This window comes from Sorangium sp. So ce128, from assembly GCF_051525245.1.
Lineage (GTDB): Bacteria > Myxococcota_A > Polyangia > Polyangiales > Polyangiaceae > Sorangium > Sorangium cellulosum_B.
On record NZ_CP150313.1, the window covers coordinates 5,635,658 to 5,693,328 of the forward strand.

The following is a 57,671-nucleotide window of genomic DNA, read 5'->3' on the forward strand; positions in this document are numbered from 1 at the left end:
GGTGGGAACAACAACCCATCGGGGGCACCTCCCCTTCTGATGCTGGAGAAAAGCTCCAGGGTCGGCTTGCACGGCCGCTCCTCACATGCTCTTTGTCGGTGACCTCATCAATGGTGTCTCCGTCTCTCGTCCCGCGCCTCGCGGGATGCCTTGGCTGCCTCGTCGCGGCCCTCGTCCCACGCATCGTCGTCGCCGTCATCCCGGCCGAAGCCTCGCCTCCTCCGGTCGCGGCGGTCGCGCCGATCACGGAGGTTCCGCCCCGCGCGAAGGGCGCGCCTGAGCCCCTCATCGACGGCGCCGCGCGCTCCGTCGTCGCCGTGGCCGTCTCGCATCGCGATCCCCGGGGCGGCGAGCGACGCGTGAGCCTGTGCAGCGGCGCGCTCGTCGAGCCGAACCTCGTCTTGACGGCGCGTCACTGCATCTCGCGCAACCTGACCGCGGCCCCTCGCTGCGATCGCTCGGGCAGGTCGCACAACGGCGATCACGTCGGCGGAGACATCGATCCTTCCGAGATCGCCATTTACACCGGGGACCATATCGATGTCTCCCGCGACGCCGCGCGGGCGCGCGCCGTGGCCACGCTGCACGGGAAAGAGCGCGTCCTCTGCGACGCGGACATCGCCTATCTGGTGCTCGATCGGCCCCTCACCGACGTGGCGCCCCTGCGGATGCGCGAGGTCGGGGCGCTCGATCCAGGCGACAGCGTGGTCGCCGTCGGGTACGGCGGCGGAGCGGTAAGCCGGCTCGGCGTCCGCGCCGCGCGTGGTCCGCGCCTCATCGCCGCCGTCGGGCCCCGCGCCGATCCGGCGACCGGCAAGGTCCTCGGTCCGCGCGAGTTCGAGATCGAGGGGGCGACCTGCGCCGGCGACTCGGGAGGTCCGGTGATCGACGCCGACCGCGGCGACGTGGTGGGCATCACGTCGCGCGGCGCGGGGTGCACCGCGGCTGGCAACCACGTTTATACGCGCACGGACGCCTTCGCCGCGCTGACGGCCGAGGCCCGCACGGCCGCGCTCGCACGACGCTGAGCGCCGCGCGCCATCGCGCCGGCTCGCCTCGCCGAGCGCGCGGCGCAGGACGCGGCAGGGGCAGGCCGTGTGCAGCCGCGGCACAGCGCGCGACGCGCGGGCGTGCCGGCACGTCGCTCGCATCGCGCGGAGTCAACGGAAGACAGACACGGGATCGACGCTCATGCGGGCAGGGTCGCGTGCGCGATGACGCTGCTTCGCCCGCGCCGATGACCACTTCCCGGAGGGATCGGAACCATGTCGTTGCTGGACACCACCAGGGGCTTCTTGACGCCCGAGCTCATCTCGGCCGCAACGAAGGGGCTGGGCCTGAGCGATGAATCGCCGACGAACGTGCGCGGCGCCGCGGAGAGCTCGGTGCCGACGCTGCTCGCCGGAATGGCTCAGGTCGCCTCTTCGGAGAGCGGCGCAGCGCAGCTGTTCAGGATGATCACCGAGCGGGACCACGAAGGTCTGCTCGGGAGAGCAGGGCCCCTCCGCGCCGAGCAGACCGAGGAGCTCTCGCACCATGGGCAGTCGATGATCGCCCGCCTGTTCGGCGACCGCGCGAGCGGGATGATCGATCTCGTCTCCCGCTCCTCCGGCGTGGAGCAGCGGTGCTCGAGCGCGATGCTCGGCCTGATCGCTCCGATCGTCGCGTGCGTGCTCGGCCGCGAGGTGAGGTCGAGAGGGCTGACCGCGCGAGGGCTCGCCGACCTGCTCTCTCATCACAAGCAAGCCTTCAAGGACGATCCGCGCGCCCCGGCGGGCCTCGCTGGGTTCCTCGCTCCCTCCATGGCGGCGAGCGCTCCTTTCGTCGCGGCGGCGGCGCGCGAACGGCCGCATGATGCGGTATCACCCGTCCCGTCCCGAACGACGGAGTCGTCAACCCCGCTTCCCTCGCGTGAAGGGCCTGCCCGTCAACGTCAGACGCGAGAATGGCTGCTCCCGACCTTGCTGGCAGCGGCGGTCCTCGGAGGCCTCTGGGCGTTCGTCCGCGAACGCAGGCCGGAGCGCACCGCCGCCGAGCCCACGCACGAGGCCCCGATCGCGGCGGCTCCGAGGGACGATCTCGCTCAGCCCGCCGCGCCGCCGCCGCAGGTCGAGGCGCCGCGCGCCGAGGCGCCCACGGCCGCCGCGCCCGGCGAGGCGCCCCCCAGCGCGCCGGAGATCGTCGAGCAGCTCAGGATCACGGCCGGAGAGATGACGCTCCCGGGCGGCAAGGTCCTCTCCGTCGACGAGCACGGCTCCGAGGCGGAGATCGCGCGGTACCTCGACGCCGGAGCCGCGGATGGCCCCAAGCGCTTCTCGATGGAAGGCGTGAGCTTCCGCTTCGGGACCACGGAGTTGACCGAAGCTTCGCGGCCGAAGCTCGAAGCGCTGGCCGTCATCCTCGACGCCTATCCCTCCGCGCGGGTGCGCATCGAAGGGCACACCGACGCCGTGGGCGGCGCCGAGGGGAACAGATCGCTGTCGCTGGCGCGAGCCCAGGCGGTGCGCAACGAGCTCACCGCGCGACAGATCGCTCCCCATCGCATCGAGGTGGCCGGGATGGGCGCCGAGCAACCGGTGGCGTCGAACGACACCGCCGGCGGACGCGCGCAGAACCGCCGGATCGACGTCATGGTCCTGAGCCTCTGAAGCGGCGACTCACCCTTCTGCGCCAGGAGCAAGGTACCGGCGCCGGCCTGCGGAAGCAGGGTACCGGCGCCGGCGAAAGGCCGGCGCATGGCCGCTTGGCTCTTACGTGTGCACTCTCGGGAGGACTTGCTCGAGGACGCCGACGGCGCCGTTGTCCTTCTCCACGTGGAAGCGGACCACCAGGTTGTTGTTCTTGTCCCAGTCGTCTGCTCCGTCGCTCGGATCGAGGATCGCAAAGTTGCGGTGCGTGACGCAGTACCTGTGTTCGGACCCCGAGATCTCCCGGAGGAACCCCTTGATGTCGCCGTTGAACAGGTTCTGACTGCCGCCGTTCGTCAGCAGCGAGAGGATGATGCGGGACATCCCCTTGGGGGCAGGGCGCGCGATGCCGGACGCGGTCACCTGATAGAGGCGCGGTCGCGAGCGCGGCTGCCCGAATCCGAGGACCGTGTCGATGTGCGCCATCGTGCCCACGTGGATGTCGCCGCCCATGAGCGTCACCTGGGTGCGAGGGCTGAAGCCGGCGAAATTCATGAGAGACATCAGGAAACGCCTGCATTCGTTCTGGTTGTTGGAGGCAGCCCAGCCGTCCCGGATGTCATCGACGGAGGCCATGTTGAACGTGTTCGTGAGCGCCTCGGCGGCTGCGAGCGGCAGGTAGACGACGGGCGTGCCGACCACGACGAAGAGGTGCCTTAGATCGAGCGCCGCGAGCTCGTTGAGCCTGAGCTCGAGGTCGTCGAGCTGTTGCTTGCCGAGTATCGCCCCGTTCTTCCACGAGCGCTGCGACCGCCCATCGACCGCGAGGAGGGCGATGTCGCCGTGCTTCGCGATCCAGCCGAACCCCGAGCTGCTCAAGCGGTCCCTCGGGCTCAGCGCCGCCTGAAACTCCTTGAACGCCTGCTCCGCGGCCCTATAGCGCTCCACGGCCGGCGGGGAGCCGTCGTTGTTGTTCGACCCCCACCCATCATAGATCTCGTGGTCGTCCCACATCATGACGTTCGGACAGCTCCCGAGGACCGCCGCCACGTCAGGGTGCGACCACGTGTGCACGTAGTGCCTGCGGTACGCGGCGGTGCGCCCCTCCGAGGCCGACCAGCCCGTGGGATCACCGTCGCCGTAGATCTGGTCACCGGCGTGAACCAAAAGGTTCACCTTGCCTTCGTCCACGAGGGCCTTGAGCGCCCGCCACATCGCCCCGCGCCTCTCCTTGGGAAACTCGTGGTTATCGATGTCGTTGCAGCTCACGAGGCCGATTCGAATCGGCCCGTTCGTGACGGTGCGGAAGGCGGAGCCGTTGATGCTCAGGTTGTCCGCGGGTGTGGGGAGCGGGTCTCCTGCGTCGTGCTCCACGATGCCATAACGAACCCTCTCGCCGCTCAGCCCGCTCAGCTCGAACGTGGCGAGCCCGAAGGGCGGCGCGCTGCTGATCGGCACGTCGAGCGTGCGAACGCCGTTGTCGTCCGCGAACGCCAGTCTCGCCCTCCCCTTGGGCCTCTCGAAGACGGCCAAGATCCTGCTGGTTGTCTGCGTCGTGTGTCCGATGACTGCGCTTTTGAACGCCATGGTCCGCCTCTCTGGCGAGAGCTCGTCAGGCTGAGGGAAGAGGCGCCGTGGTCCTGGCGGGCACTCTCCCCTATGTTTCGTCGCGGGCGGCCGGACGCAAGTTTTTCGGCTCGCTCGAGGCGCTCGCGAGAGGGGCGAGGCGCCGGGCCAGAGGCGCTCTCCGCTCGTGCTCACGGCGTGGGGGGCGGCAGCGCGGCGTCGGCGGGCGCGACGCCGGCGGCGACCACGGCATCGCATCGCCGCCTCAGAACGCCGCCGTCACCGTCGCTCCCAGGTTCAGCATCGGCCCGGCCTCCGGCGACGCCTGCGCCGCCCTGCTCGAGGGCGAGCCCCGCGGTAAGGGAGCGGCGCGAACCCGCGCCCCCTCCGGCGGATCCCGCGAAACATGCGCGCGCGGCCGTAGACTGGGCCGCCCTGGCGCGCTAGTCGGTATCCGCCGTGGATCCCAGCCCTCGAAGCAGCCCGGACGAACGCCGCCCCCGCCTCGCGCTCCAGGCCGTGCTGCCGGAGGAGCTCGCCGGCGCGTGCGGCATCGACCTCACCGACGCGCGCCGCATCGTCTCCCTGGCGCACCGCCTCGGCGAGCTGCCCGCCCGCGCGCCCGCGACCGTCCGGCGCGCCGCGCTCGACGCGGCGCGCTCGGCGGGCGAGATCAGGACGCTCGCGCTCGTCGAGCGGCGCGCGAGCGCCGAGGATCCGTTCGTGAAGTACGCCTTCCGCCTCGAGGACGGCGCGACGGTCGAGTCGGTGCGCATCCCGCTCGAGCGGCCGGGCCGGTACTCGGCGTGCGTGAGCTCGCAGGTCGGCTGCGCGCTCGCGTGCGCGTTCTGCGCCACCGGACGCATGGGCCTCACGCGCAACCTGGAGGCCTGGGAGATCGTCGAGCAGGTGCGGCTCATCCGCCGCGATCTCGACGCCACCGTAGGCGGCGGCGCGCGCGTCCATGGAGTGCTGTTCCAGGGCATGGGCGAGCCGCTCGCCAACGCCGACCGGGTCATCCAGGCGATCCGGGTGCTCTCCGAGCCGAGCGCGCAGGCCATCGACATGCGCAACATCACCGTCTGTACGGCGGGGCTCCCGTCCGGCATCCGGCGGCTCGCGGCCGAGGTCCCCGCGGTCCGGCTCGGCCTGTCGCTCGGCTCGGTGCGCCCCGGCAAGCGGCGCCTGCTCATGCCGATCGACGGCGCGCACCCGCTCGAGGAGGTCCTCGCGGCCGTGGGCGAGCACGCGCGCGCGAGCGGGCACGCGCCGATGTGGGCGTACACGCTCCTCGCGGACCAGAACGACGCGGACGAGGACGCCGCGTGCCTGGCCGCGCTCGCCCGCGGCTTCGCGGCGCAGCACGGCATTTCTCCCCGGCTCAGCCTCATCCCCTACAACGCGATCGGCGCGCCCGGCGATCCCCTGCCCTCGCCGGACGGCGGCGATGAACGCGGCGCGTCGGCCGATCCGTTCGTGCGCTCGGCGCGGCTCGACGCCTTCCGTGCGGTCCTCTCCGCCGCCGGCGTCGGCTCGATCGTGCGCTACTCGGGTGGGGGCGACGTCGGCGCGGCGTGCGGGCAGCTAGCGCGGCCTTCGGCGGAGGCGCCGCGGCCGGGCGGCCGCCGGGCGCCGCCCCGCGCCGGGGCGACCGCGGGCGCGGCCGACGTCGGGCCGAGCACGCCGCCCAGGCCAGCATGAGCGTCGCTATGGATCCCTGCTCCCACGCGCGCTAGCTTGCGCGCGTGTTCGGCTTCAGCTTCGGCGAAATCATGGTGCTCGCCATCGTGGGCATCATCGTGGTCGGTCCCCGGCGGTTGCCTGCGATGATGCGGTCGGCGGGGAGCTGGATCGCCAAGCTCCGCCGCTTGAGCACGGAGCTCCGGACGCAGAGCGGCATCGACGATCTGATCCGCCAGGAGGGGCTCGAGCGTGAGCTCCGCGAGCTCCGCGCCCTGTCGCGGGTCAACGTGATCGAGACGCTGGTGAACCCCGTCGTCGGCGCCGTGACCGCCGGTGCGATCGCCTCGTCCACGCCGCGCGTGAGGCCGCCGGATCCCGAGCCGCCGCCGCCGCCCGTCGTGCAGCCGCCCCGCGAGCGCGAGTACCCCGTCCTCGGCTGCGACGCCTACGGAGTGGCGCTGGACGCGGCCCCGGACGGCGCCGCCGGCCTGCCGGTCGCACCGGAAAGCGCGGCCCCCACGGAGACCGCGAAGGCGGCGGACGCCACGGCCGGTGTGGCCGGCGCAGATGCCACGGCTGGCGCGGCGGACGCCACGGTCGGCGTCGAGTCCGCCGCGGCGACAGCGACAGCGACCGCAGAGACCGCCGCGGCGACAGCGCCCGTGGCCGCAGAGACCGCCGCGGCGACGCAGGGCGTGGCGACCGGAAACGGAGCGACGTGATGAGCCAGGAGCAGGCGGCGGCGGTGAAGAGCGGCGCCCCGGGGGCGGAGGGCGCGCCGAGCGACGCCGCGGAGGATCCGGGCGAAGACAAGCCGATGTCGTTCTGGGAGCACCTCGACGAGCTGAGAAAGCGGCTCGTCCGGAGCATCCTTGTCTTCTTCGCGGCCTGCGTCGTGGGGTGGGAGGTACGCGAGGAGCTCTTGCACTTCCTGACCGTCCCGTTCGTGCAGGCGTGGCGGGAGCAGAACCTGGCGGGCAACCCCTCGCTCCACTTCGGCGCGCCCGCGGCCGCGTTCGTCGCTTACTTCAAGCTGTCGATGATCGGCGGCGCGGCGATGGCCTCGCCGTTCATCTTCTACCAGCTGTGGGCATTCGTCGCGCCCGGCCTCTACGCCAAAGAGAAGCGCTACGTCATCCCGTTCGTCCTGTTCTCGACGATCCTGTTCGTCGGCGGCGGCTGGTTCGGCTGGCGAGCGGCCTTCCCGATCTCGTTCGGTTACTTCCTCAGCCTGGCCGGCACGGTCGGCGGCGACGGGGTGACGATCACGCCGACCGTGATGATGGGCGACTACCTCGACTTCGTCGCCCAGCTCCTGCTCGGCTTCGGGATCATCTTCGAGATCCCGCTCATCGTGCTCTTCCTCTCCATCGCCGGCGTCATCAACTACATCCAGCTCATCCTGTTCGGCCGCTGGTTCGTGTTCGGCGCCTTCATCCTGGCGGCCGTCCTGACGCCGCCGGACATCACGAGCCAGCTCGTCATGGCCGTACCGATGTGCCTCCTCTACGTGGTCTCGATCGGCCTCGCGTACGTCTTCGGCAAGCCGCCGACCGACGCCCAGCGCGCGGCGTACAAGGCGCGCAAGGAGAAGGAAGTCACCAAGGGCTGACGGGCGGCGCGGCGCCGGCCGGGCCGCCTGCGCTGCGTCGTCCGCGCGCCGTCCTCCGCGGCGGCGCGGCGCATCGCAGACCGCTGCGCTGCTCCTTCCGCGCGCCGTCCTCCGCGCGGCGTGGCGCACGGCAGACCGCTGCGCTGCTCCTTCCGCGCGCCGTCCTCCGCGGCGGCGCAGGTCAGGCGGCGGGCGCGGCCGCCGCGGGCGCTGCCTTCCGGCTCCGCGCCACGTGGATCGCGACCGCGGCGCCGGCCATCGCGAGCCCGATGAGCTGCGACGTGGACAGGCCAACGAAGCCCCCGCGATCGTCGGCGCGCACGAACTCGAGCACGAAGCGCCCGAGCGCGTAGAGGCCGAGGAACGTCGCGAAGACCTGCCCGTCGTACCGCTTCCGCCCGTGCACGTAGAGCAGGCAGATCGCCGCGATGGCGAACGACATCGCCGACTCGTAGATCTGCGTCGGGTGCACCGGGTGCGACGGCAGGCGCGGGCTCGTGAGCTCGAGCAGCTTGAACTGCGCGTCGCTCGCGGGGCTGTTCGGCGGGAACGAGAGCCCGAACGCCCCGTCGGTGCGCAGGCCGAAGCAGCAGCCGGCGAGCAGGCAGCCCATCCGGCCGAACCCGAGGCCCAGCGGGACGGCGAAGCCCGCCATGTCCGCCGCCTTCCAGAACGGGAACCGATCGCGCTTGAGCAGCCAGTACGCCATCGCCGACGCGCCCACGAAGCCGCCGTAGTACGTCAGGCCGCCCGCCCAGAACTTCGCCCACGCCAGGCAATCGCGCTCGACCGGGTGGCAGACCCCCTTCGCCGCGTCCCACACGCCGTGGTACCGCGACGCGCAGAGCGCCTGCTCGACCTTCCAGTCGACAAGCGAGGGGTCGGTGCACAGGTGCACGTAATCCCAGAAGTATCCGTCGGCGACGACGTGGAGGAGCCTGCCGCCGACGACGCCCGCGAGCAGGCAGGCGAGCCCCAGGTCGACGATCACGTCCGGGTCCTCGCCGATCCGCCGCGCCCACAGCGCGCCGATGGCCGTCGCGAAGAGGAAGCCGGTCAGCAGCAGCAGGAAGTAGGCAGGGAACGCGACGTCGAGCAGGCGGAACAGCTCGGGCCGCATGATCAGCCCCCGGACGCCTTCGCGCCGGACGCCTTCCCTGCGAGCTCGGGGCGGTGGGGGGAGAACATGTCGATCGCCATCAGCCCGACGCCCGCGACGATCGCGATGTCGGCCACGTTGAACGTCGGCCACACGAACGTCGAGGTGAGCCGGACCTGGATGAAGTCGATGACGTACCCGTAACGGATGCGGTCGACCAGGTTCCCGAGCGCACCGCCGAGCACGAGCGGCAGCCCCCACCTGAGCGCGATCTGGGACGGGTGGAGCTTGCGGTACAGCGTGACGATGAAGACGATCGCCCCGAACGAGACCAGGAGGAAGAACGGGCGGCGGATCGCCTCGCTCTCGTCGCCCAGGATGCCCCACGCCCCGCCGTGGTTCTTCGCGAAGATCATGTTCAGGTGATCCTTGATCACCTCGATCTTCCGGAACGAGAGCGGCCGCGGCGCGGCGGTGAGGTCCGTGAGCGCCTGCGGCTCCAGCCGGTCCTTGGCCCACCACTTCGTGCCGAGATCGGCGGCCAGGGTGATGGCCGAGACGACGATCAGGAACACGTACGACGGCCGGTAGGCGGGCTTCGTCGGCGCGACCACGTCGTCGGCGTCCCCCTCCTGCGAGGAGCCGCGCCCCTCATGGTCGCGTTCGCCGGCAGAGGCCGGCGGCTCGCCGGCCGGCGCGTTCAGGGGCGCGGAGCGATGCGACTCCGCATGGGCACCTTCGGTCTCAACGGGAGCGTCTCGCGGCGTCGCGTCTTCAGTCATGCGGAGCGCGTTCCTCTACGACAAACCGAGCGCTCCGGCAAAGGCTTCCCTCCGCAGGCGCCGCCGCACGCGTCTTTCACGCCTTGCGCGCGTCACGTGACGTGCGTGACTTGCGCGCGCCGCGCCGCGCCGCGCGCCGTCTGCTCCGGTCGAGCCGCCCGCTCGCATCCTTCAGCTGGCCGGCGGCACAGGCGGAGGCGCTTCCGTCGATAGCGGAGGGGTGGGGTCGCCGCCCGCCGGGCCCTCCGAGGCGCCGCGCGCGTCTGGAGACGGCGCGCTCGCGCTGCGGGTCGCGACGATCATGTCCTTGGACATCAGGATGACCCCCGCGACGATCGCGATGTCCGCCACGTTGAACGTCGGCCAGTGATACTCCCGACCGCCGCGGATCACGTACATGTCGATGAAGTCGATGACCCAGCCGTAGCGGATCCGGTCGACCAGGTTGCCCATCGCGCCGCCGAGCGCCAGCGCGAGCCCCCACTTCATCCCCGTCTGGTCCCTGTGGACGCGCCGGTAGATCGAGAAGATGAAGACCATCGCCGCGGCGGAGACGAACAGGAAGAACGGCCGCCGCAGGCCGTCCGGGAGGCCGCGCAGGAAGCTCCAGGCGCCGCCGGGGTTCTGCGCGAAGATGAAATCGAGGTGGTCCGGGATGATCGTGAGGACCTTCGCGCCCGACCGCTTCGGGTCGAACCCGGTGAGGCGCGCGTGCGCCCACCCCTTCGTCACCAGGTCGGCGGCGCACGAGACGAGCGCCACGACGGCCAAGAAGCGGAGCGAGGCGCGCTCCTCGCTGGGGAGGTCGTCGGGAAGGTGCGCGACGGGCGACGCTTGCGGTGCGTCCGAGGACATCGTCCTCGCTTCTACGCGATGGCGTGGCACGGAGCAAACAGCCTCGAGCAGAGCGATGCCCGGCGGCGGTCGTCTTCTGCTCTTCCGTTCGTCCGTTCGTCCGCTCGTCTGTTCGTCCGTTTGCCCCCTCGCGCCTTCCGGTTCCGTCTTCCGCTCTCGCCCGCGCCTCCTCCGCCGATCGCCGCGCCGGTTCACCGCTGGTTCAGGATCACCACCGGACGCTCCGGGGCGCGCGATCGCACCGGCGCCTTTTCCCGTCCGGGAGGATCGGTCGGACCGGCCGGGTCGACCGCCGGCGCCCCCCTCCTTCGCAGCGCGAGGTGCACCTCGCCGTACGCCTGGAGGGCAGCGCCGCGCTGCCGCTCCGTGGCCGCCGCGCGCCCCAGCGACTCGGCCAGCTGCGCCCGGCGCCCCGCGAGGTACGCGAGATCCCTCGCCTCGGCGAGCTCGCTCCCCCCGGCGAACGCCTGCTCCGCGCGCTCCATCGCCTCGGTGGCGCCGCGCAGGTCCGCGGGCGCGAGCTCTGCCGCCGCGCCCGCCCGGGCGCGCTCGTAGCTCTTCCTCGCCTCGATGAGCTCCTTCGGCGGGAGCGGGGCGCTCGCGCACCCCAGGAGACCGCCGACGAGCAGAATGGCCACTGTCCCGTGATTGGTTCGCATGATTCCGCGCCTCCTGTCCGCGAGCCCTAGCGGAGCTGCCGCTGGATGGATCCGACCTCCTCGAGCGCCTCGTGCGTGCGGGCCTGGGCCTGCGCCTCGCGCGTGAGGGCGAGCGCGAGCTCCGCGTCCGCCTGCGCGCGCAGGAGCATGCGCTGCGCCCGATCGGGCACGCCGTCGGCCGACAGCCTCGTCGCCCGCTGCACCTGCTCCCGGGCGAGGCGGAGGTGGGCTTCCGCCCGCGGGTCCTCGTCGGCTCCGACCTCCTCGGCGGCTCGAATCATCGCCTCCGACGCGCCGAGCCGCTCGCCGAAGCTTGGAGCGTACGCGGCGCACCCCGCCATCGACGCGCCGAAGAGCGTCAAGAACACTGCGTTTTTCATGTGCGACACCTCGTTGCCAGCCCCGGACGAGAGGTCGCCCGGAGAAGGCGGGTGAGAGAGCGGATGGGATCATCGACTCCGGATCTCCGACGTCGATCGGCTCGTCCTCAGGCAACCAGCACACCAGGGCCGACGACCTCGGGGCGGCGCCTGAGCGCGCACACGAGAAGCGCCTCCCTGCGTCCGTCGGTGCAGAAGGAATCACGACGACGCTGAGACATCGCCTCACGCGCCGTATCCGCGCTTCCCATCGGTTGCGCGCAAACGAGCCATTCGCCGGAGCCCCCGTGTGCGTCGCTTGCGGCGACTGGACCACAGGAGAGCCGCAGACACCGGATCTCGTTCGAGGACGGGAGAGGCCCCCTCTCCGCTGTACGCCCGCCTGCCGCGGCAGCCCGCCGCGACCGCGTTCCGCGCCGGCCCGCCGCGCCCGCCTGCCGCGCCGATCCGCCGCGCCTGCCGCGCCGGCCCTTCACCCGCGCGCCGTCCTACCCTCACCCGCGCGGCGCCCTCCGAGATCCCGGCCGCGCAGGCCAGCGCAGCGTCACGGCGGCCGACATGTGCGTCGCGCCCGATCCGGTTGAGTGACACGGCGCATCTGTTTAGTATACCTGCGTCATGCCGTCGCCCCCCTGGAAGATCGAGACCGGCGTCGAGACCGTCATCTCGTCGTGGCTTGCCTCCGGCTACGTCCGCCCTTGTTTCACCGCGGATCGCGAGCTTCCGCCGGCCGACGCGCGCACCGCACCGATGCCCGACGCGCTCTCGCCGGCGCTCCGCGGCGCCCTGGAGCGGCGCGGCATCGATCGGCTCTACGACCACCAGGCGCGGGCCTTCGCGGCGGCCCGCGCGACGCCGGCGGGCCCGAGCGCCGCGGCGGAGCCCGCGCGGGCGGGGCGGCACGTGGTCGTCGCGACGCCCACCGCCAGCGGCAAGAGCCTCTGCTTCCATCTCCCGGTGCTCGACGCGCTCGCCGAGGGCGCCGCTTCGGGCCAGGGCGGCAGCGCGATCTACCTGTACCCCACCAAGGCGCTCGCCCGGGATCAGGAGGCCGGCCTGCACGCGCTCATCCGCGAGGCGGGGCTCACGATCCCGGCGATCGTGTACGACGGGGACACGCCGGGCGACGCCCGGCGGGCGGCGCGCGAGCGCAGCCCCATCGTGATGACGAACCCCGACATGCTCCACGCGGGGATCCTGCCGCACCACGCGCACTGGGCGCGGACGTTCCAGCGCCTGCGCTACGTCGTGCTGGACGAGCTCCACACGTACCGCGGCGTGTTCGGGTCGCACGTCGCCCACGTCCTCGCCCGGCTGCGCCGGGTCGCCGCGTTCCACGGATCGAGCCCGACCTTCCTCTGCGCGACGGCGACGATCGGCAACCCGCGGGCGCACGCCGCGCGCCTGCTGGGCGTCGCCGAGGACGAGCTCGAGCTCATCGACGAGTCAGGCGCCCCGCGGGGGCCGCGGCGCTTCTTCCTGTACAACCCGCCGGTGGTGAACGCGGAGCTCGGGGTGCGCGCCAGCACCCTGAAGAGCGCGGTGCGCCTCGCCGGGGATCTCGCGCGCGCCCGCGTGCCGACGCTGGTGTTCGGCCAGTCGCGCAACTCGGTCGAGATCATGCTGAAGTATCTGCGCGAGGGCGTCGGCAAGGAGATCGGGGCGGAGGACGCGATCATGGCGTACCGCGGCGGCTACCTCCCGGAGACGCGCCGGCGGGTCGAGCGGGGGCTGCGCGAGGGCGAGATCCTGTGCGTCGTGGCCACGAACGCCCTCGAGCTCGGCATCGACATCGGCGAGCTCGACGCGGTGATCTGCGCCGGCTACCCCGGGTCGGTCGCCGAGACGTGGCAGCGCTTCGGCCGGGCGGGCCGGCGCGGCAAGACGAGCATCGCGGTCCTGTGCGCCACCAGCGCGGCGCTCGACCAGTACCTCGCGAGGAACCCGGGTTACCTGCTGGAGCGCGGGGCCGAGTCGGCCCGGATCGATCCCCAGAACACCGAGATCCTCGTGCAGCACCTCAAGTGCGCGGCGTTCGAGCTGCCGTTCCTCAAGGGGGAGCCCTACGCGGCGATGCCGCCGGACGACACCGTGGCGGCGCTGCGCTTCCTGCAGGACAACGGGGTCGTGCACGAGTCGAACGATCGCTTCCACTGGGCGTCCGACGCGTATCCGGCGAACCACGTGAGCCTGCGCTCGGTGGGCTGGGACAACTTCGTCATCATCGACAAGGCCCATGGCAAGACGCTCGCGGAGCTCGACTGGCGCGCGGCGCCGACGATGCTCCACGAACAGGCCATCTACCAGCACGACGGCGAGCAGTACCAGGTCGAGCGGCTCGATTACGAGAACCACAAAGCCTTCGTGACGAAGGTCGTCCCCGACTATTTCACGACCGCGCTCACCCACCGGAAGGTGAGCATCCTCGACGAGAGCGCGGCCGCCCCGCTCGGCCGGGCGACCGCCGCCTTCGGCGAGGTGAGCATCGTGGAGAAGGTGGTCGGGTACAAGAAGATCAAGTTCTACACGCACGAGAACACGGGATACGGCGACGTGCGCTTGCCCGACATCCAGATGCACACGACCTCGTTCTGGCTCACCGTGCCCGAGCCGCTCTGCGAGGAGCTCGGCCTCGGCCGCGCGACCGCCATCGACGGCCTGCGCGGGATCGCGCGGGCGCTGGAGACGGTCGCGACGCTCTCGCTCATGTGCGATCCGCGCGACATCGGCCAGACGCTCGAGGACGGGAGCGAGGCGCGGGAGGTCCCGGCCGGCGGAGAGGCGGGCGGGGTCTTCGATCCGACGCTGTTCCTGTTCGACAACGTGCCAGGCGGCGTCGGGCTCTCCGAGCGCATCTACGAGCAGCGCGACGAGCTCCTCGCGCGCACGCGGCAGCTCATCGCCGGCTGCCGCTGCGACGAGGCCGGCTGTCCGCTCTGCGTCGGCGCCACGGAGACCATCGACGCGAAGCGCAAGCGCGCGTCGCTCGGGCTCCTCGCGATCTTGCTCCACCAGGCATGAGCCCGGCGGCGAGCGCCTCCGGGCGCTCGCCGCGGCGCGCCGCGCATCATGTCCCGAGCGGACGGGGACCAGACCCACGCAGATCCAGCGACATCCACCTCGCTCTGCGCCCCTGAGCCCCTACCACGCTCGCGACGGGCGCTCGTCGTGGACGTGTCGCCGCCGCCCGCGCTGGCGATCGTGACAACCATGTTTCGGCGCGGAGGGGAACACCACGAGTCGATTTGTGCAATCGACCGCAGCGTCTCTGGAGATCGAGCGCTGTCGCCCCTTTACCCCGCCCCTCGGTGCAATCTAGAGTCGGGGCACCGTGGAGAGCGCGCCATCGAGGGGGGTTGTTCTGGGGCGTTACGCCATTGGACCGCGGATGGCGCGCGGCGGGATGGGCGAGGTGTTTCGCGCGGTCGCGCTCGGGCCGGACGGCGAGGAGGTCCCGGTCGCCATCAAGCGAATCGTCCCGATGCACGCCGGCAGCGACGATCTCCGGCAGCTCTTCATCGCCGAGGCGAGCATGATGACCCGCCTCAAGCACCCCAACATCGATGAGGTGCTCGACTTCGGCGTCGACGAAGCGGGCGACTTCTACCTCGTGCTCGAGCTCGTGTCCGGGACGGATCTCGGGCGACTCTGCAAGGGGCTCTGGGCGCGCGGGGAGTCCGTCCCGGTGCCGATCGCGCTCTTCGTCGCCGCCCAGGTGCTCGAGGGGCTGGGCTACGCGCACGAGCGCTCGGCCGCCGAGGGGCGGCTGATGGTGCACCGCGACGTGAGCCCTGGAAACGTGCTCATCTCGCTGAGCGGCGCCGTGAAGATCGCGGACTTCGGTGTGGCGATCGCCACGCGGGGCGACGTGGGGGACGCCGCCAGGCGCGACCTGGTCGGGAAGCCGAGCTACATGCCGCCCGAGCAGTTCGACGGCGAGCGCGTCGACGCGCGCGCCGACGTGTTTGCCCTCGGGGTGGTCCTGTTCCAGATGCTCACCGGGACGCGGCCCTTCCCCGGGAGCAGCGCCGCCTCGCGGATGGCGGCGGCGCGCGAGGGGCAGATGTTGCGGGCGAGCGAGCTGCGCCCCGAGGTGAGCCCCGCGCTGGAGGCGATCCTCGCGCGCGCGCTCGCGCCGCGCCGGGACGACCGCTTCCCCGACGCGCGCGCGATGCTGGAGGCGATCGAGGCGCTGCGCGAGGCAGGCCACGAGATCGGCGCGCCGGAGGACCTCGGGGCGCTCGTGAGCGCGGCGCTGAAGGAGTCGCCGGAGTCGCGTCCGCCGGGCCCTCACACGCCCGAGCTCCCCGAGGACGAAGACGACCTGGAGGGGGGCGAGCTGACGCGCGCCGACGCGGACAGCCCCTTCACCCTGCGCGCGACGCGGCGCCCCGGCCCATCGTCGCAGGTGCTCGGCGGCGAGGCCGAGGCGCTCGATGCGCTCGATGGCATCGACGCGGCGCTCCCGGCGCCGTCGAGCGCCCCGGTGAGCGGCGGGTTCCACGTCGTGGCGCCGGCGTCCGGCGAGGAGAGCTCGATCGATCCGCTCCAGGCGTCGAGCCTGAGGGGGGCGGTCTCCTTGACGCCGAGGCCGCGCGACGAGGCGCGGCCGCCGTCCTCGGCGCCGGGCGCGGTCCTTCCGCCGGCCGGGGCGACGCGGCAGCGCCTGCTCGCGGGGGCGATCGCCTGCGCCGCGCTGGCGGGGATCGCGGTCGCCAGCGTGCGCGTCGGCCGCGGCGGACCGAGCGCAGCCTCCCCCGCGGCCGTGCAGCGCGCCGTTCGGGCAGTGCAGCCGCAGATCACCGCCGCCGTGCAGGCCGCGCTGTTGCCCCTGCGAAGAGCTCCTTCCCCTGCGAGCCCCGCCGAGGGCGCTGCGCCGGCCGCGGGCTCTACCGCAGGTGCCGCGCCGGCCGCGGGCACCACGGCGGGCGCTGCGCCGGCCGCGGTCACCGCCCCCGCCGCGGACACCCCATGAGTCGCATCGCTTGCGGCGCTCGGTCCGCTCGGTTAGCAGCGCGGCATGCGACGCCCTCACGTCCTCCTCGCCCTCGCCCTGACCGCGCTCGCCGGCTGTAGCGCCTCGCCGCCCGCAGCTCCGCCGCCTCCGACGGCTGCGCCCCCGGCTCAGCCCGACGCGCCGCCCGCTGCGGCGGCCCCCGCCCCGGGCGACGTGGTCGCCCCGGCGCCGTTATCGGTCGCCTCGGTCGAGGTGCCTGCTGCCCTGCGCGCCGTCGTCGACGCCGCCGATCGCGCGGACGCCGACCGGGCGCTCGACGCCGGCCGCAAGCCTGCGGAGACGCTCGCATTCTTCGGCATTCAGCCGGGGATGAAGGTCGCGGAGCTCGCGGCGGGGGGCGGCTACTCGGCCGAGCTCCTGGCGCGGGCGGTCGGGCCGGGAGGGGTCGTCTATGCGCAGAACAACCGCTTCGTCCTCGAGCGCTTCGCCGAGAAGCCGTGGAGCGAGCGGCTCAAGAAGCCCGTGATGAAGCCGGTGGTCCGGGTCGATCGCGAGCTCGACGACCCGTTGCCGCCCGAGGCGCGGGATCTCGACGCCGTGTTCCTCGTGCTCTTCTACCACGACACGGTGTGGATGGAGGCGGACCGGGCCGCGATGAACCGCGCGGTCTTCCGCGCGCTCAAGCCCGGCGGCGTGTTCGCGATCGTCGATCATGCCGGGCGCGCCGGGACGGGCGTCACCGAGGTGAAGACGCTCCACCGCATCGAGGAGAAGATCGTGCGCGAGGAGATCGAGCGGGCCGGCTTCCGGCTCGCGGCCGAGGCGACCTTCCTCCGGAGCCCCGCGGACACGCGCGACTGGAACGCCTCGCCGATGGTGGCGGGCGACAAGCGGGGCACGAGCGACCGCTTCGTCCTGAAGTTCGTCAAGCCAGGGGGCTGAGCCGCCGCGGCGGCCCGGGCTCATCGCTGGCAGCGGGTGAGCGGCGGCGGCGCATGCCATCCGCCATCGGAGCCGCCCCTCGGCGCATGGGCGGCGCTCACCCGTCGGAGCGAACGCAGCGCACGAGCCGCCGATCGCGGACCGTGTGGTCCTGCGATGCGCCGTTCGTGAAGTTGACGAGGACGGCCTTCTCCGCGCTGCCGATGGCGGGCGTCGACGACCAGAAGACGTCGGACGGCGTCCCCGGGAAGGCCTCCAGGTCGATCGCCGGCCCGGACCGCCGATCATCGACGATCGAGAGCAGCTCCTTCGCGCTCGGCAGCCGCCAGTCGCCCTTCGCGGCGAGGTCGATGTCTTCGCAGTGCGCGAGCGCGTCGCTCCAGATGAACCGGGTCTGGGAGGCGTGGCGCTGCCAGACGAGCCCCGTCGAGCGATCGAGCACCCAGTCCTCGCCGGGCGAGAGATCGGCCGGCGCGATCCCCTTCACACCTCCGACGCACAGCGCCCGCGCGCCGGCCGTGTCGTCCTTCGGGAAGAAGCCGAGGGACGCATCGCTGGCCAGCACCCCCCAGGCGAACGAGCTGTCTGCGGCGACGTCGGTCGCGGACCAGTAGAAGCTGTCCTGGGTGGACGTGAAGAAGATATCGGGAAACGCCGTGGGATGGCCGAAATCCAGGATGGAGACGAGCTCGATCCGCGTCGGCAGGCGCCAGTTTGAGAGGCCGCCGATCCCCTGGGCGCTGAGCGCCGCGCAGTGCTCCTGCGCGCCGACCAGCGTGAACATCCCGTTCTCCGCCACCTTTTCCCAGGTGAGCCCGGTCACCGAGTCTTCTACCGCGCCGTCGGTTTCTGTGTAGGAGGGGACGGCGATCTCGTAGTTCCCGTCCTGTCCGAAGAAGGGCGCCGAGGGCCCTGGGCACGCCTCCAGCACGGTGGTCCCGTTCGAGCAGCGCGTGGTCGGCGAGTCCGGCCATGTCACCGGCACGGGCGGCGGCCCTCCGCCGCCGGTCCCTCCCCCGCCACCACCGCCGCCGATCGGCTCGCTGCCGCCGCCGCCGATCGGCTCGCTGCCGCCACCGCCGATCGGTTCGCCGCCGCCGCTGCTGCCGAGCTGAAAGGGCTCTCCGATGCATCCGGCGAGCGTGACGGACTCCACGAGCAGCGCGGCCAACAGCCAGGTGAAGCGAAGGGCGTGAGGGGTCTCGTTCGGCATGGGCAAGCGGCGGCGCCAGGAGAGGATCCGGGCCAGCAGCCTATCATTCACCGGGGCGCGGGGGTCGACTTCCTCGCAGCGCCTGGCGCCGCAGGCTCGCATCGCTGCCGCCCGCCGCCCGCCGCCCGCTTCAGTTCCCCCCGCGGGCGCGGTTGCCCGCGCGTGCGGGCAACCGCGCCCGCGCCCGCGTCGGCGGCGTTCGCGCCGCCCGCGCGGGCGGGTCGGCCCCTGAGAGGCGAAGCGAGCATGATGGAAGAACGACGCGCGGCGGAGAGTGGGGTTGAGCCCGTGCACCTCGGTGCCTCTCCGCCGCGTCGACTTCTTCTACGCAGGTTGCGTCTGGTGCCCTCTCCGCCTTTGCGGGCCGAGGGTCCGCCGCGTCACGGCGTCGTGTAGTCGACCTTTACCGTGTACGTGCTCTCCGCGTACCCCTGCACGAGGAGGAAGGCCTCCGACTGCCCTTCCGGGACCGTCAGCTCGCACGTCTCGTCCGCGCCGTCGAGGTAAGGTCGGCAGTCGAAGGCGCTCAGGGTGGGCTGCTCGCCGAACCGCACGTAGAGATCGGGATCCCCGGTGCCGCTCATCACGGCCCGGAAGGTCGTGCCCGGGACCACCGAGATCGGCCCGTGGGACGCCGTCTCGCGCCGCGAGACGCTGCCGTCGAAGCTCGTCGACGTCTCGGTGCCGCCGCCTCCGGGCTCACCTCCGGGCTCGCCTCCGGGCGCCTTCGGCGCGGAGTAGCGCACCTCGATGTCGTAGGTCGAGGCCGTGAAGCCGTGCACCTTGACGAAGGCCCTCGTCTGGCCCTCGGGCACATCGAGCGTGCAGGTCTCGTTGGCGTCGCTGAGGTAGGGCCGGCAATCGAACGATCTCGCCGTCGGCGCATCACCGAACTTCACGAAGAGATCGGGGTCTCCGGTCCCGGTCATGACGACGGTGAGGGTCGTCCCGGCCACGACCTCGAACCCCTCGGCGGGCCCGACCGCATCGAAGGCTCCCCGGGCGAGGCGGCCGCTGAAGTTCTCGGTGGTCGGCTCCCCGGCCGGCGGCTCCCCGGTCGGCGGCTCCCCGCCGCCTCCGCCGCCTCCACCGCCTCCGCCATCTCCGCTCGGCGTGCCATAGAGCGACTGGACGCCCGCGATGTCCTTCTCCGTGAGGACGAGCGTGCTGTCGCCTGTGCCGTTGCACTGGGGATAGTGCATGACGGACGCGCCGTCGTACTCGGTGAGGGCACGCCAGTTGTCGTCCTCGAAGCAGGTGCCCGACTCAGGACGGGTGTGCTCGTGACGGAAGCCAAGGGTGTGGCCTAGCTCGTGGCGGAGAATGCCCGTGATCGTGGGCCGCGTGCTGTCGAAAGCGGTCCTGTCGATCAGCACGTTCCGCGAGTACCTCGACTGGCCGGGGAAGAAGGCGCGCGCCAGGTACTGGCCGCCGGCGCTGACGGGGTTCACGTCGAACAGGACCTCGCTGGTGCTCGAGGTGCAGCGCGAGTCGGAAGACTCGACATGGATGAAGTCGACGTCCGCGACGTCCTCCCATGCCTTGACGGCATCCGCCATCGCCGTCACGACCTCCTCGTACTTGTCCCCGAATCTCGTGCTCACGCAGTACGAGAGGTTGTGCCGCTGCTCCGCCGTCCAGATGACGTCTTCCCCGCCTTCCTGGTTGACGATCAGCGCACCATCGCGCACATGCGCCTCCCAGAACTCGCGCAGATGCTTGATATCCACGACCGGCGTGTCCCCGTTAACAATGTAGATGCCGGTGTCAGGCTCCCGGAACACCGTCCGCTCGAATCGCTCAAATCCCAGCTGATTCGTGCCGACTTCCTCGATGTCGGCGCCGCCGACGTCTGACGAACAACCGGCCGCGGCAGCGGTCAAACCAGCGATCACCAGAACGAGCTTACGGGCGATCACATTGCTCTCGTGCGGCTTTGCAGGATGCATTTGGAGCTCCTTTCGGGGGAGGCGAATCACGCTGTCCACGCGAACTCGATGAGACCCAAATGCCTTAACCCGATTTGACCCTCAGTCGGATAGCCAAATCTGACCGCCGTTCATAAAAAGGGTTCAGGATTGTAAAAAATTTCGAAGAGAGCGGACATTGTTCCCCTGTCACGGGAAAATTCTTGTAACACGCGAAGCGAACAGATCGTGTCGGACAGACACACTGGAAAACAACACATCTTGAGATCGAGCGACGCGTACTTGCACCAGGACAGGCATCGGGATCCTCCTGCCTCCGTTGCGCCGATGAAAGGCGCGGAACGCACGCATGCAACGCGACGGCTGCAACGCGGCGCGTGCGGGCGCAGCTGCGAGCGCCGCGGCAGCCGCCAGCGCGCGGGCATCTCCGCGGGCGCCGAGCGCGACGCGATGCTTCAGGGCAGCGTCGGGACGGCGCGCAGCGCCCGTCGCGCGGGACGACGGAGGGCGCTCACCCGCGCGCCGACAGGATCCGGCTGAAGGCCTCGCCGACGGCGCGCGCGAGCTCGACCATCCGGCGCGAGCCGCTCGAGGTGTCGAGGATCCGATCGGCGACCAGGATCATCGCGGGCCGGCCGACGACCTGCACGGCGACGGCGGCGACGTCGAGGCTCGGGTTGACCATGACGTCGAGCAGCGGCGCATGGGTGGGAGTGCCGGGGATCGGGCCGACGTAGAGGTGGGTCGCCACGGCCGTGGCGAGCACGCTCGGCTGATCCATCGGGAGGGAGAGCTTGCGCAGCGCCTCCTGGTCGCCGAACTCCGCGTTGCACGCGAACCCACGAAAGACCCCGCGGTGCGCGGCGAAGATGGCGACACGCCCGGCGAACAGCCGCAGCCCCCGGAGCGCGAGCCGGATGACGTCGTCGCGCGTGCGCGCGAGGTAAAGCGCGTCGATGACGTCGCTCAGATCGACGAAGGGCTGCGGCGGCGGATCGTCGTCGAGGGGATCGCCGAGCTCCGGCTCGGGCGCGGGGGGCAGCGCCGGGAGCCGCCCGGAGCGCCTGCTCGACGGCGGCGCGGCGCTCTCCGGGCGAGCCCTGCCGCTTCCAGGCGGCGGGGCCTCCGCATCGACGGAGCGGCGGCGCGAGCGCGGCGCGAGGCCGGAGGGCGCGTCGAGCGGCAGCCGGCCGAGGCGCCGCGTCGAGGGGGCCGGCTCCCGCCCGGCGCTGTCCGGCGCGCGGTCGGGGCCAGGCAAGGCCTGGGGCAGGATCGAGGCGAGCAGCTTGAAGGGCGGCGAGATCTCCACGGGCGGAGGCGGCGGAAAGGAGACGGCCGGCGGCTCGACCGCCGACGCGCGCAGGGCCGCCTGACGCCCGGTCGCCCTCCCGCCGGCGCCGCGTTCGGCGTCGGCTGAGCGGCGAGCGCTCGAGGGAGAGCCGCGCGCGCCGGGGGCCGCCTTGGCGTGGCGGAGCGGCAGGATCGCGTCCTCGTGCCCCGCCGGCGTGTCCGCGCGCTGAGCGTGACCGTTGTGCGCCGCTCCGCGGTGGCCGTGCTTGCCGCTCGGCGCCTCGACCAGGCTCACCTCGTCGAACGAGGGTACCGAGGCGCGACGGATCAGCGGGATGGGCACCTCGGACGACGGCGGCGGCGGGATGGTCGACTGGGGCGCGCCGTGCGGAAACGCCGGGGTCGCGCGCCGCGCGCGGGAGGGGACCTGCTCCCGCTCGTCGAGATCGAGGGCGCGGATGGCCTCCTCGATCGCCGTGATCGGCGCGCGGAAGATGCGCACCGGCGCGCCGAGGTGGAAGCTGAACTCGTCGGCGATGTGGCGATCGAGCGGATCGGCCGCCGCGACGTCGATGGTGCCGACGCCGGGATCGATGCGGATCGGGACGGCGCCGAGGCGGCGGCACATGGCGCGCGGCAAGCGCGCGACGAGATCGCGGGCGCCGACGACCTGCCGGAGCGCGAGGCCGCCGTGGCGATCGAGCTCCTCCTCCAGGGCGCGCTCGCTGAGGGCGGCGCGGTCGATGAGGGCGCGAGGGAACGGGATGCCCCGCAGGACCGCCACGAAGAGGGCGGCTTCGACCTCAGCCTTGGAGACGGCGCCGGCGGCGATGAGGAGGCGGCCCAGGTCTAGCGACACTGGCTGCACAATACCAGAAAGGACGCTGCCAGCGTGCAGCGCCCCGCATCCGGTCACGACGGATGCTGCTCCTTCTGGACGGGCGGCGAGCGGGCAGCGGGCCCGCTCCCTCGCCGCCCCAGACGGCGGGGTGGCGCGCGCTGGGCGAGGGAGCGAGCCAGGCGAGCTCATGCGCTCGCGCCGAGCGCTGGCTCACGTCCTGGCGCCGAGCGCGGCGCACGTCCTCACGTCCAGCGCTTCCGCGGCGGAGCCCTGTGGCCGATAGGACAACAGGCCTGGGGAGGGCCGAGAGACCCGGAGTCCTCAGCGGGAGAACTGAAAGACCACCTCGCTCTGCCGCACGAGACCCAGGTTGTCGCGCGCGATCCTCTCCACGGCGGTCGGGTCGTCGCGCAGGCGCGCCACCTTGCCGCGGAGCGCCTCGATTTGCCGCCCGAGCTCGGCATTCTCCTCCTCGACGTCGGCGAGCTCTCTCTCGAGCTCCCGCAGGCGAGGCAGCCCCTGCGGCGAGAAGATCATGATCGGTGCGCCCACGACGGCGACGATGAGCACCGCGATGGGGAGGGTCCGCTCCAGGAACTGCGCTATTCGACGCACAGACATCCGCTCGCACGTCCTCCGCGCTCCTGTCAACTTTCCTCCAGGGTTCCTGCAACTCCGCGTTATCTTTTACCCGGCTACCCGGCCTCTCGGCGGGGCAGGCGCGGTGAGCACGACCCCGCGCGCCACGTCGATGTACGTCGATTGTGCCCACGTCGAGCGCCGCCGTCGCGCCGCGCGCCGCGGAATCGCCCTGCAAAACAGGCGTTCGTCGGATGTCGCATGGAGCCCCAAGCTTCGCTAGCATGCCCCACGTCCCCCGCCGTCCGGCAGGTCCGCTGCGCGCGCAACGCCGGCACGAGGGCTCGGCCCGAGGAGTCCCATGTCCATTGATATCGTCCGAGGCGAGCTCGAGCGCCTCTTTTCGCTCGATGAAATGATGGCCCTGTCGTCCGACCTCCTCGGCTTCAGCCCGGCCGAGATCGGGGGCAGCGCCTCCAAGGCCTCCTTCGCGCGCGCCCTCACGGATCATTGCGTGGAGCTCGACGCCATCGACGCGTTGATCGATGCCGTCATCGCCTCGCGCGCAGAGGTAGACGCGCGCGTCCGCGCCCTCGGCGCGCATGGGCTCGGCCTGGTCGAGGAGATCGGGCCCGGCGAGGCGTTCGGCGACTACATCATCACGAGAAAAATCGGCGAGGGGCCCCGGGGCCTGGTCTACGCGGCGACCCGGGGGACCGAGCCGCGGACGCTCAAGGTGCTCCGGCGCGAGGCGACCCGGGACAGCCGGGCGGTGCGCAGGTACCTCACCCACGTCCGCCTGGCCGCGCAGGTGCACCACGAGAACCTGGCGAGCGGCATCGACGCGGGGATCGTGGGCGGCCGGGCGTTCGTGGCGTACACGCACGTCGACGGGCTGCCGCTCTCGGCGCGCCTCGCGCGCTCGGGGCCGCTCCACATCAACGAGGCGAAGCCGCTGCTCCGCGGGATCCTCAGCGGCCTCGCCGCGCTCCACGAGCAGCGCCTGGTCCACGGCGCGCTCAAGCTCGAGAACGTCGTCGTGGCCCGCGGCGAGGACGGGGAGCCGCTCCCGATCCTCGTCGACGTCGGCGGCGATCGGCTCGGCGCCGGGTGGTCCAGCCTGGAGCTCGTCGAGGCGGCCAGCCCCGAGCAGCTGCGCGGCGAGGGCGTCGGCCCCGCGAGCGATCTCTACGCCTTCGGCGCGCTGCTCTTCGAGCTCCTCACGGGCAAGCCCGTGTTCTCGGGCGCCGCCGCGGTCGACATCGCCGTCGCCCACCTCATCGAGCCGCCGCCGCCGCCGAGCGCGGTCGCGCCGCGCGGCTGGGTGGGCAAGGACATCGACGAGCTCTCGGGGCGCCTGCTCGCGAAAGCGCAGGACGCCCGGCCGAGGGGGACGCGCGCGGTGCTCGACGCGATCGAGCCGCTCGGCAAGCCGCAGCAGCACGAGGCGACGATCGAGGGCGCGCAGCTGAACGACCTCATCGATCGGCTCGTCGCCAGCCCCACGGACACGGAGCTCGCGCTCGGCGTCGAGGCGGCCGTCGATCGGGGAGCGGACCCGGGGCGCGTGGCCGAGGCGCTCGTGATGGCCTCGGAGCAGATCGACGCGGGCTCGGCGCCCGGCCAGGGCGACGACCAGGCGGTCGCGGCGAAGAAGCTCCTGCACTTCCGGGCGGCCAGGATCTACGAGAAGGGGAGACTGCACGACAAGGCGGAGGCGGTCTACCTGCGCCTCCTCGAGCTCGCCCCGGGCGACGACATCGCCTTCACCGCGCTCGAGGAGCTCCGCAAGGCGCTGGGCAAGCACGAGGAGCTCGTGGAGATGCTCCTCCAGCGGAGCGAGCGCGCCGAGACCGCCGGCGAGCGCGCCCGGGCGCTCAACGAGATCGGGCACCTCTACGTGCGGGAGCTCGACGACAAGGACCAGGGGGTGTTCGCCTTCGCCCAGGCGCTCGCCCAGGATCCGGAGCAGGACGCGTACGCCGTCGATCTGGAGCGCGCGGCCGGCAGCGACATGAAGGTCTGGTCCGAGGCGCTCCAGATCCTGAGCCAGGCGAGCACCGACGAGGCGATGCCCGCCGAGGCGAAGCTCGCGCTCTTCAACCGGCTCGGGCCCTGGTATGCGGAGAAGGTCGCGCGGGCGGACCTCGGGATCCCGTGCTTCCAGTTCGTGCTCGGGCTCGACCCCGCGAACGAGGAGGCGCTGGAGGGGCTCTCGCAGGTCTACCGCCGCGCCCAGCAGTGGCAGGAGCTCGTCCAGGTGCTGCTCTCGCGGGCCGATCGCGCCGCGACCCCGGGGGAGGCGCGCGACCTCCGCGCCGCGGCGGCCGAGCTCCTCGAGACGAAGCTGAGCGACGCGGGCCGCGCGCGCGACCTCTACGAGCAGATCTTCACCGAGGACCCCGGGCACACGAGGACGTGCGAGGCGCTGCTCAGGATTTACCGGCGCGCCGAGGATCACGCGGGCTACGCCAGGATCCTCGAGCGGCGCGCGGAGGCGCTGCGGGGCGAGGAGCGCGTCGACACGATGTGCAAGCTCGCCGAGCTCTACGAGGACCGGCTCGGCGACCTGGGCGAGGCGACGCGCCGCTACGAGGCGGCGCTCGAGCTCGATCCGGCCAGCCTGACCGCCCTGCGCGGGCTCGATCGCATCCACAGCCGCGCCGGAAGCTACGCGGCGCTCCTCCAGAACCTGGCGCGACAGATCGACGTCAGCGCGACGCCGCGCCAGAAGATCAACCTCTACGAGCGGATCGCCGGCATCCACGACGAGGAGTTCCTCGATCACGCGAAGGCGGCCGAGGCCCTCGAGGCGATCCTCAGGATCGACAGCGCGCACGAGGGCTCGCTCGCCGCGCTCGGGCGGCACTACCGCGCCCTCGAGCGCTGGGAGGACGTGGTGTCGCTCTACGAGCGGCAGCTCGGCATCGTGTCCGACGACAAGCGCCGGGAGGAGCTGCTGCTCGCGATGGGGCGCGTGCTCCTCGATCAGGTCGGCTCGCCCGAGCGCGCCCGCAAGGCTTACGAGCGGGTGCTCGCGATCGATCCCCACCACGCCGGGGCCCTGGAGTCGCTCGCGCATGTGCGGGCCGCGACGGGCGACGCCGCGGCGGCGCTGAGCGCGATCGAGTCGCTCGCGGCGACGGCGAAGACCGCGGAGAGCAGGGCCGATCTCTGGATCCGCGCGGCGAAGCTGCTCGAGGAGAAGGGCGATCGGGACGGGGCGATCGAGCGCTACAAGATGGCCCTCGACGCGCAGCCGCAGAACGCGGGCGCGTCCTCGGCGCTTCGCGCGGCCTACCTCGCCCGGGGCGACGCGACGAGCGCCGTCGAGCTCATCGCGCGCGAGGCCGAGGTCGCGGAGGGCAACCTCGCCAAGGGCCGCCTGTACGGCGAGATGGCGCTGCTCCTCCGGGAGCGCCTCAAGGACGACGAGCGCGCCGCGGAGGCGGCGACGAGGGCGGTCGACCTCGATCCGACGGGCGTGCTCGGGCTCATGATCTCGGGCGATCTCGCGTTCGAGGCGGGCCGCTTCCTCGAGGCGGCGCGGCACTACGAGCTCCTGGCGAGCCGGGTCGACGTCCTGCCGAAGGAGCAGGGGCTCAAGCTCCTGCTTCGCTATGTCGACGCGCTCGGCAAGAGCGGCTCGAGCGGCAAGGCGATCGGCACGGTGAAGGCGCTGCTCGCGCTCGCGCCGGACGATCCGGCGGCGCTCTCGCGGGCCGCCAGGGTCAACCTCGACGCGGGCAGGGCGAAGGAGGCCGCGGAGCTCTACGGCCGCCTCGTGGACCGCTTCGGCGCCGGCCTGCCCGAGCGCGATCGGGCGGAGGCGCTCCTCGGGCTCGGCGAGGCGAGGCTCGCGGCCGGCGACCCGGACGGCGCGGTGGCCGCGCTGAACGGCGCCGCCGATCTCCTCCCGGAGTCCCCTGCCCCGCTCGCCCTGCTCTCCAGGGTCTTCGAGGCCAAGGGGGACTGGGGGGAGGTCGTGCGCGTCAAGCACCGGCGGCTCGACGTGGTGACCGGCGAGGAGCGGAGCGCGCTCCTTCTCGAGATCGGCGACCTGTTCGCGGCGCACCTCCACGACCGGGCGCGGGCGGCGAAGAGCTACGTGGCGGCGCTGGACGAGCGCCCGGACGACCGGAAGATCCTCACCAAGCTGATGCAGCTCTACAGCGAGGAGAAGGACTGGTCGAAGCTCGTCGACATCGTCCTCAAGCTCGCCGCCAAGATCGACGACAGCCGGCAGAAGGCGAAGTACCTGCACACGGCGGCGATCGTGAGCGCGAGGCAGCTCGGCGATCTCGACCGGGCCGCCACGTTCTACGACGAGGTGCTGGCGCTCGACCCGTCCCTCACCCGCGCGCTCGCGGAGGCGATCGACCTCCGCGGCGAGAAGGGTGACCACGAGGAGGTGGAGCGCCTGCTCAAGGTCGAGCTCGATCGGGCGACCGATGGGAACGACACGGCGAAGATGCTCGAGACGTTCGACCGGCTGGGCGCCCTCTACAAGGACAAGCTCGGCTGGATGAGCGAGGCGATCGACGCCTACGAGGCGGCGCAGACGCTCGATCCGGACAGCGAGGCGCGGAACGAGCTCCTGGCGAACCTCTACGCGAGCAACCCGGCGGAGTACCTGGACAAGGCGGTGGCCGCGCAGGCCCCGATCCTGCGGCGCAACCCGTACAAGCCGGACGCGTACCGGCTGCTCCGGAAGATGTACACCGAGGCGAAGCGCGCCGACGCGGCCTTCTGCCTGTGCCAGGTGCTCTGCTGCCTCAGCGCCGCCGAGCCGGACGAGGAGCGCTTCTTCCGGCGCCTGCGCCCCGACACGGCCGCGGCGGCGCAGCAGCCGCTCGACGACCACGCGTGGGCGACCGCGCTCGTCCACCCCGACGCGGATCCGCTCCTGACCGCGGTCTTCGGCGTCATCGAGCCGGCCGTGCTCAGGAAGAACGGGCGGCCGCTGGAGGAGCTCGGTTACCAGCTCGCCTACCAGCTCGATCTCTCGCGCCACCCCTACCCGATGTCGCAGACGCTCTACTACGCGGCGGGTGTCCTGGGCCTCGCGCCGCCGCTCACGTTCCAGGATCCGAACGACGGCGGCGGCGTCTCGTTCCTCCACGCGCACGTCCCGGCGATCGTGCTCGGCGCCGCGGCGCTCCAGATGGACCTGCCCACGCAGGCCGCCGCGTTCATCGCGGCCCGCCACCTCACCTACTACCGGCCGGGCATGTACCTCCGGCACCTGGTGCCGACGGGCACCGGCCTGCGCGCCTGGCTGTTCGCGGCGATCAAGCTGATCTCGCCCACGTTCCCGATCACGAAGGAGCTGGAGGGGCCGGTGATGGACGACCTGGCGGTCCTGGAGCCCATCCTCGTCGGGCCGGCGCGCGATCAGCTCGCGAGCGCCGTGACGAAGCTGCTCCAGGCCGGCGCCATCGACCTGAAGCGCTGGGTGTCCGGCGTCGACCTGACGGCCGACCGCGCGGGCTTCCTCCTCGCCAACGACCTCGAGCTGGCGCAGGAGATGATCAAGGCGACCGACGAGGCGAGCGCCGCCCTCCCCCACAAGGAGAGGCTCAAGGAGCTCACGCTCTACGCGGCCAGCGAGGAGTATTTCGCCATCCGGCAGCGGCTCGGCATCAACATCGACAGCTGAGGGCCGGCCCCTCGGTCGCGGAGCGCTCGCGCCCGGCCTCGAGCTACGCCTGCCAGGATCGCGGGCGCAATCTGGCAGGGCGGGTCAACTGGATCATCGACGATCCAGCTGCAGGATGTCGCTTCCTGCCCACTTCCGCACCGGACTGGTTGACGGATAAATCCCCAAATTGCTAGGCTGCTGGCCGGCATTAGGCCTTTTCGATCGTATGTTAGCTCGCCGCAGCGTGGCAGCGGGCAGCCTGAGCGATTGTGTGAAAGCACGCCCATGGCGGCAAAGAAGACCCGAAAAACTTCGAAAAAAGACCGGAAGAGAGCGACCAAGGCCAGCGCGGCAAGCTCGAGGCGAGCAGCCTCGACAGCGCGGACGCGGAAGGCAAAGCCTGCCGCCCGCTCAGCCGCGCGCAAGCCGAAGCGGAAGGCCGCGTCCTCTCGTCCTGCTGCGCGACGCACCGCTGCCGTAAAGGCGGCAAAGCGCCGGAAAACCACGACAAAACGGGCGACCGCCCGCAAGTCGGCGGCCCCGGCGCGGCGCAAGGCGGCGCGCGCACCGGCGCGGGCAACCCGTACGGGCGCGAGGAAGAAAGCGGCGGTGGGGAGGGCGAAGAAGGCCACCCGCGCGGCCGCGAAGCGAACGAGCGCTTCCAAGGCAAAGAAGGCCGCGGCCAGGACGAAGGCCAGGTCGACGCGCGCCGCCGCCAAGCTCAGGACCACCAAGGCCAGGGCGAAGGCCAGGGCGACGAAGGTCAAGGCGAGGGCGGCGAAGGCCAAGGCGACGCGGGCGAAGACGGCGAGGGCCAAGGCCACGAAGGCCAGGGTGACCCGCGCCAGGGCCGCAAAGCCGAGGGCCGCGAAGGCCAGGACCGCGAAGACCAGGGCGGTCGCCGGGCGGGCGCGGAAGGCGAAGGCCGCGAAGACGAAGGTCGCGCGGGTCAAGGCCACCAAGCCGAGGCTCGTGCGGGTCAAGGCCGCCAAGCCGAGGCTCGTCAGGAGAAAGATCGCGGCGCGCTCCGAGCGGGCGATCGCGGCGCCGGCGGCGGAGCCGACGAAGCTCCGCAAGAAGCTGAAGCTGAGGCTCGACGACCAGCCGAGGCCCAAGGAGAAGCTGAAGCTCAAGGAGAAGCTGAAGCTCAAGGACGTCAGGGAGCAGGCCGCGCCGGGCGAGGCCGAGCGACCGCGCCGGGCGAGCGACAGGCCGTCGCGCACGAGCGACAGGCCGTCACGCACGAGCGACAGGCCGTCACGCACGAGCGAGAAGCCGGTCGTCGACAAGAAGAGCGCGCGGCCGGGCGTTGCGAAGGGGAAGAGCGCGGGGGCGTCGATCGAGCGCCGTCCGGGTCGCGTCCCGCTCCGGGAGGCGCCGCGGGTGGTCACCCTGCCGCTGCCGATGCTGCCGCCGCCTCGGCGCGCCACCATCGAGGAGCGCAGCGCGATCATCGAGCAGCGGTTGAGCGCGCAGTCGGAGGACTTCCGGCGGCGCTACATCGACAGCCTCGATATGTCGTGGATTTACCACGACAGCGCGCTCGAAGGGGTGGTCTACACGTTCGACGAGCTGCGCGCGGCCCTCGCCGGCCCGGCGCCGCTCGTGACGGACTCCAGCCTTCAGCCGACGTACGATGACATCCGGCGGCACAAGGAGGCCATCGCGTACGTGCGCGAGCAGGGCGAGAACAAGCGGGCCCCGCTCACGCTCGACTGCATGAAGAAGCTGTACCTGATCCTCCATCCGGAGGAGGGGGATCTCAAGACGGTGAAATACCGCAAGGACATCCCCCAGCACCGGCTCTACTTCCACGAGTACGCTCCGCCGGACAAGATCGCCTACAAGGTGCGTCAGATCATCGACTGGCTGAACGACCCCGAGACGCGGAAGACGCGGAACGGCATCCGGATCGCTGCGCGCGCGCACTACGATCTGCTGCGGGTCTACCCGTTCCCGAACGACAGCGGCAAGGTCGCGAGGCTGTTCATGAACATGCTGCTGCTCCGCACGGGCCTGCCTCCGTCGATCATCCACTCGACCGAGCGGCAGCGCTACTACGAGGCGCTGAAGGGCTCGGCGACGACGGTGCTGCAGATGGTGCAAGAGTCGGTGGAAAACGCGCTCGCGAGCGTCGAGAAGCTCCTCGATGAGCATGAGACGCGGAAGCGCGCCTTCGTCAGCTGAAACGGCAGAGGGCGGTCGCGCGCGAGACCTCGTCCCGACTGGGCGAGGCGCGCGCCGACCGCCCGCGTCCGTCGCTGTCGATCCCGCAGACCAACATCGAGACGAGGGCGTCGCATCACCGGTGAAGCGGCCGGACAAGGCGGCTCGCAAGGGAGCTTCCATGGCGGCGAAGACGCGCGAGCCGAGTCCCAGGAAGGCGGCAGCGGCCGCCGACGCGGCTCGTCCGACGCCGGCACGCGCAGCGCCGAGCACGCCTCCGGCCACCTTCGCGCGGCTGCGCGCGTTGCACCCGGACGCCCACTGCGAGCTGGATCATCGATCCTCGTTCGAGCTCCTCGTCGCGACGGTGCTCAGCGCCCAGACGACGGACGTGCTGGTCAACAAGGTGACACCCCACCTGTTCGGCGCGTATCCCGACGCCCGCGCCCTCGCCAGCGCCGATGCCGCCGAGGTGGGCGCGCTCCTCAAGCGGCTCGGGATGGGCATGTTCAACCAGAAGGGGAAGAACATCGTGGGGCTCGCGCGAGGCCTCATCGAGCGGCACGGCGGCGAGGTGCCGAGGACGCTCGCCGAGCTCGTGAAGCTGCCTGGCGTCGGGCGCAAGACGGCGAATGTGGTGCTCGGCGTCGCCTTCGGAGCGCCGGAGGGCGTCGTGGTCGATACCCACGTGCAGCGCCTGTCGCAGCGGCTCGGGTGGACGACCAGCGACAAGCCAGAGCAGATCGAGCGCGACCTCGTCGCGCTCTTCCCGCGGCGCGACTGGGATATGCTGTCCCACACGCTGATCTTCCACGGCCGCCGGATCTGCTTCGCGAGGAAGCCAGCGTGCGGAGGTTGCGGGGTCAGCGACGCGTGCCCGAGCGCGTTCCGCGCAGAGAACGTGGGGCGCAAGCCGCCACGGCGCCGCGGCGCCGCGCCGTGAGCGCCAGCCGCGCTGCGCAAAGTGGGTGTCGAGCGCACCGGCGGGAGGTGGGAAGCAGGCGAACGCGGCTCATCGTCGCTCGATGCCCAGCGAGCTGTTTATCGCGCTGGAGCCGCGGACGCGGGATAACCTTGGGCCAATGAAGGCTTCGCACATGATCCTCACCCTTGCCTGCCTCTTCACCGCGGCGTGCAGCCCTCTGGAGGACGATCTCTGCGACTACAAGTGCGACTGCGAGGGGTGCAGCGACCGCGAGTACGGGGACTGCCTCGATCGCTACGATGACAGGTACGTAGACGCCGACCGCCGCGGCTGCGTCGACCAGTACGACGCTCTCCTGGAGTGCGAGGACGACACCGGGATGTGCAACCGCGACGATAAGTGGAGTACGTCCTGTAAATACGAGAAAGACGCGCTGGATCGCTGCATCGACTAGCGCTGCCTCGCGGTCGACCTGAGCCGGCCTCCTGGCCGCCGCTCAGGTCCCGCCGCCGGGCGCGACGGCGGCGCCAGCCGTGACGGCGCCTGCGCTGCGGAAGACCGCGACGAGCCGCTCCGACGCCGTGTAGGGGTCGACCTCGCGCCGCGCGACGGCATGCACCGCGGCCTCGAGCGCGGGACCGAGCGCAGCGACGGCGGCGTCGGTGAGCGCGTCGCGGAGCTGCACGTGCATCGCCTCGCGCAGGCGCTCCTCTCGGCGCGCAGCGCCGGCCTCGGTCCCGAACAGCCACGCCCGGTGCCCCTCCAGCTTGTCCACGAGCGCCGCCACGCCCTCGTTACGTGTGGCCACGGTCCGCGCGATCACGGGCTCCCACGGACCTTCGACGGGCTCGCCACCTGGAGAGGGCGCCCTCTGCGCGCGGGCGTGGAGCGCCGCGGCGCTGTGCCCGCGCGCCCGTCCGGACGCCGCAGCCACCTCGCCGCCGAGCGCGATCATGAGCTCCAGATCGCGCACCGCCACGTCGGCCCCGTCCCGGTCGGCCTTGTTCACGGCGAAGACGTCGGCGCACTCCAGGATGCCCGCCTTGATCGCCTGCACCTCGTCGCCCATCCCCGGCGCGGCGACGACCAGGGTGGTGTGCGCCATCCGGGTGATCTCGAGCTCGTCCTGCCCGACGCCGACGGTCTCGACCACCACGACGTCCGCGCCCCAGGCGTCGAGCACCCGCACGACGTCCACCACCGAGCGCGACAGCCCGCCGAGCGCGCCCCGGGTCGCCAGCGACCGGATGAACACGTCGGGATCGCCGAAATGGGCCTGCATGCGGATGCGGTCGCCGAGGATCGCGCCGCCGGTGAACGGGCTCGTGGGATCGACCGCCACCACGGCGACCCGGCGACCCTGCCCCCGGAACACGCTGATCAGCCGATCGGTGAGCGTGCTCTTGCCTGCCCCCGGGTTCCCCGTCACGCCGAGGACCCAGGCGCGGCCGGTATGGGGGAAGAGATCCTTCAGGATCGCGGCGTAGTCGCCGACGCGGTCGTCGACGAGCCGGCAGGCCCGCGCCGTCGCGCGCATGTCGCGGGCGAGGACCTTGTCTGCGAGCGGATGCACGCGAGCGGCTTAGGCCCGGCGATGCCGGAACACAACCGGCCCGCGGGCAACGCGGCGCCGGCCTGCCTACCCCGCCCCGCCGCCCGCCGTGCCGCCACCGCCGGCCGTGCCGTCGCCACCGGCCGTGCCATCGCCGCCGGCCGCGCCGCCGCCGGCCTCACCGCCGCCTGCTCCGCCCTCGCCACCTGCCGACGAGCCGGCGCCCCCGGCGCCGCCGGCGCCCCCGGCGGCGGTGTCGAAGATCGGCCTCGTGTCGCCGCACGCGACGACGAGCAGAGCCCAGAGCACAGCGCACGAGGTGAAAGCGAGAGCGCGATTCCACATGGGTACGTCCTTGCCACGAGACGCCGAGCGGCGCGCTCGCGAAATCCAGCGGCGTGCTCCTGTCATGGCGCCGCAGGCGGCTGCCGCTCGAAGCGCCGCCAGCGGCCATCGATGAGCCGCTCGTGCGGCAGGTACTGGGCCTTGTAGACCAGCCGCGAGCAGCGCTCGACGTAAAGGCCGAGGTACAGGTACCGGAGGCCCCAGGAACGGCACAGCTCGAGCTGCTTCAGGATCGAGAAGACACCGGGGCTCAGCGGCTCGAGCTCGGGCTCATAGAAGGAGTAGACCGCGGACAGCGAATCCTGCCCCCGATCCACGACGGCGACCCCGACGAGACGGCCGCCGACGCGATAGCGCATCTCGAACGTCTCGCAGCAGCTGTCCACGAGGAACGCCTCGTACCCCTCGGCGCCGAGCGGACCGTCATCGCGCATCAACCCCCGGCCGTGCTTGTGCCGGTTGTACAGGATGATCTTCTCTCGGGTGGTCACGGGCGGGCCGATCTCGACGTCCACCACCCGCTCGCCGCGGCGGAGCACCCGGCGTTGCGTGCGGCCGGGGACGAAGTCACGAACGACGATCCGGATCGGCTCGCACGCGCGGCAGGAGGGGCACTGGGTGCGGTAGAGCAGCTTGCCATGGCGGCGGTTGCCCCCGACGAGCCGCTGGTCGAACTCCGCACGCGTGAGCGGACGGATGGGCACGCGCAGCGGCATCCGCGCCTCGGCTTCAGGCAGGTACGGACAGGGGCTCACCTCGTCATGGACCGTGAGCTCGATCGGGTCCGCTCCCTCATCCAGCCGAGGGAGCTCGGCGTCCTGCCCCGCTACCGCATCTCGCTCGCTCGATGAGCCCATGTCGGTGTCGATCCGAGCGCTCGAGCCCCCCGTCGAGCTGCCGGCCGCTAGATCAAGGGGATGCCTGTTGCACGGCCACGTCAAGCAAAACCCAGAGCGCCCGGGCCCCCTGGTGAGCTCCGCCCGCTTGCGCCGCGCTGGCCATTATCTCACATTTACCCATGAAAACACACGTTCACCCCTCACATGCCACATGCTCCGGTTTGCCGGCGCTGGAGCTTGAGCGATTCACGCGTTGTGCGAAGAGATCGAGCGGCGCGCCCTTTTCGCTTGGCCCGGAGGCCAGTATGACCGCGCGCGCGACCGCGACAGGGACGTCCCCTCGACCATCGAGCGCCTGAATCGCGCGACCGCCTCAAGAAAGGCCGAACGCTTTGGATCTGACAGGAAAGCAGCGCCGCCACCTCCGCGCGCTGGGGCATCACCTCGACCCGGTCGTGCAGCTCGGCAAGGCCGGCCTGACCGACGGCGTCGTCGCGGCCGTCGACGTCGCCCTGGAGCGGCACGAGCTCGTGAAGGTACGCCTGGGCACCGAGTGCCCGGACGAGCTGGACGACGTCGCCGACACCCTCTCCGAGCGGCTCCGAGCCGCCGTCGCGCAGACGCTGGGGCGGACGATCCTGCTGTACCGGCGCCACCCCAAGGAGCCGAAGATCAAACTGCCCGCGGGCAGCTGATCGCGAACGCGCGCGCGGCCGCGCATCCCACCATGCGCGGCCTCGGGCGCCTCGAGCCGACGAGGCGCTGCCGAGGCCGCCTTCCCACGTTCCGCGGCGGCGAGGCCTCGGATCGCCGAGGCCCGAGCCAGCGTCACACGTGCCGGAGCGTGGGGCGCTCGGCCAGCAGGTGATCGAGCCAGGCGTTCGACAGCTTCTCCTGCACCGTGTTGGCCCGGAGCCTCGCGGCGAGGTTCTTGAAGTCGACGTGATCGATGAGCTGGTCCTGGTTGAAGCACGAGAAGACCAGCGTCTCCTTGCCCGTCTCCGGGTCCACGTGCCGCTGGAGGCACTGCGCGCAGACCTCCTTCATCATGCACTGCATCGGCGAGTTGATGCTCGCGATGCCCACGTGCTTCGGATCCAGGTGCGGCGCCAGCACGCCGTGCCGCGCCTCGCGCACGGCGTTCATCATCTTGTCCGAGCCGATCGCGATGATGCGACGGACCTCCGAGAGGGCCGCCAGCTCGCCGCCGAGCTGGCGCTCGGCGTAGGCCCTCATCGCCTGGACGATGTTGCCGCGGAAGTGGTGGTCGGTCGCGCGCCGCGGGGGGATCTCGGCGCCGCCGTCGGTGCACCAGACGACCTGGTCGGTCGCGACCTCGATCTCGTCCTGCTTGAAGAGATCCTCGCCTCGCCGGTAGCCGGCGAAGTAGATCACGCGGTCGCCGCGCGCCTTCAGGGCCTTCGCGATCGAGAACAGGACGGCGTTGCCGAGCCCGCCGCCGGCGAGCAGCACGGTCTCCCCCTCGGGGATGTCCGTGGGCGTCCCGGTCGGCCCCATCACGACGACCTCCTCGCCCGGGCGCAGCGCGGCGAGCAGGCGGGAGGACGCGCCCATCTCGAGCGCGATGAGCGACAGCAGCCCCTTCTCCTTGTCGACCCACGCGCCCGTGAGCGCGAGGCCCTCCATCGCGAGCCGCGTGCCGCGGATCACGGGCGAGCGCACCTCGTAGTTCTGCAGGCGGTAGAACTGCCCGGGCTCGAACTTCCGCGCCGCCGCGGGCGCGCGCACGACCACCTCGACGATCGTCGGCGTGAGCCGCTGGACCCGCTCGACGACCGCGCCGAGGTCGTGATCGAGGCGGGCGAAGAGGTCGCGCCGCCGCGCGTCGCGCGCGGCCTGCGGCTCCTCGCCGAGCCGGGCGATGTCGTGGCGGAACAGCGCGACGACGGACGGGTACGCGTCCTTGGCGCTCGCCATCGCCTTCACGACGCTCCCCGCGTAGTGGGGGTGGTTGTCGCCGTAGAAGCTCACCGCGTGCTCGCCGTCGTTGTAGCTCGTGAAGAAGCCCTCCCTCGCCTTGGCCGGCTCCACCTGGAGCGCTCCGCCCTCATCGACGTAGGCGCGGTGCGGCTGGAAGAACTGCCGCCACTTGTCGAACACGAACGAGCCCGGGCGCTCCTTCTCGTACGTGACGTTGGGGCTCGTCCCGGCCGCGACGCACACGGTGCGGGCGGGGATCGAGACCGCCTGCCCCGCGCTCCGCCACTTGCCGTCCACGATCTCCTGCCGATCGAAGACGAGCGAGGAGACGCACCCGCGCTCGTCGAGCACCGCCTCGACCGGGGCGAGGTTCTCGACGTAGCGGATCCCTTCCTCGAGCGACTTGGCGACCTCCTCGTGGTTCAGCCGGTACGCCGGCGAGTCGATGAGCCGCTTCCGGTAGACCAGCGAGACGCCTCCCCACGCGTCGATCAGGCCCTGGAAGCGCGGCGGGCGCCCCTCGCGCGCGGCGCGCGCGCGCTCGTCGCGGATCTCCTCCGCGTGGCGCCGCTGCTCGACAACGAACTCCCGCTCCTCCTCATCGAACATCGCGAGGACGGCGGCCTCTCCGCGCTCCGCGACCAGCGCGTCGAGCCGGTCGGCCGTCTTCTCGGCCTGCACGACGTAGTACGCGGCGAGCTCCGTCGCGGTGTCGATCGCCGTCAGGCCGCCGCCGATCACCACCGCCGGCAGGCGCACCTGGAGGTTCGCGAGCGCCGAGCGCTTGTAGGCCCCGGCCAGCTGCAGCGCCATCAGGAAGTCCGACGCCTTGCGGATGCCGCGCGCGAGGTTGTTCTTGAGCGGGATGATCGTCGGGCGCCCCGCGCCCGCCGCGATCGCGACGTGGTGGAACCCGAGCCGGAAGGCGTCGTCGAGATCGATCGTCCCGCCGAACCGCACGCCGCCGTAGATCCGGAGCAGCCGCTGCCGGGCCAGCGTGACGTACAGGACGGTGAGGAAGTTCTTGTCCCATCGCACCGTGATCCCGTACTCGCTCACCCCGCCGAAGCCGAGGAGGACGCGCTCGTCGAGCTCTGTGTAGAGCCGCTTGAAATCCTTGACCGGGCGCGGCGGGCGCGACTCGTCGCCCGTGAGCTCGACCGGCAGCGGCTCGATCTTCAGCCCGTCGATCGCCACGCACGCGAAGCCCTGCCGCGTGAGGTGGTGCGACAGCGTGTAGCCGGCCGGGCCGAGGCCGACGACGAGCACGTTCTTGCCGTTGTACGGGAGCGCGTGCGGCCGCAGCGCGTCGAGCGGGTTCCAGCGCGTGAGGAACCCGTAGATCTCGAGGCCCCACGGGAGCGACAGCACGTCCGTGAGCGCCGCGGTCTCGATCTGCGGGATGTCCACCGGCTCCTGCTTCTGGAAGACGCACGCCTTCATGCAGTCGTTGCAGATGCGGTGACCGGTGCCGGGGCACATCGGGTTGTCGACGCAGACGAGCGCGAGCGCGGCGATCGACTCGCCCCGCCCCCGCATGGTGTGCATCTCGCTGATCTTCTCGTCGAGCGGGCAGCCGTTCAGCTCGACGCCGAGCGGGTTCGCCTTGATCGCCCCGGTCTTGTTGTCGCGCAGGCCCTTCGAGCACGAGTCCTTGTCGCGATCGTGGCAGAAGAGGCAGTAGTCGACCTGGCTCTCGACCTCGCGGGGCGGCGCGCGGCGGTCCGTCAGCACGAAGCCGTCGCGATCCCTCCGCTCGTGCTCGGGGCCGACGAGGAGCTCGGCGGAGCCCGGGCTGCCGTTCGCGCCCTTCCTCTGCAGCTGGACGAGCTCCTGGTAGTCGAGCGTGCGCGGCGCCTTCAGCGTCGGCCACCGCCGCGCCGGATCGTGCTCGTCCGCGCGGCGCGCCGCGAGCCACGCCTCGACGGCGTCCAGCGCGAGCGCCACGACCGCCCCGTCCTCGGCCTCCGTCGGCTCCGCGCCAGCGACCGCCGCCGCCGGCGCCACCCCCTCGGCGAGCGCCGGGTCCTCCCGCAGCGCCGCGCGCACCTTCGCCGCCCGCTCGCGGAGCTCGTCCGTCCACTTCGCGCCGCCGGCCTTCGCGGCCTTGCGCGCGATCTCGTCGACCTCGATCAGGGCGAGCGTCGCGCGCGCGATCGCGAGCTCCTCCGCGGCGGAGCCGCCGTCGAGCGCGCTCGCAGGCGCGCCCATGGCCGCGAGGGACCGCCGCGCCGCGTGCGCCGCCTCGACGTGCGTGCCCCGCCACGCCTTCCCGGGGTTCGGCTTGAACAGGCGCTTCTTCGAGAACTCGCGCTTGAAGTCCCAGAGCGCGCTCCGCTCGAGGGTCGCGTCGATCTGCGCCTGCGTTTCCCGCTCGACCCGGAAGAGCATCGCCACGAAGCTGCCGACGTGGGGCGCCGCCGCGAGGAGCGCCTCGGAGACCTGCTCCGGCGTGAGCGCGGGGCGGCCCGCGCCGCCGCCCTCGGCGCCGGAGGCCTCCGCCTGCGCCGCGCGCAGCGAGGCCCGGTACGCGTCGAAGCGCGCGTAGGCGCCCTCGTCCGCTGCGTGAAAATACTCCTCGAAGCGCTCCGTCAGCTCGGCGAGCTTCGCGGGGTCGAAGAGATCGGCGTAGCCGAAACCAGGGAGCCCGAGCTCGAGCTCGGAGGCATCGGAGGTCGCCTGCACCCACGAAGAGAAGTCAGCCTGCACTCCAGCGTTCGCTTCCATACCCGCGGCAAATGCTTTCCATTTCAAGGGGGTCGCTCGCCCGACGATGGCCTGCCCACGCGGCCGTGAGAGCGACGTAAAGTAGCACCAGGCCGCACCTTCGACCTGTCGCTCGGGCAACAATCATCGCAATCGGATTGCGTTTGCCAGCGCGGCGAACGCGCAAGGGCTGCGTGCTCCACGGCGATCTCCATCGAGCACCGCTCGCTTCCACGAGCAGCCGCCGCGGAGTCACCCCGCAGCGGCCATCCGCATGACGCCGGCCCGCTCGGGCTCCCCGAGACGCTGGCCTCGACGGAGCGGTCGGCAGCGCATCGCGTCAGAACCCTTGCGAGACGACGCGCTCGATCGTGTGCGTCGAGATGTTGCCCGCGACGACCTCCGGATCTCGCAGCAGCGCCTGGTGCAGCGGGATGTTCGTGCGGATGCCGCCGATGATGAACTCGTCGAGCGCGCACCGGAGCCTGGCGATCGCCTCGGCCCGGTTCGCGCCGTGCGCGATCACCTTGGCCACCAGTGAATCGTAGGAGCTGGGAACGCGAAAACCGCCGTACACGCCGGAATCGACGCGGATCCCGACGCCGCCGGGCGAGTGGTACTCCGTGATGAGGCCCGGCCACGGCACGAACGAGCGCGCATCCTCGGCGTTGATCCGGCACTCGATCGCATGGCCCCGGAAGCTCCAGGGCCGCGTGTCGGGCAGCGAGAGGCGCTCGCCTGCAGCGGCGAGGATCTGCTGCGCGACCAGATCGACGCCGGTCACCATCTCGGTGACGGGGTGCTCGACCTGGACCCGGGTGTTCATCTCCATGAAGAAGAGCTCGCCTCGCTCATCCATCAGGAACTCGAGCGTGCCCAGGCCGGTGTAGCCGGTCTCGAGGATCGCACCCCGGAGGATGTCGCCCATCCGGGAGCGCTTCTCGTTGTCCATCGCCGGGCTGGGCGACTCCTCCATCACCTTCTGGTGCCGGCGCTGGAGCGAGCACTCGCGCTCGCCGAGCGTCCACACGCCCCCGTGCTGATCCGCGAGCACCTGGAACTCGATGTGGCGCGGCGCCTCGACGTAGCGCTCGAGGTAGACGTCCGGGTTCTTGAAGCCGCTCAGGGCCTCCTGCGTCGCGATCTCGAACGAGCGCTGCACCTCGCTGGCCTCGCGGACGATGCGCATGCCCCTGCCCCCGCCGCCGCCGGAGGCCTTCAGGATCACCGGATAGCCGACGCGCTCGGCCTGCTCGGCCGCGTCCGCCGCGCTCTTGAGCACGCCCGTGCCGCTGAGCATGGGGATGCCGAAGCGCTTGGCGACCTCGCGCGCGGACACCTTGTCGCCCCAGGTCCGCATCGCCTCCGCGGTCGGCCCGATGAAGGTGAGGCGGCACTTCTTGCAAAGCTCGGCGAACTTCGCGTTCTCCGAGAGGAACCCGTAGCCTGGATGGATCGCGTCGGCGCCCGTGACCTCCGCCGCCGCGATGATCTGCGGGATGTTGAGGTAGCTCTTCGACGCCTCGGCCGGACCGACACACACGGCCTCGTCCGCGAACCGGACGTGCAGCGCCGCGGCGTCCGCCTCGGAGTGGATGGCTACCGTGCGGATGCCGAGCAGGCGGCAGGCGCGGATGACACGCATCGCGATCTCGCCGCGATTGGCGATCAGGATCTTCTGGAACACGGCACCCTCGCCCGGGCAGCGCTAGCTGCTCCGCACCTTGAAGAGACGCTGCCCGAACTCGACCGGCTTGCCGTTGTCGACGAGGATCTCGACGATCGTGCCCGGAGAGTCCGCCTCGATCTCGTTCATCAGCTTCATCGCCTCGATGATGCAGAGCGCCTGACCCACGCGGATCGCGCTGCCCACATCGACGAACGGGGGCGCATCGGGCGACGGCGATCGGTAGAACGTGCCGACGAACGGCGACGTCACATAGGAGATCCCCTCGTCGCTCGCCGCCGCCGGCGCGGCAGGGGCCGCTGGCGCGGGCGCGGCGGCCGGCGCAGGCGCCGCCGCGGGCGGCGCGACCGGCGCGCTGTGGATCTGGAAGGCGGCGGGCGCGAGATGCGGCGCCGCGCCCTGCGGGACAACGCCTCCGCGCGTGAGGCGAATGCGAACGTGTTCGTCCTCGAACTCGAAGTCGCTCACGTTGCGCTTCTCTAAGATGCGTACCAGCGCCCGCAACTGCTTGAGGTTGATGTTCATGGAAGGACGTTCGGCCATCGATGTTTGCCGCCTTTCAACCAGAGTGACGGCGCATGTTCAACCTCTTTCGTCGGATCGCAGCTTCTCCAGATGCCCGAGCAGCCCGATCAGCCCGAGGACGTACGAGCTCGGACCGAAACCCGCGACGCGCGCCATGCACGCAGGCGCGATGCGGGAGCGACGGCGGAACGGCTCACGGCCGTCCGGGTTGGAGATGTGCACCTCGACGGTAGGAAGCGCGCTCGCGCGGATCGCGTCATAGAGCGCGATGGAGGTGTGCGTGTACGCACCGGCGTTGAGGAGGATGCCGTGAAAGCCGCGATCGCCAGCGTGGCTGATCGCGGTCACGAGCTCTCCCTCGCAGTTCGATTGCATACACGACACCGAGGCGCCGCGGGCCTTCGCGGCCTCCTCGACGGCGCGGTGAACGTCATCCAGCGTGGCCGTGCCGTAGATCGCTGGCTCGCGCTTGCCCAGTCGATCGAGGTTCGGCCCGGAGATGACCGAGATGCTGAAGCCGCTCAGGCGAGCTCCTTCAGCAGCACCGGCACCTTGGTGCGCAGGAGGTACCGGGCCTTGCCGATGTTCGCGTCGGGCGTCATCGAGAAGGCCACGAAGTACGAGTTGTTCACGACGCGGATCAGGGTCGTGACCTTCTCCGCCTGGATCGCGATCTCGGCGGCGTTGCCCGCGTCGAGCATCTCGGCGGCGCGCTGGATCGACTTCAACACGACGCTGAACTCCGCGCCGATGGTGGTGATGTCGAACGCGGCCCCCGGCTTGGAGTAGCTGTCGACCGGGATCCCCTCGAAATCCATGAGAAGGGTCGCGATGCCGCCCTCGGTGTTCTCTACGACTTCCTTCAGCACGGCCTGGAACATGCGCCGAGATTACCCAAGCGCGGCACGATCGGGAAAACAAACGAACCTGGCCCGGCATCTCGCGCCGCGGCCCGGGAGAGCCGGCGCCCCTCATCGTCGCCCGACCCGCTCGGCCGCGCGCGGCCAGGCCGATGGCGACCGGCCGCCTGCCATCGTGGACCAGCGCGACAGGCGCAACAGGCGCAACAGGCGCAACAGACGCAACACGACGCGACAGGCGAAGCGCGGCGAAACGTTGGACCGGGCGGGCGCTTTGCCTCTTGCATCCTGGTCCCAGCCGGGCGATTCCCGCCCCAGGGGGCCCGCTCCAAAGCACGCCTTGACCCTCGTCCAGGCGAGCGGCTAACGTGCGGCCGTTCTTTCGCCTCGCGGCAAGGCCCGGAGGCGGATCCCACCGGCGCGTCTCGCCGGGGGGCCGACGTCAAACGTGGTCGGGAGCGGCGTGCGCCGTACCCGCCATCTCATCAAGAAAAACAAGGACGGCCCAACATCTATGCGTGCTCGAGCCGGGGATCCCCCCCGCACGATGCCCCAGAAGATCCTCGCCGGGCGGGCGACGGATCCTCAGCTGCGCGGTGATCTCGTCCAGGTCAAGGTCGACCAGGTGATCCTCTCCAGGGCGCCGTCGCGCGCGCTGGCCGAGGCCATCGCCACGGGCATGAAGAAGACGCCGGTCGAGGTCGCCGTCGCCTACGACGGCACCTGCGTGGCCGACGCGAGCTCGCTCGCGGATATCGACGAGGGCAGCCCGCACTCGGTGTCGCCCGAGTTCCCGACCTACAACATCCCGATCGCGCGGCCCGGCATCGGCTTCCCTGCGCCCGTTCACCTGGAGCGCTTCGCGGCGCCGGCGCGGCTCGCCCTCACGGACGACCCGCGCCTCACGACCGTCGGCGGCATCGGCATGCTGTCGCTCGTCGTCTCGCCGAGCCAGCTCGGGCAGGCGCTCGCCACGGGCTCGGTCTGGCTCCGGCCGCCCCGCAGCGTGCAGATCCACCTCTCGGGCAGGGTGCGGCCCTTCGTCTGCGCGCGGGACGTCGCCCTCGAGCTGCTCCGCAGGAACCTCGACGAGGTGGTGCGCCGCATCGAAGGCGAGCACCACGCGCCGGTGATCCTCGAGTTCGCCGGGCCGAGCGCGCGGCTCCTCTCCGTGGGCGACCGCGCGGTGCTCTGCGGCATCGCGCCGCAGGTCGGCGCGGCGGCGGCGCTGTTCGTGAGCGACGAGAAGACGGAGGTCTTCCTCCGCGATCAGCGCAGGTCGAAGGCCCACCGCGCGCTCGTGCCGGACCCGGGCGCGCCTTGCGAGGAGGTCGTCTCGATCGATCTCGGCACGGTCGATCCGCTCCTCATGGACGAGGAGGGCGTGGTCCGGCCCGTCCGCGATCTCGCCGGCAAGCCCGTGGCGCAGGTCGTCCTCGGAGGCGACTCCGGCGTGACGTTGCGCGACATGCTCGCGGCGGCGCTGCTGCTCAAGTCGAAGCGCGTCCCGTCGCGGCTCGACCTGCTCGTCGCGCCGCCGTCGCGGCAGGTGCTCGAGGTGCTCGCGCAGTCGGGCGCGCTCGTCGATCTCGTCGCGACGGGCGCGCGCATCGTCGAGCCGGACAGGCGCGTCGTCACGTCGGAGATCTACCCGCCGCCGCCCGGCAGCCTCTCGCTGCGCACCGCGGATCCGGAGCCGCGCATCGCCGGGGCGCCGTCGTTCGTCGTGGCCTCGGCGGAGACCCTGGCCTACGCGGTGGCCACGGGCGCGGTCGGCGATCCGCGGTCGTTCAAACGTCCGGTGCGGGTGACGGTGCCGCGGGCGCTGCCGACCGACGACGTGCTGATCCTCCGCGACAAGAAGGGGGAGCAGGTGAGCACGAAGAAGCCGCCGCCAGCGCCCGCGGCGGTGCCGTGGAAGGGGCCGCTGACGCTCGACGTGCTCGCCGGCGTGCCGAAGGTGAACGGGCACGCGGCGGTCGGGGCGCGCGGGCGCGCCGCCCCTGCGCCGGTCGCGGCGGCCGCCGCGGACCAGCAGGGGCAGGCCGCGCCCGCGGAGGGGAAGCCAGCCGGCGGCGTGGCGCTCGTCCTGTCGACGCTCGACGAGGTGCGGGCGGTCGCGGAGCGCGCGACCGATCTCTCGACGGTGCGCGCGGTGGTCGCGCCCTTCGTCCCGAGCACCGCGGTGTCGGCGTTCGCGAGCGAGGGGATCGCCACGTTCCTCGTCGGCACGGAGGCCCTCGGCAGCATCAAGGACCAGAAGAGCGTGGAGCTCCCCGCCCCCGCGCAGTGGGGCGATCGCGTCGCGGCGATCTTCGGGAGCGAGCGCGTCGAGGTGGCCTGGCTCGCGACCGGCATGGAGCGGAGCTGGACCCACGCAGGCACCGTGCGGCAACCGCCCAGCGCGGGCAAACCAGCGAGGTAGCCGGGCCGAGATCCCGGTGGCGAGGCCGCCTCCCACAGGAGCGGGGAGCCGCCTTCCACCGGGAACCGGGGAGCCGGACAGCAGCGCTCAGGGAGCCGCGCGCACGGGGGCCAGCGGGGCGAGGAGCTTGATCTCGTTCGTGAGATCGCGGAAGCGGATCTGCTGCTCGTTGATCTGCATCTCGAGGACGATGACGCGCTTCGTGATCTCGTCGAGGCGCGCCGACGCCTTCGCGAGCCGATCCGTGAGGTCGCGGCGGAGCTCGTCGGCTGTCTTGTTCTTCTCGATGGCCCTGAGGTTCTGGCGGAGCTCGTGGCTCTGCTGCTCGAGGCGCTGCTGCTCGGCGAGGATCCTGTCGCGCTCGTCGATCGCCGGGCGGAGCTTGCCCCGGATGTCCCAGGCCTGACCGAGCTGCTTGGCCACGGCCGCGTCGGCGCGCGGGTCCTTCAGGTAGCCTTGCACCGCGTCGTCGGCGAGCTGGCCGAGCCAGTCGATCTGCTGCCGGAAGATCCGCCGCTCGTCCACGTCGAGCACCGCCGTCCCCCGCCGCGGCACGTCGATCGGCACGAGCGCGCTGCCCGTGCCGACGTTGTCCTCCGTGCCCTTCGGGGGCGCGTGCAGGCGCGTCCCGTGCAAGCGGGGGTGCTTCACGAGCGTCCTCGCCGCGAGGTCGGCGCCGTTGCGGACGGCGTACTTCGTGTGCGTGACCCAGTCGCGCTCGATCTCGAGCGCGCCGCCCTCGATCTTCGCGATGCGCGCGCCCTCCGCGCTCTCCTCGCGCGTCGTGTCGACGGCGAGGCCCCGCTCCAGCGCGAACGGCACCGTCGTCGTGGCCCCCGGCGGCAGCGGCTCGACCATGCCCTGGCCCAGGAACGCGCCGTTCTCGAAGACGGCGATGGGGCCGCGCTCCAGCAGCCCCTTCGTGTCGTTCGTGAAGCGCGCCACCCGGAACGGGTGTGAGCTCGACGCGGGCACGCCGCCGTCGGGCGCGAACAGGAAGATCGACTCGCCGGGCACCTGCCTGGCCAGGAGCAGGACCATCGTCGCGCTCTTGTCGGGGATGTCGACCGGGAACGGGATATCGTAGCGGGTCGTGCCCGCCTCCATCGCGACCGCGGCGAGGGCGCTCATGTTGCGCGGCGGAGAGGGGTTCATCGCCATGGGCGGCGGCGCCGGCGCCGCCGCCGGCGCTGACTGCTTCAACTGGGGCCCCGCGTGTTGCCCGCCGGCGCGCGTGTCTTCGCGATTGTTCAGCCTCACGCTCGGCTTCGCGGCGGGGACCGTGGCAACCGCTGCCCGCCTCGCGGACCGCAGCCTGCCGCCGCCGCCCTTCTCCATTTCGGGCTCGGCCTCGTCTGCGGACGCGTACTCCTCGGCGGCGTCGCCCGGCGCCATGGGCGCCGGCGCGACGGGCGGCGGTGGCGGCGGCGCGGCCTCGGTGGCCAGCGTCGTTTCGCTCGTCGGCACGGACGCGATCACCTCGCCCTGATCGCTGACGACAGGGCGCGGCGGGATCGCCGCCTGGTCGAGCGTCGCCTGGAACGCGAGCGGCGCGCCCGCCACGAGCGACAGCTTCACCCCCTTCCAGTCCTCGCCCGAGAGGTTCTGCACGATGCCCCACGCCTGGAGGTGCGCCTGCTTCGAGTCCGCGCGCGGCGCTGCGCCCTGCGCCCCGCCCGCCCCCATCACGAGCCGGTACGACGGCCTCCACACCGGCGTCTCCGCCACGTAGCCGATCACGAGATCGTGCTCCCGCCCGTCGAGGGTCAGCTTGACCGTCTCGTGGTCGTCGTCGCGCTCCTTCGCCGCCGCCGCGCCCTTGTCCTTCGGCGGCGGCACGGTCGTCACCTCGGGCCCAGGCTCCGGCGGGGCCTCGTCCTCGCCAGATCCGTCGTCGACCTCGACAGGGAACGACGCGCTCCGGACGCTGCTGCCGCCGGCCTCGATGACCGCGAGCGTCGCGAGGAAGTCGCCGACCTTCTCCTTGCGGATCCGGAAGGTCACCTGATCGGCGTCGATGAGCCCTCGGCGCTCGAAATACGCGACGCCGTTCCTGTAGATGACCACGCGCCGCAGCGCGAGCCCCGAGGCGTCTATATCGGGGCCACGCGCGCAACCGGCGAGCAGCGTGAGAGCGAGGAGCAGGCCGGAGCCCGCTCGCGCGACGTCGTACCGTCTCATGGATGTCCCTGGGTTTCGCTTGCGTCAGCTGTCGGAGGGCGCCGTCGAGGCGCGACGCCAGTCGGGCGGCAGGTCGAGAAAGCCCTCGTTGCAGAGGAACTCGTAGAGCCCCTCACAGACCTCGCCGCAGATCATGCTGAAGAGGTGGGGATCGGTGATGAAGAGGATCGTCTCGTCGCGCTCGGCGCCCGCGGTGTCGGCGAGCTGGGCGACCAGCTCGTCCTCGGCGAAGCCGACGAGCATCACCATGAGGTGGCGCTCGAACGCGGCGCGGAAGCGAGGGAACGCCTCGCTCGTCAGCTTGTACGCGTACGCCCTGCCCTCGAACGTACGCGCGTCCTGCACGACCCGCGCGGAGATCTCGCCGAGGCTCTGGGCGAGCTGCACGCTGAAGAAGTCGACGAGCACGGCGTGGACCACCGAGACGATGCGCCTGAGCTCGCTGGATCGGCGCGCGAGGAAGGCGTCCTGCATGTCCTTCGTCAGCTTCGCGAGCAGCTCGAACGACTGCTCCCGCGCGTCCTCCGACGCGAACTCGAAGCCGTCGAGCTCGGCCTCGATCCGGTTCTTGTAGCGGGTCAGCACGTAGAAGAGCGCCTGCTCGCCGTGGTGGATCACCTTCGGCGCGCCGTCGCGGCCGCGCGTCTTCTCGTGGAGCTCGGACTGGAAGAACAGGCGGGCGAGGTTCCTGTGGATCTTCTTGAGCCGCCGCTCGACGAGCAGCGAGATGCCGTCCTCGCGGATGACCCGCTCGAGCAGGGCGCAGAGCGTCTTCTCGTGCGCGTCACGGATCGCGTCGCGGTTCTTCGCCCCGCGATCCCCGGCGCCGGCCGACGCCTGGATCACCTTCAGCTGGGCGACGACCTGCGCGGTGACCGCGTCGAGCTCGGGGTTGGTCTCGAGATCGGCGCGGTAGTGGACGATGCGGGCCTGCATCTGCTCCTCGAGCAGGCCGAGCGCCATCTCGGTGATGTGGTCCTTCAGCGCCTGGCTGACGTGCTCGCCGACGCGCCGCGGCGCGTCGGGCGGGAGCGGCCTCGGCGGCTCGTGCGCCGGCCTCCCCCCCGGTTGCGATCGGCCCGAGGGCGGCAGCGGCGGAGGGTTCCGAGGGACCGGGGCCATGACCCGAGAGCATAGCGGAACTCGCCCGTGGTGTGCGGTTTTGGCGGAGCGGCGCGAGTCGGAGTAAGACGGCGGCCATGCACGCGGCCATGCACACGCTCGCTTCACCCATGCGCGCCTGGGGACCGGAAGGCCCACGGGCGCCGTCCTCGCCGGCCCTCTCGTCCATGGCGCCCCCGCGCCTGGCCCGCCGTCGCCTCACGGCGGCGCTCGCGCTCACGCTCGCCAGCGCCGGGGCGGGCTGCTCTCGCGACGGCGACGGCCAGCCGCCGCCCGCGCGCACGCCGGAGCCCGCGGCACGGCAGGAGCCCGCGGCGGCGGCGCCGGCCGCCACGGCAGAGAGCGCCGGGACGACCGCCGCGACGGACAGGAAGGACGGCACCGCCGGGGCGCCGACAGGGCAGCGCGAGAGGTTGAACGTCCTCGTGGTCTCGATCGACAGCCTGCGCGCGGACATGCCGTGGAACGGTTACGAGCGCGACATCGCGCCCGTGCTCACCGCGTTCGAGAAGAAGTCCGTCAGCTACACGCGCCACTACGCGATCTCGTCGTACACCTCGATGAGCGTCGGCGGCTTCCTCGCCGGCCGGTACCCGAGCGAGGTCGATCGCAGCGGCTACTTCTTCGGCAACTACCCCGACAGCGTCGTCATGTTCCCGGAGCTCCTGCAGAGGGCCGGGGTGCGGACGATGAGCGCGCACGCGCACTTCTACTTCGACCAGAAGGCGGGCTTCCGTCAGGGCTTCGACGTGTACGAGATCGTGCCGGGGCTCTCGGCCGACAACACGACCGACCGGAACGTCACGAGCCCGGGGCACCTCGAGCTCGCGATGAAGATGCTCTCCGACAAGGCGAACACCTCGGGCACCTTCTTCGCGTACTTCCATTTCCTCGATCCGCACGACGTGTACATGACGCACGAGGGGATCCCGACGTTCGGCAAGCGCGCCCGCGACAAGTACGACGGGGAGGTCAGGTTCACCGACATGCACGTCGGCAAGCTGCTGGATTTCGTCGCGCAGCAGCCGTGGGCCAAGGACACGGCGATCCTCGTGACCGCGGACCACGGCGAGGCGTTCGGCGAGCACAAGATGTTCCGCCACGGCTTCGAGGTGTGGGACGTGCTCACCCACGTGCCGCTGATGATCCAGGCGCCCGGGATCACCCCGCGCCGGATCGACGTGCCTCGCAGCTCGATCGACCTGGCGCCGACGATCCTGGAGCTGACCGGCGCGCCGGCAGAGCCATCCTTCCCGGGCAAGAGCCTGGTGCCCGAGCTCCACGGCGCGACGCCGGAGCCGCGCGACGTCATCGTCGATCTTCCGCGCACGAGCGACAACGACCGGCGCAGGGCGCTCATCCACGGGCAGTACAAGCTCATCGCGTACGGCGACGACGACGCGTTCGACCTCTTCGACCTCGTCGCGGATCCGGGGGAGACGAAGGATCTCAAGCGAACGCAGGCGCAGGTCTTCGAGGAGATGAAGGCGCTCTACAAGGAGCGCTCCGCGGCCATCAAGGACGTGTGCCCGAAGAACACGGCGAAGCTCAAGGGGAAGAAGAGCAACAAGCGGTGCTAGCGCGCGGAGCGGAGCGCCGCGCGCTGGCACCGCCGAGGGCCAGCGCTAGCGCGCCGGCGGGGCGACGGTGAGCGTCAGGACGTCGTCCTCGCCCGCCTCGATCCCGGCGCGCGCCACGAGGCGGGCGCCTTCGCACTCGAGGTGGAGCACGACGGGCGCCACCGCCTGGCGGCCGCACGACGGATCGCCCGAGACGCGCGCCGCGAAGGCGCTGCGCGCGAGCTCGACCGCCAGGGCGATGCCTCCGATGCGGCCCATCGCGTCGTCCGGGGCGACCTCGCGCGCCGAGCGCGCCTCCTCGAGGCGCGTGAAGAGCGCAGGCCCGCGGATCGCGACCTCGATCGGGCGGCCCGCCGCGTCCTCGAGGACGGCGACCTCGATCTCCGCCTGCCGGGGCGCGCTCTCGCCCTCGGCCGTCACGACGAACCAGAGCGGGATCCGCTTCGCGCAGACCGCTGCGCCCGGGCCGGCGCGCTCGTCGGCGGGCGCGCAGCGGGGAGGCGGCAGCGCCAGGCTGAACGGGACGATCACCTCCGCCGGCGCCTCTGCGAGGGGCCGCCCCCACGCCCGCCTGTCCAGGAACCGGCGCAGCCACGCGGTGACCTCCTCGCCGACCCGCGCGCGATCCGCGCGCTGCGTCGCGAGCTGCGCCTCCGTCTCCTGAGCGGCGCGCGAGAGGACGTCGCCGGCGCTGCGCTCTCGGACGAGCTCGCGCAGCCGGTGGGTCGCCTCGTCGCGGAACGCGCCCCTGGGCAACGTCGCGAGGTACGCGGTGAGGCCCGCGGCCGTCCTGCGCTTCGCTGCGTAATAGATCGGCTCGGCCCGCGTGAGGTACGCGCGCACCTCGCCGGCGAAGGCCCCGCGCGGATGGCGCTCCAGGTAGGCCGACGCCGCCGAGAGCCGCCCCTCGAGGGTCCTCGACACGCGCGTCGCCCGGTACGCCGCGTAGTCGTCGTAGCTCGCCAGGAGCGCCGGCTTCGAGGCGCACCCGGACAGGACCGCGACGAGCGCCGCGAACGAGAAGTTCCGAGCGGAAGTCGCAAGGCGTCGGCGGGAAGCGACTGCGCCACGCCCGCTCATGGCGCCTCTTCCAGTGGGCAAAAATTGCACTCGGTCGGGGTCGACGCGCCCTCGTCGGCCATGTGGCCGCGGTACTCGTCGCAGCTCGCGAACTTGAGCTTGTGCAGGCACACCTCGCCGTCGTGGACCAGCGGATAGCAGCCGGCCGGGAGCTCCGGCGCAGCCTCGAAGGCGCAGGCGGCGTCGCAGGCGCGCGTGCGCAGGCCGCACTCGTCGCACCGGGCGCAGTCGATCTGCGCCTTCAGGGCGAAGAACTTGTAGGGGTCGAGCTCCTCCGGCGCCTGCCCGCAGCTGCCGATGTCGCCGACCACCGGCGCGATGCCCACGAAGAGCAGCAGCGCCGCCACGCCGGCGATCTCCTTCGCCCGGGGGCGCCCGCCACGACGCTCGCGCTCCGGCAAGCTCATGGCAGGAGCTCGTGATCGATCATGAGCCCGAGCTGCGCCGAGACGACGGGGTAGACGGTGTACGCCGCGTCGTACGTCGCGGCGCCATAGAAGAGATCCCCGACGATCTCGCCCGAGAGCGCGACGCCCGCGAGCAGGGAATACCCGAGCCCCAGGGCGAGCTCGCCTCCGACGTTCACGTCGGGCTCGATCAGGATCGCCGCCCCGAGCCGCCCGTACCCGAGCACACGCGAGCGGCCGCGGTAAGCGACGAAGTAGCTCGGCGTGAGCGACTCCTGCGGGACGCCGCCGACGGCGACCGAGAAGCGCAGCGCCCCGCCGTGCTGAACGCCGTCGGCCGGCCCCAGCGCGAGCGCGACCCCGAGATCGAGGTACCCCGCGGTGAGCGAGAACGACTCCGCCGTCTCGCCGAGCTGCGTCTGCAGGCGGTAGGGGTTGTTGAACCGGATCCCCTTCCCCATCGCGACGGTCGACACGACCCGCCCCGCCGTCCCCGGTGGCCGCGCGAGCGCGCGGTACGCATCGAGCTCGGCGCCGCCGCGATCCTCGCCGGGCAGCGGCGCCGCAGCCCCCTCGGCGCCGCGGTCTGCGGCGGGCTGGGCCGCGGCGGCGCGCCCCGAGGATGCCCCGAGCAGAACCGCCACCAGCGCGAGCCCGGTCCGGAGTTCCAGCATGGCCACGAGCCTTCTACCCCGAGGCAGCGCCCGCTGGCACGCTCAATTGCGTCCCGGCCGCGCGCCGCGCGAGCCTCTCCGCGGCATCGCCGCCCGGCGACGGCGGCGACGGCGCCGCGCGCCTCCGGCACGGCGCTCGCCTCCGCTGCGTATCCGCCCGCTTCACCTGCGGACCGGACCCTGCATGGTGAGACCACCGTGAGCAATTCAAGCACCCGAGGCAGGCAAGGCACCGCCGCACAGCCGTCGGCGCTGCGCGCGCCGCGCGCCAGCGCGACGCGGCGTCGAGAACGAGAAGATCCCAGCGAACCGGGAAGGCCGCTCAAGCCGGCCCATGAAGCCGCGATGTGGGCCGGCGCGGGCGAGCTGGACGAGCCGTTCGTCGACATGCTCGACGCCGCGGCGGCGCCGCCGCTGCGGGGCAAGGTGAACCCGCGCAGCGAGATCAGCGACGTGATCCCGACGCTCGACGACGAGGTCCGCGGCTACCACCACCACCCGAACGACGCCGGCAGCACCGAGTTCGAGGTGAACCCCGACGCCGCCGACGCCGCCGCCGATCTGGCGAGCGACCTCGGAGCGGAGTTCCTGGAAGGCGCGACGAGGGGCCAGGACGTCAGCGACGTCGTGATGTCGCACGACGACGACGACGGCGATCTGCCCTATCTCCTGGAAGACGAGGACGTCGAGTCCGTAGAGCCGGACGCCGAAGCAGAGGACGAGCAGCCGGTGACCCAGCGGATGCGGCGGCACGCGGGCTGACAGGCAGCGCGCGCCGCGTGTGACGGCGCGAGGTCGCGGCGCGCCGTCACGCACGGCGCGCGACGAGGTCTGGCCCGGTCACGCCTGACCGAGCACGGGCAGCTCCGCCACCACCTCTCCGTCGATGCGGATGAAGGCCAGCAGGCCTTCGTCCTCGTAGGCCAGCACATCGAGCACGATCCGCTCGCACAGCGGCAGCACGTACAGCGCTCCGTCGTCCGCCATCACCGTCATGGATCGCACAGGTGCGCTCGCCGTGGGCAGCGTCTCTGTGGTCCGTCGTCGCGCATCCATGTCGCTTGAGCTCCCAGGCTTGAATCGAGCTCCGGCCACCGCCGGCGCCGCGAGGCTAGAGGGCCTGCCCGTCATCTCACCAAGCGCCTTCCATGCCACGACGTTGGCGCAGCAGCGCCGGAGCCCGCGGCGTTCCACGGCGACATATGGCTTTCGCCCTGGCCCGCGCCGCTGCGTCGCTGCGGCTCAGCCGCAAGCGGCGCCGCTCCCCGCCCGCAGCGGAGCGCGGCGCGCCCGGAGCACCGCAACACCTCGATTTCGAGCCGTCTCCGGCCTCGCGGACGGCCGAGGCACGCAGGCGTTCAGCCCGCACGCGCGCGGTCATCGCGGTCTTCGCGCCGTTCCGGCGTCCGGCGCCGATGCCGCGGACAGGACCTTTCGCGCGAGCTTGGAAACGCCGATATCCAGCGCGCCCGGATCGAGCCACGCCGCCTTCTCGTAGGGGGAGGCAAGCTTTGCCCGGAAGCGCCAGGGGGCCGCCACCTCGGCGCGCGCCACCGTCACGTCGAGGCGCCGGTGCGTGAGGATGTGGCGCACGCGGCCGACCTCGCGGAGCGCCGCGTCACGCGCGACGCCCACGAGCTCCAGGAGCGCGCGGGCGTCCGCGAGCGAGCGCGCCTCGACCATGGGCGGCTCCCAGAGCCCGCCGAAGAGACCTCCCTCGGCGCGCCGGACGAAGAGCACGCGATCGCCTGACCGCACCACGGCGGCGACCATCGCGACCGCCGGGACGTCGCGTTTCGGGGCGATCACCGGCAGCTCCGCCTGCCGCCCCGTGGCGCGCGCGACGCACGCGCCGTCGACGGGGCAGGCATCGCAGCGGGGATTCCGGGGCGTGCACACGGTGGCGCCGAGCTCCATCAAGGCCTGGTTGAAGCGTCCGGGATGGACGCTGTCCGCCGAGCCCCGCACGAGGCGTTCGGCCGTGGACCAGAGCTTGCGCGTGCCCGAGGCGCTGCGGATGTCGTCGTCGATGCCCTCGATGCGGGAGAGCACCCGGGCGACGTTGCCGTCGACGAGCGGCACCGGCTGATCGTACGCGATGCTCGCGATCGCGCCCGCGGTGTACGCGCCGACGCCGGGCAGGGCGAGCAGCGCGGAGACGTCGCGAGGGAGCGCGCCGTCGTGGCGCGCGGTCACCTCGCGCGCGGCGAGGTGGAGCACGCGGGCGCGGCGGTAGTAACCGAGGCCGCTCCAGAGCGAGAGCACGTCGTCGATCTCGGCGGAGGCCAGGGCGAAGACCGTCGGGTAGCGGGCGAGGAAGCGCTCGTAGTACGGGATCACCGTCTCGACGCGGGTCTGCTGGAGCATCACCTCGCTCAGCCAGATCGCGTAGGGGTCGCGCGTCCTCCGCCACGGCAGGTCGCGCGCGACGCGGCCGAACCAGGCCTCGAGGGCGGCCGCGATCTCCCGGTCGCGCTCGCCCGGGTCCGGCGCTGCGGGCGGAGGGGCGCCAGCGCCCTGCTCACCGGACGAGGCGCGGCGGCGCGGGGAGCGCTGCCGCGCCTGATCATCCTCGCCCGCGCTCGCACGGCTGCGCGCGGGTTGCTGGTCTGCGCTCGCACGGCTGCGCGCGGGTTGCTGGTCTGCGCTCGCACGGCTGCGCGCGGGCGGCCGGGACGTCGTGCTCACGCGCGAAAGGCCCTGCCTCTGCGCTGTCCACGCGGATCACCGAGGTCGCACGGATCGCTGAGGTTGCGCGGCTGCCGCTCGCGGTGCTCAGAAAACGCTTCCATCGCGCGGGACTCTAGCGCAAGAGCCGACCGCGGTGTCGTCCCGGCGCCCCTGCCCACCCCAGCTGCTCCCTCGGGCAGCGCGCCTCTGCGCCGCGCTGCTCCTCGGGCTCGTCGCGCCTGGGTGCCGCGACGAGCCGCGCCCCTGGGAGGGCAAGCCAGGCCCCGCGGTCGTGCTCTCGGCAGCGCCGCCGCACCCAGCCGCGACGATCGGGACCGGCGGGCTCGCGGACGTCGACGCGGGACAGGGCGATGGCGACGCCGGAGGGCGCACGGATCTCGATCTGCCGGTCCTCCCGGTGCGCGTCGGCGGTCCCTGGGTACGCTGCTATGGGAACTTCAGGATCAGCGGTGATCCGCTGAAGGACGTGACGCGCCTGTCGCTGCTCTGCGGCCCGGAGAACGGCATGCGCCGGATCTCGCCGAAGCCTATCGAAGGGCAGGTGGCCGAAGGCGGCGCGATCGTCACGGAGAAGCTGCAGGCGGTCCGGGGCGCATGTTACCGGGTGTTCGCCGTCGGCGGACCGGGGGTCCTCAACCTGGACGTCGCCGTGCGGAGCAGCCGCGGGGCGATGATCGCCAGCGACGGCACCGAGGACGCATGGCCGATCGTCCAGCCGGATCGGCCCTTCTGCCCGCTCGAGGACGACAACGCCACCGTGGAGATCAGCGCCCGCCGCGGCAGTGGCCGGTTCGCAGCGGAGGTCTGGATGCTGAAATCCTACAAACGAGCGCGCCAAGGCGACGCCGGCACGGAAGCGGAAGCAGAAGCGGGAGAGGACGAGACGTACGAAATGAACAACGAGACGGACGCCTACGAGGAGCTCTGAGCTGGCACCGCCTCGACCATCGCCCGATCCACGGACATCGCGGGCGCCACGGTTTCCGTCCGGGTCACTGCAGTGTCCGCTGCCGAGAGATCGAAGGCAGAGCTCTCTCGTCTGCCGGACGCGCGCGAAAGGCTCCCCATCGTCATCAAAATCCGGCAGATCCATGGACCATGGCGCGACGCCGGCACCCTGCACGCACCCCTGCATTGACGTGGCCGCCCCGTCCCGCTAGGGGAGCCCGAGCCATGGCCGACGACACCGAGCCGCTCCGCGAGGACGAAGGGGACAAGGTGGAAGGCGAAGGCGAGAAGAAACGCCTCTTCGAGCGCGCTATCCCGGAGATCTTCAAGCGCGTGGTCGAGCGGGCCGTCGAGAGCGGCATCGACAAGCTCAGCGAGGGGCCCGAGAACCTCCGACACTTCGTGGGCGACCTCAAGCTGCCCAAAGAGGTCCTCCACTACCTCTATACCCAGATCGACGAGACCAAGAACGGTCTCTACCGGGTCGTCGCGAAGGAGATCCGGGATGTGCTCGAGCACACCCAGTTCGCGGACGAGATCACGAAGGTGCTGACGAAGCTCTCCTTCGAGATCAAGACCGAGATCCGCTTCATTCCCAACGAAGCGGCCAAGAGAGACGACAGCCAGGACGAGCCGAGGACCGGGTTGCCGAAGCCGGAGGTCACCGCTCAGGTGAACGTCAAAGACCGAAGCAAAGAGACCGGGCGAGACCGGCGCCGTGAGGAGAAGTGACGACGAAAAAGCTTAGGACGGGCGGAGAAGTCGACGCCTGGTGCACCAAGTGCCGCCTCGATCTTACCCATCGGATCATCGCGATGGTCGGCGACGTGGTGAAGAAGGTCGAGTGCAAGACATGCATGTCGCACCACCTCTACCGCCAGCCGAAGAGCGAGCGGGAGAACCGCGCGGCGGCGCGCGCCACCGCTCGGAGCAGCAGCGAGCCGCGGGCGGCGTCGAGCTCGCCGCGCGGCGGCACGGAGCGCCTCACGGCCGCCCAGCGCGCCGAGCGCGATCAGACGCTCGCGTGGGAGCGCGCCATCGCGGGGAAGCCGTCCGGGGCTTTCAAGCCGTACCGCGTCACGCTGACCTTCGGCGAGGGCGAGCTGATCCACCACAGCAAGTTCGGCGACGGCGTGGTCGCGAAGGTCATCGATCGGGGCAAGATCGAGATCCTGTTCAAGGATGGCCCTCGGACGATGGCGCACGGGCAGCCGTAACGAGCGCCGCCGCGCTCGCTCGAAGCCCGAAACTTGGGGCTGCCCGCGCGATCGGGTAGCCTCGGTATCGCCTTGGACAACCCTTCGCCCCCTTCTGCGAGCGGGTCCCTGCGCGGGCGGCGATCCCGCGCTCGCTTGCCCGAGCGCGCGCTGCGTTGCGTGGCGATCTGCGCGATCGCCGTCGAGGCGCTCTGGTACGGCATCCACGAGGTCCGCGGCTTCGGCCCGGCCCTCGCCGACGGCGTACGCGCCGTGGTCGGCCCTGCGCCTGTCGCGTGGGCCGAGGACGTGGCCTACGGCGTCGCCGATCGGCTGAACCGGACCATCCACCGCCACGCGGCCCCGAAGACCTTCTGGGAGCCCCCGCCCGCCGCCGCGGAGGCCGTGAAGAGCGCCGAGGGCCCGGAGGCGGAGACGGTCACGTCGCCCGCCTCGTTCCAGCCGCCCTTCCCCGAGGTCGCGGCCACGGGTGACGGCGTCTGGACGCCGATCGCCGACAGCGCCGCCCGGCCCGGCGAGGCGCAGGTGCTCTGGAAGAGCGTCGTGCACCCCGACCCGAAGCGCGTGTTCGCGGCCATCGCCGTGGTGGCGATCGATCTCGGGCGCGTCGACCTCCGGCTGGTCGCGGGCACGAAGGAGCCGTTCTCGCCGGACATCCCGGCAGAGCGGCGCCCTGGCCTCGTGCCAGGAGGCCACGCCGCGGAGCTCGTCGCCGCCTTCAACGGGGGCTTCAAGGCGATGCACGGCCACTACGGGATGATGCTCGACGGCGACACGTTCCTGCCGCCGCGCGACAGGGCGTGCACGATCGCGCTCTACCGCAGCGGCGCGGTGCGGATCCGAACCTGGCCCGAGCTGCGCGACGGCGAGGCCCGCATGGCCGCGTACCGGCAGACGCCGCCTTGCCTGGTCGAGCAGGGCGAGCTCCACCATGCGCTGTACGACTCGAACCGGGACTGGGGCGCGACGGTGAGCGGCGAGACGGTGATCCGGCGCTCGGCGCTCGGCGTCGACGCGACGGGCAAGCTGCTCTTCTACGGGCTCGGCGAGGCCGTCACGGCCCGCAGCCTCGCCCGCGGGATGAAGGCCGCGGGCGCGCACGACGTGGCGGAGCTCGACGTCAACCACGCCTACCCGCGCTTCCTC

At 71.9% G+C, this 57,671-nt stretch carries 46 protein-coding genes (1 of these 46 cut by a window edge); 20 read left to right on the top strand and 26 right to left on the bottom strand.

From position 1 onward, the window contains the following. Nucleotides 1-110 precede the first annotated feature (110 nt). Both WME82_RS21495 and WME82_RS21500 read left to right on the top strand, forming a co-directional pair. A complete protein-coding gene (locus tag WME82_RS21495) occupies nucleotides 111-1,028 on the top strand; it encodes a trypsin-like serine protease (protein ID WP_438044315.1) in 918 nt (305 codons plus the stop codon). Between the two features lie 237 nt (nucleotides 1,029-1,265). Next, nucleotides 1,266-2,648, top strand: coding sequence for an OmpA family protein (locus WME82_RS21500; RefSeq protein WP_438044316.1), 1,383 nt, complete (start codon nucleotides 1,266-1,268; stop codon nucleotides 2,646-2,648). A gap of 102 nt (nucleotides 2,649-2,750) precedes the next feature. Here the strand turns inward: WME82_RS21500 and WME82_RS21505 are convergent, their stop codons facing one another. Next, on the bottom strand, nucleotides 2,751-4,214 hold the full coding sequence (locus WME82_RS21505) for an alkaline phosphatase D family protein (RefSeq protein WP_438044317.1): 1,464 nt from the start codon (nucleotides 4,212-4,214) through the stop codon (nucleotides 2,751-2,753). Between the two features lie 438 nt (nucleotides 4,215-4,652). Between WME82_RS21505 and rlmN the strand changes: the two genes are divergently transcribed. From rlmN to tatC, 3 genes are read left to right on the top strand one after another with little or no spacing between them, the layout of a single operon-like run. Beyond that, complete coding sequence (gene rlmN, locus WME82_RS21510) at nucleotides 4,653-5,894, top strand: 23S rRNA (adenine(2503)-C(2))-methyltransferase RlmN (RefSeq protein WP_438044318.1); 1,242 nt, start codon at nucleotides 4,653-4,655, stop codon at nucleotides 5,892-5,894. Between the two features lie 44 nt (nucleotides 5,895-5,938). Next, nucleotides 5,939-6,598 carry a Sec-independent protein translocase protein TatB gene (tatB, locus tag WME82_RS21515; RefSeq protein WP_438044319.1) on the top strand — a complete coding sequence of 220 codons (660 nt, stop codon included), beginning with the start codon at nucleotides 5,939-5,941 and terminating at the stop codon, nucleotides 6,596-6,598. After that, nucleotides 6,598-7,488 carry a twin-arginine translocase subunit TatC gene (tatC, locus tag WME82_RS21520; protein WP_438044320.1) on the top strand — a complete coding sequence of 297 codons (891 nt, stop codon included), beginning with the start codon at nucleotides 6,598-6,600 and terminating at the stop codon, nucleotides 7,486-7,488. The genes tatB and tatC overlap by 1 nt, the downstream gene beginning before the upstream one ends. Nucleotides 7,489-7,669: 181 nt before the next feature. On the opposite strand, the gene WME82_RS21525 is transcribed toward tatC, so the two are convergent. The 5 genes from WME82_RS21525 to WME82_RS21545 form a co-directional block, all read right to left on the bottom strand. Further along, a complete protein-coding gene (locus WME82_RS21525; protein ID WP_438044321.1) occupies nucleotides 7,670-8,608 on the bottom strand; it encodes a prolipoprotein diacylglyceryl transferase in 939 nt (312 codons plus the stop codon). Between the two features lie 2 nt (nucleotides 8,609-8,610). After that, complete coding sequence (lspA, locus tag WME82_RS21530; protein WP_438044322.1) at nucleotides 8,611-9,369, bottom strand: signal peptidase II; 759 nt, start codon at nucleotides 9,367-9,369, stop codon at nucleotides 8,611-8,613. Between the two features lie 171 nt (nucleotides 9,370-9,540). Continuing rightward, the gene (lspA, locus tag WME82_RS21535) at nucleotides 9,541-10,224 is read right to left on the bottom strand and encodes a signal peptidase II (RefSeq protein WP_437747354.1); all 684 of its coding nucleotides are present in this window, start codon (nucleotides 10,222-10,224) and stop codon (nucleotides 9,541-9,543) included. A gap of 191 nt (nucleotides 10,225-10,415) precedes the next feature. Next, complete coding sequence (locus WME82_RS21540) at nucleotides 10,416-10,883, bottom strand: DUF4398 domain-containing protein (protein ID WP_438044323.1); 468 nt, start codon at nucleotides 10,881-10,883, stop codon at nucleotides 10,416-10,418. 26 nt (nucleotides 10,884-10,909) lie between these two features. Further along, on the bottom strand, nucleotides 10,910-11,263 hold the full coding sequence (locus WME82_RS21545) for a DUF4398 domain-containing protein (protein WP_438044324.1): 354 nt from the start codon (nucleotides 11,261-11,263) through the stop codon (nucleotides 10,910-10,912). A gap of 618 nt (nucleotides 11,264-11,881) precedes the next feature. Here WME82_RS21545 and WME82_RS21550 point away from each other — a divergent pair. The 3 genes from WME82_RS21550 to WME82_RS21560 all read left to right on the top strand — a co-directional run bounded on the left by WME82_RS21550 (nucleotide 11,882) and on the right by WME82_RS21560 (nucleotide 17,162). Beyond that, nucleotides 11,882-14,284 (top strand): DEAD/DEAH box helicase, encoded by a 2,403-nt coding sequence (locus WME82_RS21550; RefSeq protein WP_438044325.1) that lies wholly within the window; start codon nucleotides 11,882-11,884, stop codon nucleotides 14,282-14,284. 367 nt (nucleotides 14,285-14,651) lie between these two features. Continuing rightward, nucleotides 14,652-16,238, top strand: coding sequence for a serine/threonine-protein kinase (locus WME82_RS21555; RefSeq protein WP_438044326.1), 1,587 nt, complete (start codon nucleotides 14,652-14,654; stop codon nucleotides 16,236-16,238). Nucleotides 16,239-16,283: 45 nt separating this feature from the next. Continuing rightward, a complete protein-coding gene (locus tag WME82_RS21560; RefSeq protein ID WP_437873255.1) occupies nucleotides 16,284-17,162 on the top strand; it encodes a class I SAM-dependent methyltransferase in 879 nt (292 codons plus the stop codon). 97 nt (nucleotides 17,163-17,259) lie between these two features. Here the strand turns inward: WME82_RS21560 and WME82_RS21565 are convergent, their stop codons facing one another. From WME82_RS21565 to WME82_RS21580, 4 genes are all read right to left on the bottom strand, one after another. Then, nucleotides 17,260-18,375, bottom strand: a complete 1,116-nt coding sequence (locus tag WME82_RS21565; protein ID WP_438044327.1) for a DUF1566 domain-containing protein — start codon at nucleotides 18,373-18,375, stop codon at nucleotides 17,260-17,262. A gap of 380 nt (nucleotides 18,376-18,755) precedes the next feature. Continuing rightward, nucleotides 18,756-20,324: a pre-peptidase C-terminal domain-containing protein gene (locus tag WME82_RS21570; protein ID WP_438044328.1), complete on the bottom strand. Its 1,569-nt coding sequence runs from the start codon at nucleotides 20,322-20,324 to the stop codon at nucleotides 18,756-18,758. A 490-nt stretch (nucleotides 20,325-20,814) separates the two neighbouring features. Beyond that, nucleotides 20,815-22,452 (bottom strand): hypothetical protein, encoded by a 1,638-nt coding sequence (locus WME82_RS21575; RefSeq protein WP_438044329.1) that lies wholly within the window; start codon nucleotides 22,450-22,452, stop codon nucleotides 20,815-20,817. 303 nt (nucleotides 22,453-22,755) lie between these two features. Continuing rightward, the gene (locus tag WME82_RS21580) at nucleotides 22,756-23,055 is read right to left on the bottom strand and encodes an FtsB family cell division protein (protein WP_437300928.1); all 300 of its coding nucleotides are present in this window, start codon (nucleotides 23,053-23,055) and stop codon (nucleotides 22,756-22,758) included. 319 nt (nucleotides 23,056-23,374) lie between these two features. On the opposite strand from WME82_RS21580, the gene WME82_RS21585 reads away from it, so the two are divergent. After that, nucleotides 23,375-28,672, top strand: a complete 5,298-nt coding sequence (locus tag WME82_RS21585; protein ID WP_438044330.1) for a protein kinase domain-containing protein — start codon at nucleotides 23,375-23,377, stop codon at nucleotides 28,670-28,672. On the opposite strand, the gene WME82_RS21590 is transcribed toward WME82_RS21585, so the two are convergent. Continuing rightward, the gene (locus tag WME82_RS21590) at nucleotides 28,609-29,637 is read right to left on the bottom strand and encodes a hypothetical protein (protein WP_438044331.1); all 1,029 of its coding nucleotides are present in this window, start codon (nucleotides 29,635-29,637) and stop codon (nucleotides 28,609-28,611) included. The two genes, WME82_RS21585 and WME82_RS21590, sit on opposite strands and share 64 nt — an antisense overlap. On the opposite strand from WME82_RS21590, the gene WME82_RS21595 reads away from it, so the two are divergent. The 3 genes from WME82_RS21595 (at nucleotide 29,627) to WME82_RS21605 (ending at nucleotide 32,199) form a co-directional block, all read left to right on the top strand. Then, nucleotides 29,627-30,841 (top strand): Fic family protein, encoded by a 1,215-nt coding sequence (locus WME82_RS21595; RefSeq protein ID WP_438044332.1) that lies wholly within the window; start codon nucleotides 29,627-29,629, stop codon nucleotides 30,839-30,841. The two genes, WME82_RS21590 and WME82_RS21595, sit on opposite strands and share 11 nt — an antisense overlap. 160 nt (nucleotides 30,842-31,001) lie before the next feature. Continuing rightward, nucleotides 31,002-31,763 carry an endonuclease III gene (gene nth, locus WME82_RS21600; RefSeq protein ID WP_438044333.1) on the top strand — a complete coding sequence of 254 codons (762 nt, stop codon included), beginning with the start codon at nucleotides 31,002-31,004 and terminating at the stop codon, nucleotides 31,761-31,763. 154 nt (nucleotides 31,764-31,917) lie between these two features. Then, entirely contained in the window at nucleotides 31,918-32,199 is a 282-nt protein-coding gene (locus tag WME82_RS21605) for a hypothetical protein (RefSeq protein WP_438044334.1), read from the top strand. Between the two features lie 42 nt (nucleotides 32,200-32,241). Here WME82_RS21605 and meaB read toward each other — a convergent pair whose 3' ends face one another. The 3 genes from meaB to WME82_RS21620 form a co-directional block, all read right to left on the bottom strand. Next, nucleotides 32,242-33,318, bottom strand: a complete 1,077-nt coding sequence (gene meaB, locus WME82_RS21610) for a methylmalonyl Co-A mutase-associated GTPase MeaB (RefSeq protein WP_437873264.1) — start codon at nucleotides 33,316-33,318, stop codon at nucleotides 32,242-32,244. 66 nt (nucleotides 33,319-33,384) lie between these two features. After that, nucleotides 33,385-33,642: a hypothetical protein gene (locus tag WME82_RS21615; protein WP_438044335.1), complete on the bottom strand. Its 258-nt coding sequence runs from the start codon at nucleotides 33,640-33,642 to the stop codon at nucleotides 33,385-33,387. 62 nt (nucleotides 33,643-33,704) lie between these two features. Continuing rightward, the gene (locus tag WME82_RS21620; RefSeq protein WP_438044336.1) at nucleotides 33,705-34,499 is read right to left on the bottom strand and encodes an arginyltransferase; all 795 of its coding nucleotides are present in this window, start codon (nucleotides 34,497-34,499) and stop codon (nucleotides 33,705-33,707) included. A gap of 374 nt (nucleotides 34,500-34,873) precedes the next feature. Here WME82_RS21620 and yhbY point away from each other — a divergent pair, with 374 nt between their 5' ends. Beyond that, nucleotides 34,874-35,176, top strand: a complete 303-nt coding sequence (gene yhbY, locus WME82_RS21625; RefSeq protein WP_437747371.1) for a ribosome assembly RNA-binding protein YhbY — start codon at nucleotides 34,874-34,876, stop codon at nucleotides 35,174-35,176. A 133-nt stretch (nucleotides 35,177-35,309) separates the two neighbouring features. Here the strand turns inward: yhbY and WME82_RS21630 are convergent, their stop codons facing one another. The 5 genes from WME82_RS21630 to WME82_RS21650 all read right to left on the bottom strand — a co-directional run bounded on the left by WME82_RS21630 (nucleotide 35,310) and on the right by WME82_RS21650 (nucleotide 42,209). Then, on the bottom strand, nucleotides 35,310-39,149 hold the full coding sequence (locus WME82_RS21630) for an FAD-dependent oxidoreductase (protein WP_438044337.1): 3,840 nt from the start codon (nucleotides 39,147-39,149) through the stop codon (nucleotides 35,310-35,312). Nucleotides 39,150-39,468: 319 nt separating this feature from the next. Continuing rightward, a complete protein-coding gene (accC, locus tag WME82_RS21635) occupies nucleotides 39,469-40,815 on the bottom strand; it encodes an acetyl-CoA carboxylase biotin carboxylase subunit (RefSeq protein ID WP_437747373.1) in 1,347 nt (448 codons plus the stop codon). Between the two features lie 21 nt (nucleotides 40,816-40,836). After that, entirely contained in the window at nucleotides 40,837-41,358 is a 522-nt protein-coding gene (accB, locus tag WME82_RS21640) for an acetyl-CoA carboxylase biotin carboxyl carrier protein (protein ID WP_438044338.1), read from the bottom strand. A 39-nt stretch (nucleotides 41,359-41,397) separates the two neighbouring features. Beyond that, entirely contained in the window at nucleotides 41,398-41,865 is a 468-nt protein-coding gene (locus WME82_RS21645) for a type II 3-dehydroquinate dehydratase (protein ID WP_437748006.1), read from the bottom strand. Beyond that, on the bottom strand, nucleotides 41,862-42,209 hold the full coding sequence (locus WME82_RS21650; protein WP_272099801.1) for a roadblock/LC7 domain-containing protein: 348 nt from the start codon (nucleotides 42,207-42,209) through the stop codon (nucleotides 41,862-41,864). The genes WME82_RS21645 and WME82_RS21650 overlap by 4 nt, the downstream gene beginning before the upstream one ends. A gap of 538 nt (nucleotides 42,210-42,747) precedes the next feature. On the opposite strand from WME82_RS21650, the gene WME82_RS21655 reads away from it, so the two are divergent. Next, entirely contained in the window at nucleotides 42,748-44,625 is a 1,878-nt protein-coding gene (locus WME82_RS21655) for an aconitase family protein (protein WP_438044339.1), read from the top strand. 87 nt (nucleotides 44,626-44,712) lie between these two features. On the opposite strand, the gene WME82_RS21660 is transcribed toward WME82_RS21655, so the two are convergent. Continuing rightward, a complete protein-coding gene (locus tag WME82_RS21660; RefSeq protein ID WP_438044340.1) occupies nucleotides 44,713-46,806 on the bottom strand; it encodes a hypothetical protein in 2,094 nt (697 codons plus the stop codon). 24 nt (nucleotides 46,807-46,830) lie between these two features. After that, entirely contained in the window at nucleotides 46,831-47,928 is a 1,098-nt protein-coding gene (locus WME82_RS21665; protein ID WP_437916976.1) for a hypothetical protein, read from the bottom strand. A 77-nt stretch (nucleotides 47,929-48,005) separates the two neighbouring features. On the opposite strand from WME82_RS21665, the gene WME82_RS21670 reads away from it, so the two are divergent. After that, nucleotides 48,006-49,508 carry a sulfatase gene (locus tag WME82_RS21670; protein ID WP_438044341.1) on the top strand — a complete coding sequence of 501 codons (1,503 nt, stop codon included), beginning with the start codon at nucleotides 48,006-48,008 and terminating at the stop codon, nucleotides 49,506-49,508. Between the two features lie 45 nt (nucleotides 49,509-49,553). Here WME82_RS21670 and WME82_RS21675 read toward each other — a convergent pair whose 3' ends face one another. The 3 genes from WME82_RS21675 to WME82_RS21685 are packed head-to-tail and all read right to left on the bottom strand — an operon-like array spanning nucleotide 49,554 to nucleotide 51,669. Then, the gene (locus WME82_RS21675; RefSeq protein WP_438044342.1) at nucleotides 49,554-50,588 is read right to left on the bottom strand and encodes a hypothetical protein; all 1,035 of its coding nucleotides are present in this window, start codon (nucleotides 50,586-50,588) and stop codon (nucleotides 49,554-49,556) included. Next, nucleotides 50,585-50,995, bottom strand: a complete 411-nt coding sequence (locus WME82_RS21680) for a hypothetical protein (protein ID WP_437300945.1) — start codon at nucleotides 50,993-50,995, stop codon at nucleotides 50,585-50,587. Before WME82_RS21680 ends, WME82_RS21675 begins: the two co-directional genes overlap by 4 nt. After that, on the bottom strand, nucleotides 50,992-51,669 hold the full coding sequence (locus WME82_RS21685) for a hypothetical protein (protein ID WP_438044343.1): 678 nt from the start codon (nucleotides 51,667-51,669) through the stop codon (nucleotides 50,992-50,994). The genes WME82_RS21680 and WME82_RS21685 overlap by 4 nt, the downstream gene beginning before the upstream one ends. 345 nt (nucleotides 51,670-52,014) lie before the next feature. Between WME82_RS21685 and WME82_RS21690 the strand changes: the two genes are divergently transcribed. Then, the gene (locus WME82_RS21690; RefSeq protein WP_437747381.1) at nucleotides 52,015-52,431 is read left to right on the top strand and encodes a hypothetical protein; all 417 of its coding nucleotides are present in this window, start codon (nucleotides 52,015-52,017) and stop codon (nucleotides 52,429-52,431) included. 78 nt (nucleotides 52,432-52,509) lie between these two features. Here WME82_RS21690 and WME82_RS21695 read toward each other — a convergent pair whose 3' ends face one another. Both WME82_RS21695 and mutY read right to left on the bottom strand, forming a co-directional pair. Then, nucleotides 52,510-52,665 (bottom strand): hypothetical protein, encoded by a 156-nt coding sequence (locus WME82_RS21695; protein ID WP_020736650.1) that lies wholly within the window; start codon nucleotides 52,663-52,665, stop codon nucleotides 52,510-52,512. A 381-nt stretch (nucleotides 52,666-53,046) separates the two neighbouring features. Further along, the gene (mutY, locus tag WME82_RS21700; protein ID WP_438044344.1) at nucleotides 53,047-54,357 is read right to left on the bottom strand and encodes an A/G-specific adenine glycosylase; all 1,311 of its coding nucleotides are present in this window, start codon (nucleotides 54,355-54,357) and stop codon (nucleotides 53,047-53,049) included. A gap of 136 nt (nucleotides 54,358-54,493) precedes the next feature. Between mutY and WME82_RS21705 the strand changes: the two genes are divergently transcribed. The 4 genes from WME82_RS21705 to WME82_RS21720 all read left to right on the top strand — a co-directional run. Further along, entirely contained in the window at nucleotides 54,494-55,288 is a 795-nt protein-coding gene (locus WME82_RS21705) for a hypothetical protein (protein WP_437873277.1), read from the top strand. 245 nt (nucleotides 55,289-55,533) lie between these two features. Next, nucleotides 55,534-56,040, top strand: coding sequence for a hypothetical protein (locus tag WME82_RS21710; protein ID WP_012236567.1), 507 nt, complete (start codon nucleotides 55,534-55,536; stop codon nucleotides 56,038-56,040). Further along, nucleotides 56,037-56,525 (top strand): hypothetical protein, encoded by a 489-nt coding sequence (locus WME82_RS21715; RefSeq protein WP_438044345.1) that lies wholly within the window; start codon nucleotides 56,037-56,039, stop codon nucleotides 56,523-56,525. Before WME82_RS21710 ends, WME82_RS21715 begins: the two co-directional genes overlap by 4 nt. 159 nt (nucleotides 56,526-56,684) lie before the next feature. Then, nucleotides 56,685-57,671 carry the 5' portion of a phosphodiester glycosidase family protein gene (locus tag WME82_RS21720; RefSeq protein ID WP_438044346.1) on the top strand. 201 nt of this gene lie beyond the right edge of the window, so only the first 987 of its 1,188 coding nucleotides appear in the window; it begins with the start codon at nucleotides 56,685-56,687; its stop codon lies off the right edge, out of view.

Coding starts and splice junctions, on each gene's coding strand:
- WME82_RS21570 (WP_438044328.1), bottom strand. CDS start 20,324: ATGCATCCTGCAAAGCCGCACGAGAGCAATGTGATCGCCCGTAAGCTC.
- WME82_RS21695 (WP_020736650.1), bottom strand. CDS start 52,665: ATGACGGTGATGGCGGACGACGGAGCGCTGTACGTGCTGCCGCTGTGC.
- WME82_RS21615 (WP_438044335.1), bottom strand. CDS start 33,642: ATGTGGAATCGCGCTCTCGCTTTCACCTCGTGCGCTGTGCTCTGGGCT.
- WME82_RS21655 (WP_438044339.1), top strand. CDS start 42,748: ATGCCCCAGAAGATCCTCGCCGGGCGGGCGACGGATCCTCAGCTGCGC.
- WME82_RS21560 (WP_437873255.1), top strand. CDS start 16,284: ATGCGACGCCCTCACGTCCTCCTCGCCCTCGCCCTGACCGCGCTCGCC.
- lspA (WP_437747354.1), bottom strand. CDS start 10,224: ATGTCCTCGGACGCACCGCAAGCGTCGCCCGTCGCGCACCTTCCCGAC.
- WME82_RS21565 (WP_438044327.1), bottom strand. CDS start 18,375: ATGCCGAACGAGACCCCTCACGCCCTTCGCTTCACCTGGCTGTTGGCC.
- WME82_RS21500 (WP_438044316.1), top strand. CDS start 1,266: ATGTCGTTGCTGGACACCACCAGGGGCTTCTTGACGCCCGAGCTCATC.
- WME82_RS21495 (WP_438044315.1), top strand. CDS start 111: ATGGTGTCTCCGTCTCTCGTCCCGCGCCTCGCGGGATGCCTTGGCTGC.
- WME82_RS21630 (WP_438044337.1), bottom strand. CDS start 39,149: ATGGAAGCGAACGCTGGAGTGCAGGCTGACTTCTCTTCGTGGGTGCAG.
- WME82_RS21685 (WP_438044343.1), bottom strand. CDS start 51,669: ATGCTGGAACTCCGGACCGGGCTCGCGCTGGTGGCGGTTCTGCTCGGG.
- WME82_RS21670 (WP_438044341.1), top strand. CDS start 48,006: ATGCACGCGGCCATGCACACGCTCGCTTCACCCATGCGCGCCTGGGGA.
- WME82_RS21545 (WP_438044324.1), bottom strand. CDS start 11,263: ATGAAAAACGCAGTGTTCTTGACGCTCTTCGGCGCGTCGATGGCGGGG.
- tatC (WP_438044320.1), top strand. CDS start 6,598: ATGAGCCAGGAGCAGGCGGCGGCGGTGAAGAGCGGCGCCCCGGGGGCG.
- WME82_RS21620 (WP_438044336.1), bottom strand. CDS start 34,499: ATGGGCTCATCGAGCGAGCGAGATGCGGTAGCGGGGCAGGACGCCGAG.
- nth (WP_438044333.1), top strand. CDS start 31,002: ATGGCGGCGAAGACGCGCGAGCCGAGTCCCAGGAAGGCGGCAGCGGCC.
- WME82_RS21710 (WP_012236567.1), top strand. CDS start 55,534: ATGGCCGACGACACCGAGCCGCTCCGCGAGGACGAAGGGGACAAGGTG.
- WME82_RS21605 (WP_438044334.1), top strand. CDS start 31,918: ATGATCCTCACCCTTGCCTGCCTCTTCACCGCGGCGTGCAGCCCTCTG.
- WME82_RS21505 (WP_438044317.1), bottom strand. CDS start 4,214: ATGGCGTTCAAAAGCGCAGTCATCGGACACACGACGCAGACAACCAGC.
- WME82_RS21690 (WP_437747381.1), top strand. CDS start 52,015: ATGTGGGCCGGCGCGGGCGAGCTGGACGAGCCGTTCGTCGACATGCTC.
- WME82_RS21585 (WP_438044330.1), top strand. CDS start 23,375: ATGTCCATTGATATCGTCCGAGGCGAGCTCGAGCGCCTCTTTTCGCTC.
- WME82_RS21555 (WP_438044326.1), top strand. CDS start 14,652: ATGGCGCGCGGCGGGATGGGCGAGGTGTTTCGCGCGGTCGCGCTCGGG.
- WME82_RS21675 (WP_438044342.1), bottom strand. CDS start 50,588: ATGAGCGGGCGTGGCGCAGTCGCTTCCCGCCGACGCCTTGCGACTTCC.
- lspA (WP_438044322.1), bottom strand. CDS start 9,369: ATGACTGAAGACGCGACGCCGCGAGACGCTCCCGTTGAGACCGAAGGT.
- WME82_RS21550 (WP_438044325.1), top strand. CDS start 11,882: ATGCCGTCGCCCCCCTGGAAGATCGAGACCGGCGTCGAGACCGTCATC.
- WME82_RS21540 (WP_438044323.1), bottom strand. CDS start 10,883: ATGCGAACCAATCACGGGACAGTGGCCATTCTGCTCGTCGGCGGTCTC.
- accB (WP_438044338.1), bottom strand. CDS start 41,358: ATGGCCGAACGTCCTTCCATGAACATCAACCTCAAGCAGTTGCGGGCG.
- WME82_RS21525 (WP_438044321.1), bottom strand. CDS start 8,608: ATGCGGCCCGAGCTGTTCCGCCTGCTCGACGTCGCGTTCCCTGCCTAC.
- WME82_RS21665 (WP_437916976.1), bottom strand. CDS start 47,928: ATGGCCCCGGTCCCTCGGAACCCTCCGCCGCTGCCGCCCTCGGGCCGA.
- WME82_RS21660 (WP_438044340.1), bottom strand. CDS start 46,806: ATGAGACGGTACGACGTCGCGCGAGCGGGCTCCGGCCTGCTCCTCGCT.
- WME82_RS21680 (WP_437300945.1), bottom strand. CDS start 50,995: ATGAGCTTGCCGGAGCGCGAGCGTCGTGGCGGGCGCCCCCGGGCGAAG.
- WME82_RS21580 (WP_437300928.1), bottom strand. CDS start 23,055: ATGTCTGTGCGTCGAATAGCGCAGTTCCTGGAGCGGACCCTCCCCATC.